A 57,671-nucleotide genomic window follows, 5' to 3' on the forward strand; every position below is an offset into this window, starting at 1 on the left:
GCTTGCGGATCACTTGCTTTTTAAGCTTGCGGCGGCACATTGTAGGTCGTTCTCATAAGTTTCGGGACTGAGAGGCTGAGTAGAAATCGAAAGCAAAAAAGCAACGATCATAGTCATGATCCGTATTGGGAAGAGGCATTCTATATCGATTGGAGGCCACATGCTATCTGGTTTTCAGGTTTAGCATCCAACGGGCAAGGGCGGAGGTCTGCTAATAACGACATGAAATGCACGGTTGCATGACCGCAACTGATCGTCAGCAGTCATACCCTCTCTCGTCATGCCGGGCTTAACCCGGCATCCGCTTCTGTCTGGTCAGGCGGGACCCGGGATCAAATCCAAGGTGACGGCAAAGGTTCGGGCGGCTTTTAGCCGCAAGCTCACGCCCAAAATATCCCCTGTCCTACACGCCACGCCTCGTGCGACAAGCGCCCATCGGCTCTTTCGCATCGTCCGTCACATTTCCAGCCAACTTTCCGAAAATATCAAAGCCGCGCAATAAATGGGCGAAATATGCGGGAAATATGCGAAGTTAAGCCTTCGCCTCCACCTCAAGCCGCCTGACGCTCGGCCTTCTCAAGCTCCAGCCGGTCCCAGATTTCGGCCAGCGCCGCAACCAGTTCGCGCATCATCGCCTCACTGTGCGCGGGACCGGGGGTGAAGCGCAGCCGCTCGGTGCCGCGCGGCACGGTCGGATAGTTGATCGGCTGCACATAGGCGCCATATTCGGCGAGTAATATATCGCTGATCCGCTTTGCCTTGACCGGGTCGCCGACCATCAGCGGCACGATATGGGTCGATGACAGCATAACCGGCAGTCCCGCCTCGTGCATCAGGCCCTTGAGCGTCGCGGCGGCGGCCTGCTGGCCCTCGCGCTCTTCGCTCGATCCCTTGAGATGGCGCACGCTCGCCAGCACGCCCGCGACCAGTACCGGTGATAGCGACGTCGTGAAGATGAAACCGGGCGCATAGCTGCGGATCACGTCGATGATCATCTGGTCGGCCGCGATATAGCCGCCCATAACGCCGAACGCCTTGCCCAGCGTCCCTTCGATGATGGTGAGGCGATGCGCAATCTCGTCCCGCTCCGAAATGCCGCCGCCGCGCGGGCCGTACATCCCCACGGCGTGGACCTCGTCCAGATAGGTCAGCGCATTATATTCGTCCGCCAGATCGCAGATTGCGGAAATGGGGGCGACGTCGCCATCCATCGAATAGACGCTTTCGAACGCGATCAGCTTGGGCGCATCGGGGTCCGCCGCTTCCAGCAAGGTCCGCAGGTGATCGACGTCATTGTGCCGGAACACCTGCTTCTCGCAGCCCGCATTGCGGATACCCGCGATCATGCTCGCATGGTTCAGCTCGTCCGAAAAGACGATGCAGCCGGGCAGGATCTTGGCGAGCGTCGAAAGCGTCGCGTCGTTCGACACATAGCCCGAGGTGAAGAGCAGCGCCCCCTCCTTGCCATGCAGGTCGGCCAGCTCTGCTTCCAGATCGACATGATAATGGGTGTTGCCACCAATATTGCGCGTGCCACCGGAACCCGCGCCGACATCGTGCAGCGCCTCTTCCATCGCGGCGACCACCTTGGGATGCTGGCCCATGGCGAGATAGTCGTTCGAACACCAGACGGTGATCGGCTTGGGACCATTATGGCCATGAAAACAGCGGGCGTTGGGAAAGGCGCCCTTGTTGCGCAGAATATCGATGAACACGCGATACCGGCCCTCGCTATGGAGCCGGTCGATCGCCTGGGAAAAGATATGTTTATAGTCCACGAAAACGCCCTGTCCCTAAAGTCCCGCATCCTCTGGTGGGCCATTTACCGCCAGATGGCCGCATTTACCAGCGATAACGGTTCGCAGGCATAGCGAGAAAGAGCGATCACGGAAATCGGACCTTTTGTCCTACAGCGCCTCGATCTGTTCGAGGCCATAGTCTGCGAGCGCAGGGGCCAGGCGGGCGACCTCCGAATCGAGGCGGGTGACAACCGCCTTCCCCGGCCTGGGGGTCAAGGGCCAGGACTGGCCCTGGGTAAGATAGAGGATCCGTCGCGCAATGCCTTCGCCGCCATGCACGAACGTCAGTCGCCGTGGGGCCGCCGCAGCCAGTTCCGCCTCGACCAGCGGGAAATGGGTGCAGGCGAGGACAACGACGTCCATGCGGTCGCCCTCCGGCTGATCCAGCAGCCCGGACAGCGCGTCCCGTGCGATCGCCGGATCGAGCCTCTCGCCGCGCAATTTCGCCTCGGCCAGTTCGACCAAAGCCGCCGAGCCATGGCGCAACACGGTGCAGTCCGCGCCATGTTCGGCCGCAAGCCGGTCGACATAGGGCTGGCGTACGGTCGCGTCGGTGCCGAGCACGCCGAATATACGGCTTTTCGACAACAAGGCGGCAGGCTTGATGGCCGGCACGGTGCCGACGACGGGGATGTCGAGCGCGGCCCGAACCGCCGACAAGGCGATCGTCGATGCAGTGTTGCACGCGATCACGGCCAGGCGGGGGCGATAGCGTTCGACGAGCCGCCCGAGCAATGCCGGAACGCGCGCCGCGATCTCCGCCTCGCTCTTGGTGCCATAGGGGAACCCCGCGCTGTCGGCGGCATAGATGATGGGCGCGGTCGGCAATGCGGCGCGCGCCGGCCCCAGGATCGACAGGCCGCCAACGCCGGAATCGAAGAATAGAAGGGGGGCTTGGGGCGCGACCGTCATCGTGGCGATCTGTCGCGGCAGCGGGCCGGACTGTCAATATGCGCTATCATTAGGAGGATGGGCCGCGCGTCATGGCGAAGTTTCCCCGGCGCCCATTGCTCCGTCCGCTTCCCGCGCTATGGTCGCACCATCCTCATTCGGCGAGACACATGACCCCGGCCTGGCTCCTTCCCGCATTCGTCCTTGTTTTTGGCTATTTGCTGGGGTCCGTCCCGTTCGGTCTGCTCCTTACCCGGTTCACCGGCGCGGGCGACCTGCGGCAGATCGGCTCGGGCAATATCGGCGCGACCAACGTGTTGCGGACCGGGCGCAAGGGGCTAGCGGCGACGACGCTGCTGCTGGACTTGCTGAAGGGTGCGGCCGCCGTCCTGATCGGCGCGGCACTGGTCGACGGCGGTGGGCCGACGGCGGGGGCCGCCGCCTTCATCGGCCATTGCTATCCTGTCTGGTTGCGCTTTGCCGGGGGCAAGGGTGTGGCGACGATGATGGGCGTGGTGACCGCGCTTTACTGGCCCGCCGGGATCGTCTTCGCGATCGTCTGGCTGGCCGCGCTGTTCGGGACGAAATGGTCGTCGGTTGGCGGCATGTCGGCGGCCGTGAGCGCGCCACTTGCGGTGACAGCCTTCGGTCGCCTCGACCTTTTGCCGGTCGCGCTGGCGCTGGCGTTGATCGTGCTCTGGCGGCACCGCGCCAATATCGCGCGGCTGGTGAGTGGCACCGAGCCGAAAGTCGGTGCGGGAAAAACGCCCGAATGAGCGAACAGGAACGGTTCGATCGGCTGCGCCTGATCCGTTCGCCACGGATCGGCCCAGTCAGCTTTCGCCAGTTGATGGCGCGTTTCGGCAATGCCGGTGAGGCGCTGCGTGCGGTGCCCGAGCTTGCGGCGCGCGGCGGCGGAAAGGCGAGCGTTGCGGACCCTACCGCAGTCGAAACAGAGATCGGGCGATCAAAGGCGCTTGGCGCCCGCTACCTTTTGATTGGCGACCTGGATTATCCTTTCCTGCTGGATCAGATGGAAGGCGCGCCCCCGGCGCTGATCGTGCGCGGCGACGTCGGTCTCGCGAACGGGCAGTGCGTCGCGATGGTCGGCGCGCGCAACGCATCGGCGGCCGCAATCCGCTTTGCCCGGCAACTGGCGCAGGAACTGGGCCAGCGCGGCGCTGTGGTGGTGTCCGGTCTCGCGCGGGGCATCGACACGGCTGCGCATCAGGGTTCGGTTGCCACCGGGACGATCGGCGTGATCGCCAGCGGATTGGACATCAGCTTCCCACCCGAAAATGCCGCGCTTCAGGAACAGGTGGCGCAGGAAGGCCTGCTGGTGACCGAACATCCACCCGGCGTTCAGCCACTGGCCCGCCATTTCCCCGCGCGCAATCGCATCATCGCGGGCCTTGCGGTTGGAACGGTGATCGTCGAAGCCGCGCCCAAATCCGGCTCGCTGATTACGGCGCGGCTGGCCGGCGAAGCGGGTCGCGAAGTAATGGCGGTGCCCGGGTCGCCGCTCGATCCGCGCGCGCAGGGCTGTAACCAGCTTATCCGCGATGGCGCGATCCTGATCCAGAATGCGGCCGACGTGATCGAGGCGGTTGGCAGCATCGATCCGCGCATGGTGCGACAGGGCAATGTCGACTTTGCAGGCGCTCCCGTATCGAGCGACGTTGCAGCCACCGAACGTGACACAGTGATCGGGTTGCTGGGCCACGCGCCCGTCCCCGTCGATGAGATCATCCGCCTGAGCGGGCTGAGCCCCGCCGTGGTGCAGACGGTGCTGTTGGAGCTGGAACTGGCGGAACGGCTGGACAGGCTTGCCGGCGGGCGGGTGTCGTCTCGCTGAGGAAGTTGCTGGCGCGGCATGGCCTTCTCCCCTAATCACTCGCCGCTTGACGCCCGCCGTCATCGCCTTCCAGACTCGCGCGTACGTGTGAGAGATTATTTTCCGGGGCCAAAATGCAGCTTGTCATCGTAGAATCGCCGGCCAAGGCGAAGACCATCGAGAAATATCTGGGTGGCGATTTTCATGTACTTGCCAGCTACGGGCATATTCGCGACTTGCCGGCGAAGGATGGTTCGGTCGATCCCGACGATGGCTTTGCCATGCAGTGGGAAAATTACGGCGACAAGGGCAAGCAGCTCAAGGCCATCGCCGATGCTTCGAAAAAGGCGACGCGCCTGATCCTAGCGACTGACCCTGATCGCGAAGGCGAAGCGATCAGCTGGCACGTGCAGGAGGTGTTGCGCGCCAAGAAGGCGCTGCCTCCCGTCGTGGAGCGGGTGACGTTCAATGCGATCACCAAGGCGGCGGTACTGGACGCCATGGCCAAGCCGCGCGCCCTGGACGAGGATCTGATCGATGCGTATCGCGCCCGTCGAGCGCTCGATTATCTGGTCGGCTTCACCTTGTCCCCGGTGCTGTGGCGCAAGCTGCCCGGCGCCAAATCGGCTGGCCGCGTGCAATCGGTGGCGTTGCGCCTCGTCGTCGAGCGCGAGCGCGAAATCGAAAGTTTCACGCCCCAGGAATATTGGTCGGTCGCCGCCGAAATGGAGCATGGCGGCCAGGCCTTCACCGCGCGTCTCGTCCGCTGGAAGGGCGACAAGATCGACCGGCTGACGATCGGCCGCGAAGGCGACGCTATGGCGGCAAAGGCCGACGTCGAGGCGGGGCGCTTCACCGTCGACAAGGTGGAGACCAAGCCGCTCACCCGCAACCCGCCTCCGCCTTTCACCACGTCGACATTGCAGCAGGAAGCGGCGCGCAAGCTCGGCTTTTCCGCCAGCCATACGATGCGTATCGCGCAACAGCTCTACGAGGACGGTGCGATCACCTATATGCGGACCGACGGCGTGCAGATGGACGGCAGCGCCATCTCAGCCGCGAGGCTTGCGATCGCGCAGCGCTATGATGGTGGCTATGTGCCGGACAAGCCGCGCATCTACCAGACCAAGGCGAAGAATGCGCAGGAAGCGCATGAAGCCATTCGCCCGACCGAGTTCAACCGCGACAAGGCAGGCAGCGGCGATCATGCGCGTTTATACGACCTGGTTTTCAAGCGCGCGCTGGCGAGCCAGATGGCGTCGGCCCGGTTGGAGCGGACGACCATCGATCTGGTCGACGGCAGCGGCAGTCACGCTCTGCGCGCCACCGGGCAGGTGGTGATCTTCCCCGGCTTCCTCGCATTATATGAGGAAGGCCGCGACGACTCGGATGACGACGACAGCAAACTTCTGCCCCGCATGAGCGAGGGCGATACGCCCGCCAAAAAGAAGGTGACGGCGGACCAGCATTTTACCCAGCCGCCGCCACGCTATTCCGAAGCGAGTCTGGTCAAGAGGCTGGAGGAACTGGGGATCGGCCGTCCATCCACCTACGCATCCACGCTTCAGGTGCTGAAGGATCGCGACTATGTGCGGATCGAGAAGAACCGCTTCTTCGCGGAAGAGAGCGGGCGGCTGGTGACGGCGTTCCTTGAGCGCTTTTTCGAACGCTATGTGTCCTATGATTTTACCGCTGGTCTTGAGGACGAGTTGGACGAGATTTCCGGCGGCCGTGCGCAGTGGCAGGCGGTGCTCGAAGCTTTCTGGAAGGATTTCAAGCCCAAGACCGCCGAGGTCATGGAGCAAAAGCCGAGCGATATCACCGCCGCGTTGGACAAGTTTCTGGAACCGATGCTGTTCCCGCCGAGGACCGACGGCTCCAGTCCGCGCGCCTGTCCGCTCTGCGCCGATGGGCAATTGTCGCTGCGCGGCGGCCGGTTCGGCGCGTTCATCGCCTGCTCCAACTATCCCGAATGCAAATATACGCGCAAGTTCGGGCAGCCGGGCGGCGCGGAGGGCGAGGATAGCGGGCCTGAAGTGCTGGGCCAGCATCCCGAGACCGGACAGGATATCGTCAGGAAAACGGGTCGATTTGGCCCCTATATCGAAATGGGCGAGGGCAAGGAAGCCAAGCGCGGCTCGATCCCCAAGGATCTGCCCGATGGGGAGTTGACGCTGGACTGGGGTGTGAAGCTGCTCAGCCTGCCGCGAGAGATCGGCCTGCACCCCGAAACCGGCAAGCCGATCGTGGCGAATATCGGTCGTTTCGGTCCGTACCTGCTCCATGACGGCAAATATGGCCGGCTGTCATCGACCTCGGAGATTTTCGAGGTCGGTATGAACAGCGCAGTCGTGAAGCTCGCCGAAGCGGCGAATCGGGGGCCGCGCAGCGCCGGCCGCGAGCCGCTCAAGATATTGGGTGCGCATCCCCGCTCGGATGTCGAGATCAAGCTGATGGAGGGACGTTACGGAGTCTACGTCACCGACGGCGCTACCAACGCGACGCTTCCTAAGACCCTGGACAAGGACCAATTGACGCTGGAGGAAGCGGCGCAACTGATCGATGCGCGCGCCGCGGCGGCGCCGGCTAAAAAAGGCGCAAAAAAGAAAGCTGCGCCCAAAAAGGCGGCTGGAGCAAAGAAGGATGGAGCGGCCAAGAAGCCAGCCGCCAAGAAAGCCCCGGCAAAAAAGAAGGTGGCGGCAGATTAATTTCCAGGCGGATCGTTACCCGGTCCTCGGCTTCCGCCGGGGAACGGGCATCCGACCAGTCATTCCACCCAGTCCAGCCCGATGTCGCGATAGATGCCCCGATCGTCTTCCCAATCTTCCTTCACCTTGACGTGGAGGTAAAGATGGACCTTGACGCCCATGAGCGATGCCAGTTCGGCCCGCGCCTTGGACCCGATCTCCTTGAGCCTTTGGCCGCCCTTGCCGAGCACGATCGCGCGCTGGCTTGTGCGCCCCACCAGGATCTGCTGATGGATTTCGAGCGATCCGTCGGCGCGTTCCTTATATTGTTCAGTGTCGACCGCCGCGGCATAGGGCAGTTCGGCATGGAGTTGATGATAAAGCTGTTCGCGCGTTATTTCGGCGGCCAGCATCCGGTCTGTCGCATCGGATACCTGATCTTCGGGGAAGTGCCAGGGGCCCTCCGGCATCGCAGCCGCAAAAGCCGATTTGAGTTCGGGCAAGCCATCGCCGCTCGCCGCCGATACGAAGAATATCTCGTCGAAGCCCAGTTGATCGTTGAGACGCTGGGTATGCGGCAACAGCTTTTCCTTGATCGCAATATCGACCTTGTTGATGATCAGCCATTTGCGTTCGCTGCGATGCTTGAGCGCCTCGATGATCGGTTCGAGCTTGCGACCGAGACCCGCCTTGCCATCCAGCACCATCGCGATCAGGTCCGCGCCCTGCGCCCCACCCCACGCCGCCTGCACCATGGCGCGGTCGAGCCGCCGCTTGGGCGCGAAAATGCCCGGTGTGTCTACCAGCACCATCTGCGCATCGCCCTCGATCGCGACGCCCATCACGCGGGTGCGCGTCGTCTGAGCCTTGGGACTCGTGATCGCTACCTTTTGCCCGACCAGCGCATTGACGAGCGTCGACTTGCCCGCATTGGGCGCGCCGACGATGGCTACGACGCCGCAGCGCTGGGATTGGGTATCAAGGGTCAAGTGCATTCCATTTCGTTCAAAGTCAGTGCCGAGATAGCATAGCTGGGCCTATCCCCCCAGCATCTCCAGTAGCGCAGCCGCGGCCGCCGTCTCGGCCTCCTGCTTGGACCCCCCGGTGGCGCTCGCCTCGCCTGCACCCCTGATCGACACGGTCACCCTAAAGCGCAGCGCGTGATGCGGACCCGACTTGTCCGTCATCACATATTCCGGGGGCTTGCGTTTGTTGGCGGCCGCCCATTCCTGAAGTGCGGATTTGGGATGCCGGGGCGCGCTCGTCTGGGTATCCACGCGGTCCGCCCAAAGCCGCCGTACGAGCGCGCGCGCCTCGTCCAGCCCGGCCTCCATATACAGCGCCCCGATCAGCGCCTCCATGACGTCGCCCAGCACGTTGTCGCTATAGGCGGCACCATCGTCGCGGGCTTGCTTGCCGAGTACGAGATGCGCAGAGGCGCCGGCCGTGCGAGCCACGTCCGCGCATATCTCGCCGGACACCAGCACGTTGAAGCGCCGCGAAAGTTTGCCCTCGGGCTCGTCGGCAAAACGCTCGTACAGCCATTCGGACATGATCAGGCCGAGAACCCTATCGCCAAGAAATTCGAGCCGTTCGTAATTGAGCGGATTGGCGCTGCCGTGGGTCAGCGCCTGCAGGAACCGCGCGGGGTGAAACGGTGCGCGGCCGATCAGTCCCGAAAGCCAGTTCGCCGTATCGGGCCTGGTCAAAAACCTTCCCCGATGCGGTTCCAGCGCGCTGCCGTGATCCATGTCCAGGGCAGCAGCCAGTTGGCGCTGCCGTCGGTCGAAAAAACGGAAATCATCGCTTTGCCGACCAGATTTTTTTCGGGAACCAGGCCGATACCGCCACCTTCGATCGCAGGGAAGCGGCTGTCGGCGCTGCGATCGCGATTGTCACCCATCATGAACAAATGGCCTTCGGGCACCAGCACCGTGTCGCGATCGTCCGCTGCTCCATCCTGGACCAGATCGAGGACGTTATAGCTTTTGGCAGGATAGTCCTGGCCGGCGGGCAAGGTTTCGCGAAACTGGGGATAGCGACATTGCTTGCCGCCGCCAGGCGCGGGCTGTTCGAAATCCGGGCGGTAGCAGGGCGAGGGGCTGCCTTCGCGGGCGGCGGCTTCGATCATGTTGGCCGATACCGGAATGACGAGATCGGCGACCTTCTTCTTCGGAATGGCGGTGCCGTTCAGATACACCGTGCCGCTCCTCACCGAGATCATGTCGCCCGGAAGGCCGATCACGCGCTTGATATAATCGCTTTTCTGGCTGGGTGGCGCCTTAAACACGACGACGTCGCCACGCCTGGGCGTCGCGGCAAAAATGCGCCCGGGTATCAGCGGGATACTGAACGGCAGCGAATAACGCGAATAGCCATAAGGCCATTTGGCGACCAGCAGATAGTCGCCGATGAGCAAGCGGGGCTGCATCGATTCCGACGGGATGTTGAACGGCGACGCAATGAAACTACGCAGCACGAAGACGAACAGGGCGAGCTTTGCGAGGAACCAGAAAAAGTCCTTGGTCTCCGATTTTCCGCTCATGCGCGATTGTCTTTCCCTTTGGGCGTCTCGCGCGGCTTTGCGGTGTCATGCCCTCGCCGTCAAGCAGAGAGCGCGAAACCATCAACCCAGTCTGTGCTTATCATTTCAATAGGTCTAAGCAGGCCGCCGAACCATAACGCAACGAAAGGCGAGCGACACAGGATGAACGCAATTTGGGGCCAGATCGCAAAGCGCCAGCGGCCATCGTTGAGGACCATCTTCGACACCGATCCAGGACGCCTTGCATATCTCACCCTGAGCCAGGGACCACTGCGCTTCGACTGGTCGAAGACGCACCTCACCAAAGAGGTGATCGCGGATTTCCTGGCCCTCACCGATGAAGCCGGTTTTGCCGCCGCGAGGGACGCCCTGTTCGCCGGCGACCCTGTGAACAATACGGAAGGGCGCGCTGCCGAACATTCTGCCGAGCGGGGCGAAGGCAATGTCGAAAGCGTCGCCCGCGCCCGCATGCTTCATCGCCGGATGCGCGCATTGATCGATGCGATCGAAGGCGAGGCGCTCGGCCCGGTGCGCCATATATTGCACATCGGCATCGGGGGGTCGGCGCTGGGGCCAAAGCTGATCATCGACGCCCTGAGCGACGATGGCGCAAGGTATGAGGTTGCTGTCGTGTCCAATGTCGACGGTACGGCGCTGGAGCAGGCGATCGCCCGCTTCGATCCACATGCCACCCTGATCGCCGTCGCCTCCAAGACTTTTACGACCACCGAGACGATGCTGAATGCCGCCAGCGCGATCAACTGGATGGTCGAGGCGGGCGTCGAGGACCCTTATGGCCGCGTGATCGCGCTTACCGCCGCGCCGGAGCGAGCGATGGAATGGGGCGTCGACGAAACGCGCGTCCTGCCCTTCGGCGAGACCGTGGGCGGTCGCTATTCGCTCTGGTCCTCGATCGGCTTTCCCGCCGCGCTTGCGCTCGGCTGGGATGCGTTCGAAAGCCTGCTGGAGGGAGCCGCAGCGATGGACCGCCATTTCCGTCTGGCCCGGCCGAGCGAAAATGCGCCGCTGCTCGCTGCCTTTGTCGACCAATATTATGTCAGGGCGATGGGCGCACAGACGCGCGCCGTTTTCGCCTATGACGAGCGGCTCAAACTATTGCCGTCCTATCTCCAGCAGTTGGAGATGGAGAGCAATGGCAAACAGGTGAAGCGAGATGGATCGCCAGTCGATGGGCCGACCGCGCCCGTGACCTGGGGCGGGGTTGGCACCGACGCGCAACATGCCGTGTTCCAGCTTCTCCATCAGGGCACGGTGCTGGTCCCCGTTGAGTTCATCGCCTCCATTGAGCCGGGCAATTTGCTCGACCCGGCGCATCACCGCGCGCTGCTGGTCAACTGCTTCGCGCAGGGCGCGGCGCTGATGCGCGGCAAGGATAATGACGTCGATCCCGCGCGGGCTTATCCCGGCGACCGGCCATCGACGACCATATTGCTCGACGATGTGACGCCCGAGGCATTGGGCGCGCTGATCGCCTTTTACGAACATCGCACCTTCGCCAACGCCGTGCTGATGGGGATCAATCCGTTCGACCAGTTCGGCGTGGAATTGGGGAAGGATATCGCCAGGTCGATCGACGCGGAAGGGACCGGGGCGTTCGACCCTTCGACCCGCGCCCTGATCGATCTCGCCCTGCCGGGCGGCTGACGTAAAAGCCGTTTGTATCTTCGCTCTCCCGCCGCCATATCCGCTGCGAGTGCGAAGCGGAGACTGCGATGACCGGCTATGATTTCGACCTTTTCGTCATTGGTGCCGGATCGGGGGGCGTCCGCGCCTCACGCGTGGCGGCCGCACATGGTGCGAAAGTAGCCGTAGCAGAGGAATATCGGGTGGGCGGCACCTGCGTCATCCGTGGCTGCGTGCCCAAAAAACTGCTGATCTATGGTGCGCATTTTGCCGAGGACCTCAAGGACGCTCGGCGTTTTGGGTGGAATGTCCCCGATTGCGGGTTCGAATGGACGACGCTGCGCGACAACGTCCTGGCCGATGTCGATCGGCTCGAAGGGCTCTACAAAAATACGCTCGACAGTCATAAAGTTGAACTTATCCCGGAGCGGGCGACGATAACCGGACCGCATTCGGTGAAGCTTGCCAGCGGGCGCGAGGTGACGGCAAAATATATCCTCGTCGCGACCGGCGCATGGCCTATTCTTCCGGAGGTGGAAGGTGCCGAATATGGCATCACATCCAACGAGGTCTTCCACCTCGACGAATGTCCCAAGCGTATTGTGATCGTAGGTGGGGGCTATATCGCCAACGAGTTTGCGGGCATTTTCCACCAGTTCGGCAGCCACGTGACGATGGTCAATCGCGGCGGCACTTTGCTGCGCGGATATGACGAGCAGATTCGCGACCGGCTGCTCCAGATTTCCATGATGAAAGGCATCAATTTTCGTTTTAATGCGAAGATCGAAAAGATCGAAAAAAACGAAGGCGGCGCCATGAGCGTCCGCTTCGAGAGCGGTGACCCGGTTTCGTGCGACCTGATCCTGTTCGCGACCGGACGGAAGCCCCATAGCGATGGCCTGGGCCTTGAAAGCGCAGGCGTCGAACTCGACGAAAATGGCGCGATTCGGGTCGACGATTATAGCAAAACCAGTTGCGAAAGCATTTATGCTGTCGGCGATGTGACCGACCGGTTGCAACTGACTCCCGTGGCGATCCGCGAAGGGCACGCCTTTGCCGACACTGTGTTCGGCGATAATCCGCGCACGGTGGATTATAGTTGCGTGCCCTCCGCCGTGTTCAGCCACCCGCCGCTCGCGGGTGTGGGCATGACCGAGGCGCAGGCCAAGAACAAGCTCGGCACCGTGAAAGTCTATACATCCGACTTCCGCCCGATGAAGAATGTGCTGGCCGCCCGTGAAGAGCGCTCGCTTTACAAGATGATCGTCGACGCGACTACGAACAAGGTGGTGGGGCTCCACATGATAGGCCCCGACGCGCCGGAAATATTGCAGGCGGCCGCCGTCGCGGTGAAGGCGGGCCTGACCAAACAGGATTTCGACGATACCGTGGCCCTGCATCCCAGCATGGCCGAGGAACTGGTTCTGTTGAAATAGGCGGCGTCAATCCTCCGCTGCGAACGTCACTACCAGCGCATCGCGCCATGCCGGCAACGCGGCGTCGACCGGGTGAATTTCGGTGACGCCATGCAGGATGCGATGATCGTCGATCAGCATCGCGTCGCCGGGGTTCGTCAGCGTAAACTCGCCGATCGGACTGCCGTCGGGCGCACCGATCCGCGTAACACCCTCACGCACGTTGCGGCGATCGATGAGCATGACGAACACCCAATCGACTCCGTCGCGGTGCATGCCCTCGGGTGTCGGCCGTCCAGCCTCGCCGGGCTTCGCCTCGATCCGGAATTGATGCATTTCGACATGCCAGGCGCGCTTGCAATCCTCATCGAATACGCGAGCGCAAAAAGTCAGGGCTGATTGCATCACGTCGTTGGCGACTGTCTGCGCTTCGATCGGATCGAACCAGCGCTGCACGTCGCCGTTAAGACCATTATAGTCTCTGCTCTGATAATGCGGCTGATGTGGTTTGCGGGTGAAACGGCCCCGTTCACAACGAAATGCGGCATGGCGGCGGCGCCGATATCGCCCGCCGTCGGCCATATAGAGGTCGGCGCCGAGATGGTCCCACGTCCGCGCGAAATCGTCCCACGCCTCGGCATGAATATCCAGCAGTGCGAAGCATTCCGGTCCGTCGAGCCGAGCATAGCCCATATCAACAAGGCGCGTCCGCAGCGCGTCGATGGATGGCGTCAGACTGTCGGCGTCGGTCATTGGCCGATCCTAGCCGCGCTGCTTGATGACTGACAGGGCCATTTTCAATGAGCTGGGGGCTATCGATCGAACGGGGGCCTCTGCCGTTCGAAATCGATGAGTTGTCGGCCGACGTGCAGGCACCCGCGTTGGAACTGCGCCGAGAGGCCCGGCCGGAATCGGATGTCGATCTTCAGAAAGTCATCAAGGTTGCTGCCCGGACGGCAATCTCCTGAGTGGCATGCCCGGTTGTTATGTGCCTCACGCCGTCATACCAGCACTTGCCGGCACGGCGGCCTGAGGCACTTGTCATTCCATTTCGAGGATGATGGCGTCCACCGGCAGGCTTTCGCCCTGCGCCGCCGATACGCTCTTCACGACACCCGATTTTCCGGCGCGCAGGATATTTTCCATCTTCATTGCCTCGATCACCGCGAGCGGCTGACCAGCCTCGACCTTGTCACCTTCCTTCACATGCAGCGCGACCAGCAGGCCAGGCATCGGGCAGATCAGGAAGCGCGACAGATCGGGCGGAATCTTTTCGATCATGTGATTGGCGTAGGACGCCGCGTGGGCGGGCAGGATGCGCAACTTGTGGCTCGCGCCGTGTGCCGTCAGCACGAAGCCGGCGCGCACCGGCGCAATGCGGACGCTAAGTTCCGCGCCATCGAATTCGGCTTCGATCAGGCGGTCGCCGGGCGTATATTCCAGGCTCATGTCGAGTGATTTGCCATCGACGGTCACATCGTCGCCGTTGATGACGACATCGTGGACACTCGCGGTCTCGCCGGACCCGATCTTGACCTGCCAGCCGGTGGGGGCCTTCAGCTTTTTGCCGAGTTGCCCGTCGATCCGGCGTGCGCGGTCGGCCTGCGCCATTGCCGCGAACGCGCCGACTGCCGCCAGCTTCCCGAGCAGCTCGGGCGAAGCGGGCGCACCGTGGAAGCCTTCGGGATATTCCTCGGCGATGAAGCCGGTGGTGATGTTGCCCGAACGAAACCGCTCATGCTGCATGAGGGCGGACACGAAATCGATATTATGGCCAGGGCCTTCGATCTCGAACCGGTCGAGCGCCGCGATCTGCTTGTCGATGGCTTCCAGACGCGTCGGCGCCCAGGTGATGAGCTTGGCGATCATCGGGTCGTAGAACATCGACACCTCGCCGCCTTCCTCGACGCCGTCGTCGACGCGGATCAGCGCGCCGGTCTCGTCCTTGCCGGTTTCGGGCGGGTTGTATCGGATCAGGCGGCCGGTGGAGGGCAGGAAGCCGCGATAGGGGTCTTCGGCATAGACCCGGTTTTCGATCGACCAGCCGTTGAGCTTCACCTCATCCTGCGTGAAGGACAGCGCTTCGCCATTGGCGACGCGGATCATCTGTTCGACCAGATCGACGCCGGTGATTTCTTCGGTAACCGGATGCTCGACCTGAAGCCGGGTGTTCATTTCAAGGAAGTAGAAGCCGTCGCCGGTCTTGTCCTCGCCCGACACGATCAGTTCGACCGTGCCGGCGCTGAAATAACCCACAGCGCGGGCGAGCGCGACGCATTGTTCGCCCATCTTCTTGCGCATCTCGGGAGACACGAAGGGCGAGGGCGCTTCCTCGACCACCTTCTGGTGGCGGCGCTGGATCGAGCATTCGCGCTCGTTCAGATAGACGATACTGCCATGCTGGTCGCCCAGCACCTGAATTTCGATATGGCGCGGGCTTTCGATGAACTTCTCGATGAACACGCGATCGTCGCCGAAGCTGCTGAGACCCTCGCGCTTGGTCGCTTCGAAGCCCTCGCGGACGTCCTGCTCGGAATAAGCGAGGCGCATGCCCTTGCCGCCGCCGCCGGCCGACGCCTTCATCATCACCGGATAGCCGATCTCGTTGGAGATCTTCACAGCATGCTCGGTGTCCTCGATCACGCCGACGAAGCCGGGGACGACATTGACGCCAGCCTCAAGGGCGAGCTTCTTGGATTCGATCTTGTCGCCCATGGCGGCGATCGCATTGGCCGGGGGGCCGACAAAGATGATGCCCTCGGCATCGAGCGCTTTGCGGAAGCTCTCACGCTCGGACAGGAAGCCATAGCCCGGATGCACCGCATCGGCGCCGGTCTGCTTGCACGCCGCGATGATCTTGTCGGCGATCAGATAGGATTGGGCGGCGGGCGACGGGCCGATATGCACCGCTTCATCCGCCATCAGCACATGCGGCGCGCGTGCATCAGCATCGGAATAGACCGCGACGGTCTTGATGCCCATCTTCTTGGCCGTGCGCATGACACGACACGCGATTTCGCCACGGTTCGCGATCAGGATCTTGGTGATTGCCATTTGAGCCCCAACTTAGTCAAAATCTACCATCGACACTTCATACCATTTGGCGAATATTACGATCGCCAACACGAATGAGCCGAAAACGAAAACAATGCCGCGAGTGTGTATCTCGCCACTACGTAACCTCAACAAACCGCTCGTCACCCTGAACTTGTTTCAGGGTCCATTCCTCCCCACGCAACACCGCTAGTGAAGGCACGATGGATGCTGAAACAAGTTCAGCATGACGGTGTGGGTGAGGAAGTGTCACGCCCTTGGAACCTCAAGTTTACCCGTCATGCGGGACTTGACCCGGCATCCCGCTTTCTTCCCACGCGATGGTGAAGAAGAAGCGGGACCCCGGATCAAGTCCGGGGTGACGGGGGAGGGTGCGTAGATCACTCCGCCGCCTCCAGATGCCCGTGCGGCTGGGCCATCATGGGCGTGAGGCCGAGCTTGCCGAGCAGCATCGCATCCTTGTCGTCGCCGGCGTTCGCTGTCGTCAGCAGCTTGTCGCCGGTGAAGATGCTGTTCGCGCCGGCCATGAAGCAGAGCGCCTGACACGCTTCCGACATGCTCTCGCGGCCCGCGCTCAGGCGCACCATCGATTGGGGCATGACGATCCGCGCGACGGCGACAGTGCGGACGAATTCCACCTCGTCGATCTTCGCGAGTGGCGTATCCTTGAGCATATCGCCCAATACCGTGCCCTCGACAGGCACCAGCGCGTTGATTGGCACGCTTTCGGGGTGCGGCATGGTGGCGAGCGCGTGGAGGAAGCCGATGCGGTCGCTCCGCGTCTCGCCCATGCCGACGATGCCGCCGCAGCAAACGTTGATCCCGGCGTTGCGGACATTTTCCAGCGTCTCTATCCGGTCCGCGAAGGTACGGGTGGTGATGACGTTGGCGTAGTTTTCGGGGCTGGTGTCGATATTGTGATTATAATAGTCGAGGCCCGCGTCGGCCAGCGTCTTAGCCTGCCCTTCGTCCAGCATCCCCAGCGTCATGCAGGTTTCCAGGCCCATTGCGCGTACGCCCTGCACCATCGCGACCAGCTTGGGCATGTCGCGCTGTTTGGGATTGCGCCAGGCCGCACCCATGCAAAAGCGGCCCGATCCATGATCCTTGGCCTGCGCGGCCGCCTGCAGCACGGCCTGCACGTCCATCAGCTTGGTGGCCGCAAGGCCGCTATCGGATTCGGTCGACTGGCTGCAATAGCCGCAATCTTCGGGACAGCCGCCGGTCTTGATCGACAATAGCGTGGAAAGCTGAACCTCGTTGCGGGGGTGGTAGGCGCGGTGGATCGATTGCGCTTCGAACATCAGGTCGTTGAAGGGCAGGTCGAACAGCGCCGCGATCTCCTCGCGGGTCCAGTCGGTGCGGGCGGTGATGGTCAAGCGGCGTCCTCCAGCCCGGCGGGGGGCATGTTGTGGCCGAGGAGGCGCAGCACATCGGCGGCGCATTCTACGACATTGGAGCCGGGTCCATAAATACCCTGCACGCCCGCGTCACGAAGATAGTCGTAATCCTGCGGGGGAATGACGCCGCCGGCGATCACCTTGATGTCGGTGCGGCCCGCTTCGCGCAGCTTGCCGATCAGTTCGGGGATCAGCGTCTTGTGCCCGGCCGCGAGCGAGGATGCGCCCACGACATCGACCTCGTTCTGCAACGCCAGCACGACCGTTTCGTCCGGCGTCTGGAACAGCGGTCCCGACACGATGTCGAAGCCCATGTCGCCAAATGCCGACGCGATGACGTTGGCGCCCCGGTCATGGCCGTCCTGCCCCATCTTGGCGACGAGCAGCTTGGGCTTGCGGCCGAGACGCCGCTCGACGGCCTGCACGCCGTCAAGAACCTGCTGCCAGCGAGCATCACCTTCATAGGGGGCGGCATAGACGCCCTTTACCGGCGTCGGCTGGGTGCCATAGCGGTTGAAGCTTTCCTCCATCGCGGCGGAGATTTCACCCAGCGTCGCGCGGGCGCGGGCCGCCTCGACCGCCAATGCAAGAAGATTGTTTTCCAGGCTCGCGGGGGCGGCGGCGCCGTCGCGCAGGGCTTGCAACGCTGCTTCGCATTTGGCGCTGTCGCGCTCGGCCTTGACCTTGTTGATGCGGGCGATCTGGCCTTCGCGCACAGCGGCGTTGTCGACCTCCAGCGTTTCGAGCAGATCCTCGTTGGCGAGGCGATATTTGTTGACGCCGACGATCACATCCTCGCCGCGATCGACCCGCGCCTGACGGGCGGCGGCGGCGGTTTCGATCATCGCCTTGGGCCAGCCCGCCGCCACGGCCTTGGCCATGCCGCCATCGGCCTGCACCTTTTCGATAATCTCCCACGCCTTGTCGACCAGCTCCTGCGTCAGCGCCTCGACATAATAGGAGCCGCCGAGCGGGTCGACGACCTTGGTCATGCCCGTCTCTTCCTGGATCACGATCTGCGTGTTGCGCGCGATCCGGGCGGAGAAATCGGTCGGTAGCGCGATCGCCTCGTCCAGCGCGTTGGTGTGGAGCGACTGGGTGCCGCCCAGCATCGCGGCCATCGCCTCGATCGTGGTGCGCATGACGTTGTTATAGGGGTCCTGCTCGGTGAGCGACACACCCGACGTCTGGCAATGGGTCCGCAGCATCTTGGACCGCTCGTCCTTCGCCCCAAGCTGCGTCATGGCGCGATGCCAAAGCACGCGGGCGGCGCGCAACTTGGCGATCTCCATGAAGAAGTTCATGCCGATGGCGAAGAAGAAGCTCAGGCGCCCGGCGAACTTGTCGATATCCAGCCCGGATTCCACGCCATATTTCACATATTCCATGCCGTCGGCGATGGTGAAGGCGAGTTCCTGCACCTGCGTCGCGCCGGCTTCCTGCATATGATAGCCGGAAATGGAGATGCTGTTGAACTTGGGCATCTCGCGGCTGGTGTAGCCGAAAATGTCCGAGATGATCCGCATCGATGGTTCGGGCGGGTAGATATAGGTGTTGCGGACCATGAACTCCTTGAGGATGTCGTTCTGGATGGTCCCGTCGAGCAATTTGCGATCGACGCCCTGTTCCTCGCCCGCGACGATGAAGAAGGCGAGGATCGGGATGACCGCGCCGTTCATGGTCATGCTGACCGACATTTTGTCGAGCGGGATGCCGTCGAACAGGATCTTCATGTCTTCGAGCGTGTCGATCGCCACGCCCGCCTTGCCGACATCGCCGGTGACGCGCGGATGATCGCTGTCATAGCCGCGATGGGTGGCGAGATCGAACGCTACGCTCAGGCCCTTCTGCCCGGCCTTCAGGTTGCGATGGTAAAAGGCGTTGGAGGCTTCGGCGGTGGAGAAGCCCGCATATTGGCGGATCGTCCAGGGGCGGCCGGCATACATGCTGGCCTTCACGCCGCGCGTGAACGGGGCGAAGCCGGGGAGGCCGGGGTCGGCGGTCACATCGTCGGCCGTGTAAAGCGGCTTGACGTCGATCCCTTCCGGCGTGTGCCAGGTGAGGTCCGCGCCCTTCACTTCCTTGGCGGCGGCGGCGGCCCACTGGTCCAGCGTCGGCTTGTCGGCTTCGTTCGTCATCGTCCCGGTTCCCAAGCATCCGCCCGAACCGGGCGGGTATAGATAATCAATGCGCGTCTTTAGGCGATTCCATAATCTCCGTCAGCACCCCGTTCATATCCTTGGGGTGGACAAAGAAAATGAGCGTGCCATGCGCGCCGATACGGGGCTCGCCCAGCACGCGCGCGCCCTTGCCTTCGAACCACTCCTTTGCCTCGTGAATGTCGGGCACTTCATAGCACATATGATGTTGCCCGCCCGCCGGGTTCTTGGCGATGAAGGCGGTGATCGGCGAGCTTTCGTCGAACGGCTCGATTAGTTCGATCTGCGTGCCGGCGGTTCCATTTTCGCCCGGCGTGTCGACGAAGCAGACCTTCACCCCCTGCGCGGGCAGATCGAAAGGCTCGGTGATGACGGTCGCGCCCATCACATCGCGATAATAAGCGATGCTCTTCTCGAGCGAAGGCGTCGCGACGCCGATATGATTGAGACGGCCGAGTTTCATTGCTTCATCCCCTGTTCGTCAAAGCGGAATATTGTCGTGCTTCTTCCAGGGGTTCTCCAGCGACTTGTTGCGCAGCTTGCGCAGGCCGAGCGCGATGCGCTTGCGCGTCGAATGTGGCTGGATCACCTCGTCGATGAAGCCCTTGCTCGCCGCCACGAACGGGTTGGCGAAGCGCGCTTCATATTCGGCGGTCCGCTCGGCGATCTCGTCGGCGGTCTTGCCACGGAAGATGATCTCCACCGCGCCCTTTGCCCCCATCACCGCGATTTCGGCGGTCGGCCATGCATAGTTGAGGTCGCCGCGCAGATGCTTGGAGGACATGACGTCATAGGCGCCGCCATAGGCCTTGCGCGTGATGACGGTGATCTTGGGTACGGTCGCTTCGGCATAGGCGAACAGCAGCTTGGCGCCATGTTTGATGATGCCATTATGCTCCTGCGCGGTGCCCGGCAGAAAGCCCGGCACGTCGACAAGCGTTACGATGGGGATGTCGAACGCATCGCAGAAGCGGACGAAGCGCCCGGCCTTCTTGGACGAGTTGATGTCGAGCACGCCCGCCAGCACGAACGGCTGGTTGGCGACGATGCCGATCGTCTTGCCCTCAACCCGGCCGAAACCGCAGATGATGTTGCCCGCATGGGCCGGCTGCACTTCGAAGAAATCGCCTTCGTCCACGATCTTGCGGATCAGTTCGTGCATGTCATAGGGCTGGTTGGCGTTCGCCGGAATCAGCGTGTCCAGGCTATAGTCGATGCGGTCCCACGGGTCGGCGCTGGGACGCTCGGGCACTGGCTCCTTGTTCGACGCGGGCAGGAAATCGACGAAATCGCGCACCGACAGCAACGCTTCGATATCGTTCTCGAACGCGACGTCCGCCACGCCCGACTTGGTGGTGTGGGTGACGGCGCCGCCCAGTTCCTCTTGGGTTACGACCTCATTGGTCACGGTCTTGACGACGTCGGGACCGGTGACGAACATGAAGCTGCTGTCCTTCACCATGAAGATGAAATCCGTCATCGCCGGCGAATAGACCGCGCCGCCCGCGCACGGCCCCATGATGACGCTGATCTGCGGCACGACGCCCGAGGCCAGCACGTTGCGCTGGAAAATCTCGGCATAGCCCGCGAGGCTGGCGACGCCTTCCTGAATGCGCGCGCCGCCCGAGTCATTGAGGCCGATGACGGGCGCGCCAACCTTGAGCGCCATGTCCATGATCTTGCAGATCTTCATCGCGTGCCGTTCCGACACGGCGCCGCCATAGACGGTGAAATCCTGGCTGAACACGAACACCAGCCGTCCGTTGATCGTGCCCGATCCGGTGACGACGCCGTCGCCCGGGATATGCTGTTCGTCCATGCCGAAATCGATGCAATTATGTTCGACATACATGTCCAGCTCTTCGAAGCTGTCCTCGTCGAGCAGCACGTCGAGCCGTTCGCGCGCGGTCAGCTTGCCCTTGGCGTGCTGCGCGTCGATGCGGCGCTGGCCGCCGCCCATGCGAGCGCCTTCACGCTTGGCTTCGAGCTTTTCGATGATGGCGAGCTTCGACATGGGCGGCTGTTCTCCGATAGTCATGGCGCGAATTTAGCTGACTGGCCCCATTCCAGCCTTTTGCGTTTTTCGCAAATGCAAATTTGCCGATTTGCAAATCACCATTTTGCAAATTAGGGGCAGGCGATGGCGCGCGGCAACCGTATCTTTGCAGGACCAAGGCTGAGACAGCTTCGCCTGGACCATCGCATGGACCAGGCGACGATGGCCCTCGCGCTTGGCATTTCAGTGTCTTATCTGAGCCAGCTTGAGAATGACGACCGACCGCTGACCGCCAAGGTGAAGGCGGCGCTGGCCAGCGCTTTCCCCGTGGACTGGGCAAGTTTCGACAGCCGCGAGGAGGAGCAGTTGCTGGGCGCTTTCGCCTTCGCACTGACGCATCCCGAACTGCCCGGCCGTGCGCTGGAGCCGGAGCGGATCGAAAAGCTGCACCTGCAATATCCCGAATTCGCCGCCCGCTATGTCGATCTGTATAATGCGCATATGCGCGCGAACGAGCGGATCAACATGATCGAGGAGGCGATTGCCAACGATCATGCGGTGCAGGCGCGCCTGCCATGGGAGGCTGCGCGCGACTGGTTTCACGAGGCCGGCAATTACGTCCATGCGCTCGATTGCCTGGCCGAGGATCTGGCGGGCAAGCTGACGGCGGGGCAGCCGCTGGACGAAGGCATGCTGGTCGAGGCGCTCGCGCGGCGGCACGGTATCGAAACACTCATCGCCGACACGCCGGATTCTGCCCTTCGGACATATAATGCGCTGGAAAGGCGGCTATTCGTCAACGCTGCTCTACCTACGGAAAGCCGCAAATTCATGTTGGCGCACCAGTTGATGTTGCTGGAGGGACAGGCGGTGATCGCCGACGTCGTCGGTCGTGCTGCGCTGCAGGTGACGGGCGCGGACCGGCTGCTGGCGCTGGGCCTGGGCAATTATGCGGCGGGCGCGTTGCTGTTGCCCTATGCCGAATTTCGCGAAGCGGCGCGGGTGCTGCGCCACGATATCGACCGGCTTTCACGCCGCTTCGGCGTCAGCTTCGAGCAGGCCTGCCACCGCTTGTCGACGTTGCAGCGACCCGGCCTGCGCGGCATTCCGTTCTTCTTCTGCCGGGTCGATATGGCCGGCAACATCACAAAAAGGCATAGCGCCACGCGGCTTCAGTTCGCGCGCTTCGGCGGGGCCTGCCCCTTGTGGAACGTGCATGAGGCGGTAGCCATTCCCGACCGGATCAACGTGCAACTCGGCGAAACGCCGGACGGGGTGCGCTATGTCTCCATGGCGAAGGGGCTGGTCAAACCTTCGGGCAGCTATGCGCGCACGCCCCGCCGTTACGCCGTCGTGCTGGGCTGCGAAATCGCCCATGCGGCGAACTTCGTCTATGCCGATGGCCTGCTGCTGGAAGATGAGGGCGCGGCGACCCCGATAGGCGTCACATGCAGGCTTTGTTCGCGCCAGAGCTGCGACCAGCGCGCTTTTCCGCCAGCCGACCGGCCGATCCACGTCGATCCCGACAACCGCCAGATCGTGCCCTACTGGATCGGCTGAACGCTTGTGGCGTGACGGCTTTGCTTTCATAGAAGGCCGATCGAGAGGGGGGCAGGATGAGCATGACAGCGGTCGGAACTGACTATGTAATGGACGCCAGACGCGACAGGCTGGTCATCACGGCATCCGCGCTCGGCACCGTGTTCGAATGGTATGATTTCTATATTTACGGTGTGCTCGCTCCAATCATCGGGCGAACATTCTTTCCAACCGACAACCCGACCGTCGAATTGCTCTATTCGCTCGCCGGCTTCGCGATCGGCTTCGGTTTCCGGCCGTTGGGGGCAGTGCTGTTCGGCTATCTCGGCGACAAGCTTGGCCGCAAATATACGTTTCTGGCGACGATCATATTGATGGGGGTGGCTACTGCCGGGGTCGGCCTGACCCCGTCGGCTGCCAGCATCGGCTTCGCTGCGCCGGTGATCCTGATCCTGTTGCGGATCGCACAAGGGCTGGCGCTCGGCGGTGAATATGGCGGCGCAGCGATCTATGTCGCCGAACATGCACCGGCCAGCAAGAGGGGGTTCTATACGAGCTTCATCCAGGCCGGCGTCATCGGGGGGTTCATACTTTCGCTGATAGTCGTTGTGGGCACGCAGCACATCGTGGGCCAGGAGGCGTGGGCCGACTGGGGCTGGCGCCTGCCGTTCATATTTTCGCTCGCGCTGCTCGGCGTGTCGTTGTGGATGCGACTGATGCTGCGCGAGAGCCCGGTGTTCCTCGCCATGAAAGCGGCAGGCGCGCAGGCAAAGAACCCGCTCAAGGAAGCGTTCACCCATCCAGGCAACAAGCGGCGGATGCTGGTGGCGATGATCGGCATCGCCGCCGGCTTCACAGTGATCGCTTACACCGTCATGTTCCAGGCGCTCTATTTTCTCCAGAACGGGTTGCACGTCTCGGAGGGCATCGCTCAACTGCTGGTCGGCGGCAGCGCCCTTATCGGGATGGCGTCCTTCATCTTCTTTGGATGGCTGTCGGACAGGATCGGCCGCAAAAAGCCGATCATTGTCGGCTATGCGCTCGTGCTGGTGCTGCTGATGCCGCTTTATCATTTTATCGGAGCCACGGCGAACCCGGCGCTCAGCGCGGCTGCGACCAATGCCCCGGTGGTCGTCAGCGGCCCCGACTGCGTGTTCGACCCGTTCGCCAAGGTTCAGCCGACTGCATGCGGAAAGCTGCTCGATCATTTTTCCAAGCGCGGAACGCCCTATGAAAAGCAGCATGGCTTAGTGCCGGGAGTCACGATCGCCAGCGCGCCGGTGGCGGATCTGAGCACACAGGGACTCGATGCTGCGCTAAATGCGAAAGGCTATGATTTCGCATCGGTGACGCCGGACTGGCCACGGGCGTTGCTCGTATTTCTCGCTTTGCTGCTGTTGTGGATATTGTCGGGCGCGACCTACGGCCCTGTCGCCGCGTTGCTTTCCGAATATTTTCCGGCGCGCATCCGTTACAGTTCGCTGTCCATCCCCTACCATATCGGCACGGGCTATTTCGGCGGATTTTTGCCGTTGGTGAGCCAGTATATCATCGCACGCACGGGCGACCCCTATGCCGGGCTATGGTATACGCTGGCGGTGGTTGCCGCGGCGTTGCTGACATGCCTTGTGGCATTGCCGGAGACCCGTGGTCGCTCGCTTGAGGCGTGACGGTCCAACGCCCGACTACTCGACGGTTGCGCCTTATGCCGCTATCGGCCTTGCCATGAACAGCTTCGTCGCCCCGCTGCGCCTTCGCCTCGACGGCGATGCGCTGCTCGCCAACTGGCGCTGGCTGGCAAAGCGCAGTGGCGGCGCGGCGTGCGGCGCGGCGATCAAGGCGGACGGCTATGGCCTGGGAGCGACCGAGATATTGCATCGACTGACCAGCGCCGGCTGTCGCGATTTTTTCGTGTCGAACTGGGCCGAGGCAGCCGCGCTGGAGCCGCTGATGGATGATGGGCTGAGCCTGTCGGTCCTTCACGGCGTCCGGGTCGACGATATGGCGACCGCACTTGCGTCGCGCGCTCGCCCGGTACTTTCTACCCCGGCGCAGGTCGCGCGGTGGAAGGAGGCGGGCGGTGGAGCCTGCGACATCATGGTCGATACGGGCATGAACCGCCTGGGACTGGACTGGCGCGCCGACGTGGCTTCGCTGATCGAGGGGCTGGAGATCGAGACGCTCATGAGCCATCTCGCCTCGGCCGACGAGGACGGGCCGCTCAGTACGGCGCAACTGGCGAGATTTGCGAGCCTCCGTCCATCGGTCGCCGCACGCCGGTTCAGCCTCGCCAATAGTGCGGGGATATGCCTGGGATCGGACTATTCCTTTGACCTGACGCGTCCCGGACTGGCGCTCTATGGCGGCGTGCCGCGCAGAGAAGGCGCGGGGCATTTGAATCAGGTCGTTTTCCCTCAAGCGCAGATATTACAGCGACGGCGCGTGCCTGCGGGCGACTCGATCGGGTATAATGCTACGCATCGGGTTGGCGCCGATACCGAAGTGGCGGTCATCAACCTTGGTTACGCGGACGGCTATCTGCGAGGATTTTCCGGGCGGGGGACGGCGTGCATCGATGGCGCGCAACTGCCCGTGCTGGGGCGCGTATCGATGGACCTGATCGCGGTCGACGTGACCATGGCGCGGGACGTCACCGAGGGGGACTGGCTGACCATGGACTATGCGCTGGATGAAGCGGCACGGACGTCCGGGCTATCCCAATATGAACTGCTGACGGGCCTCGGCCCGCGGTTTGACCGGATATGGCATTGATCCAGTCCGCGCCCTCGACGGAGCGTTCGCGCTCGCATGCGCTCAGGACACCCGTTCGCATATTCGAAGCGACACGGGCCGATCATGCGGCACTGCTGCGCGGTGAGGCGCCGCGGCATTTCGGCCTTGCGAAGTCGCCGATCGCGTCGATCGATGTTCTCGATATGCTGGCGGAACTGGCCGAAGAGGTCAGCGAGGAATTTTTCCCGGCATCGTGGCTGATCGTAGAGGGCGCGGACGTGGTCGGCCTGTGTTCCATCAAGTGGCCGCCTGACGACGGATTTTTCGAGATCGGCTATGGCATATCGCCATGCCGGCATAATCGGGGCATCGCCAGCCGCGCAATCGCTCAGGTTGTTACCTGGGCCCGACGTCAGCCATATTTGCGGGCCATCACAGCCGAAACCTTGCCCGAAAATCTTGCATCGCAGCGGGTGCTGACGCGCAATGGGTTCGTGGCGATCGGCGAACGGCTGGATGAGGAAGATGGCATCGTCATTTGCTGGCGCCGCCGCCTGATCTGAAGGGACCTCCACGCAGGAGCGCAGAGGTCCTGTCTGTCAGATCTTCAGCGTTCCAGGCACATGGCGACACCCATGCCGCCGCCGATGCACAAGGTCGCGAGCCCCTTTTTCGCGTCGCGCCGCTGCATTTCATAGAGCAGAGTCGTCAGGACGCGGGCACCCGACGCGCCGATCGGATGACCGATGGCGATCGCGCCGCCATTGACATTGACCTTCTCGACATCCCAGCCAAGCTCCTTGCCGACCGCCAGCGATTGTGCGGCGAAGGCTTCGTTCGCCTCGATCAGGTCGAGATCGGCAAGCGACCAGCCCGCCTTCGCAAGCGCCTTGCGCGACGAGGGGGCAGGGCCGATGCCCATGAAAGCCGGGTCGACACCGCACGTCGCGAACGACGCGATCCGGGCCAGCACTTGAACATTGCGCTTGGCCGCTTCCGCAGCGGTCATCAGGACTAGAGCAGCCGCGCCGTCGTTGATGCCGCTGGCATTGCCGGCCGTCACGCTGCCATCCTTCTTGAATGCAGGGCGCAGCGACTGGATCGATTCGATCGTCGCCCCGGCGCGAATATATTCGTCGGCGTCCACGATCGTATCACCCTTGCGACCCTTGATCGTGACCGGCGCGATTTCGTCCCTGAACCGTCCGGCGGCACGCGCGGCTTCCGCCTTGTTCTGGCTGCTCACGGCAAAGGCATCCTGCGCCTCGCGCGTGATCTGATATTTTTCCGCCAGATTTTCGGCCGTCATGCCCATGGGATAATTGTGGAATGCGTCGGTCAACCCGTCATGCATCATCGTGTCCAGCAAGGACAAAGGCCCCATTTTCACGCCGCCGCGCATATATTGCGCGTGAGGGGCCATCGACATGCTTTCCTGCCCGCCCGCGATCATGATCCTCGCGTCGCCGCTGCTAATCGCCTGCGCGGCGAGAGCGACGGCGCGCAATCCCGAACCGCAAAGCTGGTTGATGCCGATGGCGGTCTTTTCGACGGGGATGCCAGCATTGACAGCCGCCTGACGGGCGGGGTTCTGGCCCTGACCCGCCGTCAGGATCTGACCCAGGATGACCTCGTCTACTTCGTCCGGCGCGACCCCGGCCTGTTCGAGTGCCGCGACGATCGCGATCCGGCCGAGTTCATGCGCCGGCGTATTACCGAACGCACCCATGAAGCTGCCGACAGCTGTGCGCTTTGCGGCGGCGATGACGATGTCTGACAAAGTTTTGGTCCTTGATATGTACAGTCGTTTTCGCGGGCGCACATATCATCATCCGCCATGACTGCAAAGCCATTCGGAAAGCGGCCGCCACAGCGCGGTCGGGGCGTTGCTGCCCACGACCATGCCAACATGGCCAAGCTGCAAATCCATGGTCTGTTGCAGTTTGGGTGCCGCCGCCGCCGGCACGATCCGGTCGGTCATCGAACGAACCGATAGCGTGGGGCAGGCGAGGGTTGCAGGATCTACCAGTGCGCTTCCGACCCGCCAAGAACCAGCGCCGCTCGCATTTGCGTTATAGAATTGTTCGAAAAGATCCCGTCCCGCAGCAAAACTGAGCGGTGGCCCGGCATTGGCCCAATCCTCCAGCGCCAGGAAGGCACGCTCGGCTTCAGAGCCCGACGGGGCGTCGAGAAACCTTGCATATTTCCGCACCGTACGAGCCGGATCAAGCGCCCAGAAGCCGGCCTGAAGCACTTCCATGGGGACATAGCCCAATATCTCGCACAGCGGCTTTGCGCTCGCCCATCCCGATGCGATCTGACCCCGGTCGTGATCGGAAAAAGCATCGAATTGCCACGGCGCGGCCAGTGTCGCCACGCCGGCGGTCGCGCCGAGCGTCGCCGCGCCGAGCGCCAGCGTTCCACCCAGGCAATAGCCCACGAGGATCGGCTTTTGCGGGAGCGCGGCGAGCAGAGGGAGCAGGCGATCGGTGATATGCGCCGCCAAACCTAATGACGCATCGGCGGCCGTCGGTACGCCCCAGTCGATCAGATAAGGCTGGTGTCCTGCTGCGGCCATATGGCGCAGCATCGAACGGTCTTTGGACAAATCGAGCACTTGTGGCGGATTGATGAGGGAGGGCACGAAAACCACGGGAATACGGCCGTTATCGGGTCCATATTGCAGCAATTTCGCGCCGCCGTGCGTGGCGATGTGTGGGACTGGTTCAGGAGGATGGGGGCGATGTGCGTCCTGATATTTACGCAGACCCTTTAGGGCGTCTCGGCGCAGGTCCAGGTCGCCTTCGGTCTCGCGCCACAGGATGCTGAGAAAAAGGGGCAGGGGCCGCGGTCCATGTTGCGGTGCGGTAGCCCTCTGTGCTAGTGCAAAAAGGGCAGGATAGGGAGAGTTTTCCATGGCCAAATCCAAAACGGCTAATGAATCGGAGCCGGTGGTGATCAAGAAGTACGCCAACAGGCGGCTTTATAACACCGAAACGTCGAGCTACATCACGCTGGACCTTTTATCGCAAATGACGCGGGAAGGGCGCGAGTTCGTCGTAGTCGATGCCAAGAGCGGCGAAGACATCACCCATAATGTCCTGACCCAGATCATCATGGAAGAAGAACAGCGCGGCAAGAATATGCTGCCCGTCAATTTCCTGCGCCAGCTGATCGCGATGTATGGGGATTCGATGCAGTCGATGGTGCCGCAATATCTGGAATCCTCGATGGAGGCGTTCCGCAAGAACCAGCAGCAGTTTCAGGAGGCCATGAAGGGGGCCTTTGGGGGCGGGCCGCTGGCCGAGATCGCCAAGCGCAACCTGCAGATGTTCGAAGCGGCGGCCGGCGCGCTCAAGGTGCCGGGAATTCCCGGTATCCCCGGCATGCCGGGCGTCGCGACGCCGGGATCGCCCGCGGCAGCGTCGGACGAGAGCAAGGACGACGAGATCGCGGACCTCAAGGCTCAGCTTGCCGCGCTCAACGCGAAGATCGACAAGCTGGACTGACCGTCCGCGCCTTCGGGGTCGACAGCGAGGGCGCGCTTGCCCTATGGCGCGCCCTTCCCTTTGACCTGAAGCAAGGCTTTGTCGTGAAGCACGCACTTTCCGTTACCCGCGAACAGGATTTTTCCGCCTGGTATCAGGCCGTGATTTCGGAGGCCGATCTGGCCGAAGAAAGCGGTGTGCGGGGGTGCATGGTGATCCGGCCGTGGGGCTATGGCATATGGGAGCGGATACAGTCGCTGCTCGACGCGCGGATCAAGGCGACGGGGCATGAGAATTGCTATTTTCCGCTGTTCATCCCTTTAAGCTATTTCGAGAAGGAAGCCGAGCATGTCGACGGCTTCGCCAAGGAAATGGCGGTCGTCACGCACCATCGCCTGATCCAGAAGGACGGCAAGCTGGTGCCCGATCCGGATGCCAGGCTTGAGGAACCGCTGGTCGTGCGGCCGACGTCGGAGACCGTGATCGGCGCGGCGTTCAGCCGCTGGGTGCAGAGCTGGCGCGACCTGCCGGTGCTGATCAACCAGTGGGCCAATGTCGTGCGCTGGGAAATGCGGACTCGGATGTTCCTGCGGACGAGCGAGTTTCTGTGGCAGGAGGGGCATACCGCGCACGCCACCGTCAACGAGGCGATGGACGAGACGATGAAGATGCTCGAAGTCTATCGCAGCTTTGCCGAGGAGTGCGTCGCGCTGCCGGTGGTGGCGGGCGAGAAGCCGGAGAATGAGCGCTTCCCCGGCGCGGTCGCGACCTATTCGATCGAAGCGATGATGCAGGACGGCAAGGCGTTGCAGGCTGGCACCTCGCATTTTCTGGGCACGACCTTTTCGGCGGCGCAGAATATCAGGTTCCAGAATGCCGAGGGGCAGCAGGAGCTGGCGCAGACCACGAGCTGGGGCATGTCGACGCGGATGATCGGCGGGCTGATCATGGTGCATGGCGACGATGACGGGCTGCGCGTGCCGCCCCGTGTCGCGCCCTATCAGATCGTCGTCGTGCCGATGCTGCGCGATACCGACGAGGATGCGGCGATCCTGGACTATTGCGGCGAACTGGTCGCGTCGCTGACCGAGCTGGACGCGTTCCGCGAGCCGGTGCGGGCGCTGCTGGACAAGCGGCCGGCGAAGGCCGCGACCAAGCGCTGGGGCTGGGTCAAGAAGGGCGCGCCGATCGTGATCGAGGTTGGCGGGCGCGATGTCGCGGGCGGCAATGTGTCGGTGATCCGCCGCGACCGGCTGTACCGCGCCGATGGCAAGCTCGACAGCGCGATCATCGCCCGTGGCGACTTTGTCGATGGCGCGACGGCGATGCTGGCGGACATCCAGCAGGCCCTGTTCGCGGAGGCCAAGGGGCGGCTGGACGGGGCGATCAACCGGTCGATCGGGTCGCTCGATGACCTGAAGGCCTATTTCGACGCCAGCGCAAAACCCGGCTGGGCCGAGGTGCAATGGGCCAAGCCGACCGGCGCGGCGCTGGACAAGGTCGTCGCGTGGCTCAAGGGCGAGAAGCTGACGCTGCGCAACGTGCCGCTGGGCGCGGCTGAGGCGGATGGCGCGTGCCTGTTCACCGGCGAAGCGGCGGTCGAGCGGGTGCTGGTGGGGCGCAGCTATTAAGGCTCAATCCGGGCTTAACTTCGCATATTTCCCGCATATTTCGCCCATTTATTGCGCGACGTTGAAATAATCGGAAAGTGTGGTGGGGAAGGGCGGACGATGGGAAAGAGCCGGTTGCGCGGCTGTTATTGCATGGATGGTGAGATGTAGGACAGGGCTTTGTCTGGCATCGGCCGGTTGCGGAAGGTCGCGTTAGGACATGGGAACATGAGACAGCTGCCGACCATCCGCGCAAGCCTATCGACGGTTATCGTTCCCATCTTTGCCGTTCAGTCGCCGAGCCTCTACCAGATCGCTTTGGCCCTATCCCGCAGAGTGACGCAAATAGCTCGACAATCGTCCGCAGCTACCGCGACCTCCTCAGGTGTCAGCAGACGCTTCGCTCGTTTATACGCGCCATAATGAGCGAGTTTTGCCATTGTGTGAGCAAAAGACCCCCTCGCTTCAGCAAGCTTCTTAACTGACTCCATTTCGGGTCCCCGAGGCATATTTATTCCTACAGGAATTAAGAGGCGACGCATGTACTTGGCTGAAAACCCATGATTGTCCTTGAGAGCTGTCGAATGAAGTGCTTTGGCCTTGCTTATCGCTGTTCTGATGTGCTCGAAACACGATTGGTCTTCCGCATCATCATCATCTGGAAGCTCTAATTTGAGCCCATAGGCAGTGAGAAAACAAGCCGTAGAAAGGGTTGTCTTCTTCGCCAAGAGGTCACTTTCGACTTTAAGCATCAGGGCTTCGGAAACAGCCTCGACATATTCTTCGAAAGCTGCGTGGCTCAAAAGTGAGAAAGACTTGACCTCATATTCGAAATCTTCAGGCCCGTCCTCTGGCCTCGCGGGGAGAAAATGTCGAAGAAATTTTTCCTTCAAATCATCTAATTCCTGCTCAAGGGCAGCGAGAAGAGCATCGAAGTCGACCATCGCTATCAGTCTCTGGCAGGAACAGGCAAATCAGTAATTTCAGCCTCGAAAACCCTATTCACCATATCTCTAAATAAAGAAAAGCGTATATAATACTTATCGATGTTTTTGGTAGAGGTTTCGATACTGTCGACAAACTCGGGGCGTTCCAAGCAAAGGCTTTCTATGGCTGATCCAAAGGCCTTTGCCTTTTCAATAATTTGTCCTGGCGCAAGTCGAGAAGCATAATACACTTGCACTTCAAAAAGCGCTCTATTGAACCTTGTTTCCCAGCCCTTCTCAGTAAACTTCCGCCCGACTTTCTTGTCACCTAGCCCATCAATCAGCTGCTGCGTACCGTAGTTAAACCCGTTAGTAAGGTCGTTGATCGCCCCTTCCATTGCACTCCAAGCTGCATTTACCACCGCCATTTTTGCGTCGAGAAACGGCGTGAGATTGCCGGTATAATCGTCGCCGAACATGGAGAAAGCGATGTAGCGCAACAATATCTCAGCGTCCCGCAGGCGAGCGTCAGGACCATTTAGATTAAGAACATCGTGCAAAGGAAGTTTTTCGTTAGTGGTCGCGATAAGATAGTTCGCAAACTCTCCTCTATTGAGAACCTGACGTAGTTCCTGAGAACTTAGTGGAACAGATCCTGTATTAAGCCTGTAAAATATATCATATAAAACTTGTGGTGATTCATAATTAGATATGATGGTGCATCTAATATCTGAATTCATTAAGTTTCGTACATCGCCTTTCGGATCACCATTTTCGGTCATTTTTTGAAAATTAGCGCCATTTAGATCGGATCTGGTCGTCAGCCCACGCAGTTTAGGGCTATCCCAGACTTCATAACGTGCCGGATCGTGAAAGCCCGCGATAGCGAGAAGTCGCTGTTTCCCATCTATGACGATAAATGAGCGCTTTTTATCTTTGTCCTCAGCAAGTACAATTTCAGGAACAGGTATGCCAATTATAAGTGATTCGATCAATTTGCTGCGCTTGGCATCATTCCAAGCATTCCGACGCTGAAATGTCGGATTTAGATCAATATTGTCTTTCTCAATCTGACTGAGAATAGTTTCGACAGTCCAGTCTCGCGAATAAACTACAAGCGACTCGATTCCAGCAGCTTGTACCTCCTCCTCGAGCTCTGCATTCCAACTATCGAGTTCGTTAGCCATAAAATTGCTCACATCGCAAAGCGCCCATAAGGGCTATAGGGTTGCGTGTAGGCCATCCTGATTTGTTATGAAAGGCAAAGGGCAACAGAACATTTGCCTTGCTAAGGGGGGCAAAGGATGGCAGGCAATGGATGTCTGCTTTTAAGCGCAATGATATTGCGGCAGATTGGCCGAATGTGGCGCACATCGGACTGTTTAAGCAGTTCCAGCCCCATCGAGCAAGCAACGCGATCCCGGCTTCCCCCACGATAACGGAGGACGGCCCGTGCGCCTGCCTTACAGCACGTACCTGCTCAAATCCGTGTCGCGTGAGACTTCGCCCAGTTGGCTTTCCACATAGGCGGCGTCGATCACCAGCGTTTCGCCGTGGCGGTCTTCGGCGTGGAAGCTGACGTCGTCGAGCAGCTTTTCCATCACCGTCTGGAGCCGCCGGGCGCCGATATTTTCGATTTCGCTGTTCACTTGCGCGGCGATCTTGGCGACCTTGGCGATGCCTTCGGTCGTGAGGTCGATGGTTACGCCTTCGGTCGCGAGCAGCGCCTTATATTGGGTGACGAGGCTCGCTTTGGTGTCGGAGAGGATCGCGACGAAATCCTCCTCGGTCAGCGCTTTCAGCTCGACGCGGATCGGCAGGCGTCCCTGAAGCTCTGGCAGCAGGTCGCTTGGCTTGGCGACGTGGAACGCGCCGGACGCGATGAAGAGGATATGATCGGTCTTGAGCGGGCCATATTTGGTCGCGACGGTCGTGCCTTCGATCAGGGGGAGCAGGTCGCGCTGGACGCCTTCGCGGCTGACCGAGCCGCCGCGCACGTCGCTGACCGCGATCTTGTCGATCTCGTCGAGGAAGACGATGCCGTTCTGTTCGGCGCTGACGATGGCGACGCGGGCGACATCATCCTGGTCGAGCCGCTTGTCCTGCTCCTCTTCCACAAGCTTGTCCCACGCCTGCGCGACCTTCATCTTGCGGCGCTTCTTCTGTTGCTGGCCCAGCGCCCTGGACATCATGTCGCCCAGGTTGATCATGCCGATGCCGCCGCCCATGCCGGGAATCTCCATCGGCATCGACGGCGAGTCGGCGACCTCGATCTCGACCTCGACCTCGTTCATCTGGTCGTTTTCGATTTTCTGGCGGAAGGAGAGCCGCGTTGCCTCGCTCGCTTCCTTGCCCGTCAGCGCGTCGAGCAGGCGGGCCATGGCCGCTTCGGACGCGGCTTCGCGCACGGATTCGCGGCGGCGGTCGCGCTCGATGCGGATCGCCTCCTCGACCAGATCGCGCACAATCTGTTCGACATCGCGGCCGACATAGCCGACTTCGGTGAACTTGGTCGCCTCGACCTTGACGAAGGGCGCATCGGCGAGCTTGGCGAGACGGCGGCTGATCTCGGTCTTGCCGCAGCCGGTGGGGCCGATCATCAGGATGTTTTTCGGCGTCACCTCGTCACGCAGGTCGGCGGACAGATGCTGGCGGCGCCAGCGGTTGCGCAGCGCGACCGCGACGGCGCGCTTGGCGTCATGCTGGCCGATGATATGCGCGTCGAGCGCGGCGACGATGGCCTTGGGGGTCAGATTGTCGTTCATGATGGTCCTTGGCCCGCAGGGGGCGGGAGGGGTCAGGTGGTGCTGTCGAGCAGTTCGACCGTGAGCTGATCGTTGGTGTAGACGCAGATGTCGGCCGCCACCGCCATCGCCTTGCGCGCGAGGGTTTCGGCGTCACCCTCATATTCCATCAGCGCGCGGGCGGCGGCGAGGGCGTAATTGCCGCCCGAACCGATTGCTGCAATGCCGTTGAGCGGCTCCAGCACGTCGCCATTGCCGGTGAGGATCAGCGTCACTTCCTTGTCGGCGACGATCATCATCGCTTCCAGATTGCGCAGATATTTGTCGGTGCGCCAGTCCTTGGCGAGCTCGACGGCGGCGCGCATGAGCTGGCCGTTGAAACGCTCCAGCTTGGCCTCCAGCCGCTCGAACAGGGTGAAGGCGTCGGCGGTGGCGCCCGCGAAGCCGCCGATCACCGATCCGTCGTGCAGGCGGCGAACCTTGCGGGCGTTGGGCTTCATGACGGTCTGGCCCATGGAAACCTGACCATCGCCGGCGACGATGACCTTTCCGTTCTTGCGTACCGACATGATGGTTGTGCCATGCCAGACGGGCATGCTGCTGCTGTGGTCGTTCATGGGGCGGCATATGGTGGCGATCGATCCGCCGCGCAAGCGCCGTCCCGTCTGCGCCGAAACGTGCCCTTTTGCCGATGCAAATGCGCAAGGATCAGGCGAGGGCAATTTCCATCAATTGACATATTGCAGCGCAACATAAATGATGGCCGTTCGTGAACAGGGGAACGACCGACATGTCACTCAAGGCCAGGGCGCAGGAGAAGGTCGAGCGGGCGGGAATATCCAACTATTCCTTCGATCATGACGTGCTGGTGATGTGCGGCGTGCGTTATATGATCGAGGCCTGTTCGTGCGGCGAGCCGGATTGCGACGGCGTGCGATTGCGCAAGGATGCGACGGCCGGGGGGCATGTCCTGCAATAGCAGGTCGGTAGCGGGCGCGGCTGTCGGTGGCTCGCTTGACAGCGCCGGGCGACGATGCCAATGGCCGCATCCTCCCTTCAAGGGGCGCGTAGCTCAGTGGTAGAGCACACCCTTCACACGGGTGGGGTCGCAGGTTCAATCCCTGCCGCGCCCACCATGGCCGGAGCGGCTGTGGCCGGTTCGACATATTATGTCCCGTCATTGATCTTTTATTCTCCTTCGCGCTAGTTTGGGCGGCATGGCCGGTGTCTTTCAGCGACGCCGTTGTGGAGAGATGATGATGCACCCCGCTCTTGGATATGGCGCTGCCCTCGGCGCGCTGATGATGCTGTCGCCGGGCCAGGCCGGTGCGCAGCAGAAGCTGACTCTGGAGCGGGTTTTCGCTAGCCCCGACCTGTCCGGGCCGCAGCCGCGCGGGCTCAAGCTGTCGCCGGACGGCAGGCTGGTGACCTTGCTCAAGCCGCGCGCCGACGAAAAGGAGCGGCTGGACCTGTGGGCGATCGACAGCAGCACTGGCGCAACGCGCATGCTGGTGGATTCGAAAAAGACCGGGAGCGGGGCCGAGCTGTCCGAAGCGGAAAAGATGCAGCGCGAGCGCGACCGGACGGTGGCCGGCAGCACCGGCATCACCAGCTATGACTGGTCGCCCGATGGCAAGTCGATACTCGTGCCCGTGGATGGCGACCTGTATCTGGCGGGGCTGGATGGCGCGATCACGCGGCTGACCGATACGCCCGAGGGCGAGCTGAACGGCGTCGTCAGTCCCAAGGGGGGCTTCGTGTCCTTCGTGCGGGGCGGGGAATTGTTCGTCAAACCGGTCGGCGGGGCGGAGCGAAGGCTGACGCAGGGAGCGAGCGACACGGTGAGCTGGGGCCTTGCCGAGTTCGTGGCGCAGGAGGAAATGGATCGGCGCACCGGCTATTGGTGGTCGCCCGACGACCGGCTGATCGCGGTGGCTCGGGTCGACGAAAGCGGCGTCGGTACGGTGACGCGAACCGCGATCGGCGGCGAGGGGACGAAAGTCTATCAGCAGCGCTACCCTGCCGCCGGAACGCCCAACGCGCTGGTCGATCTCTATGTCATGAAGGCGGACGGGTCGGGACAGGTGAAGGTCGATCTGGGCAAGGAGACCGACATTTATCTGGCGCGGGTCGACTGGTCGAAGGATGGCCGCACCCTCTATGTCCAGCGCCAGAGCCGCGACCAGAAGCGGCTGGACCTGATCGCCGTGGATCCGGGCACGGGCAAGGGGACGGTGATCCTGACCGAGCGGGCGAAGAGCTGGATCAACCTCAGCCATAATTTCCGGCCGCTTCGCGACGGGAGCTTTTTGTGGTGGTCGGAGAAATCGGGGCACGGGCATCTGTATCGCGTGCGTGGCGCGCAATGGACGGCGCTGACGAGCGGCGACTGGGAGGTGCGCGATGTCGTGGGCGTCGATGAGGGCAAGGGGCTTGTCTATTTCACCGGCAACCGGGATACGCCGCTGGAGCAGCAACTGTTCAGCGCGCCGATCGACAAGGCCGGGCCGCTGCGACAGCTGACGACGAGCGGCTGGTGGAATGACGCGGTGATGGACGAGGCGGGATCGCGGGCGGTCGTCACCCGCAGCAACAGCGATCAGCCCAAACAGGTCTATCTGGCCGATGAGGGCGGCAAGCGGTTGCAATGGCTGTCGGAAAATGCGGTGACGCGCGACCATCCCTATGCGCCCTATCTCGCCAGCCATGTCAAAACAGTGTTCGGGTCGCTGAAGGCGGCGGACGGGTCGACGCTCTACACCAAGATGCTGATGCCTCCTTCGGCACCGGGCAAAAAATATCCGGTTTTCATGATCCATTATGGCGGGCCGGGGACCGGGCGGCAGGTGACGAACCAGTGGGGCGGGGCGCTTAACCAATATCTGGTGTCGCGCGGCTGGATCGTCTTTTCGATCGACAATCGGGGAACGCCCGATCGCGGCAAGGCGTTCGAGGACCAGATTTACCGGGCGATGGGATCGGTCGAGGTCGCGGACCAGCTTAAGGGACTGGACTGGCTCAAGAGCCAGCCGTTCGTGGACCCCAAGCGGATCGCCACCTATGGCTGGTCCTATGGCGGTTATATGTCGCTGAAACTGGCGGAAAAAGCGCCCGGTGCATTTGCGGCGATCATCGCGGGTGCGCCGGTGACGAACTGGGCGCTGTACGACACCCATTATACCGAGCGCTATATGGGCCAACCGCAGGATAAGCCGAGCGCCTACCCGGCGTCCGGCGCGGTCGATGACGCCGTGAAGATCAGCGATCCGCTGTTGCTGATCCACGGCATGTCGGACGACAATGTTGTGTTCGACAATTCCACCGCGCTGATGGCCAAAATGCAGGGTGCGGCGGTGCCGTTCGAGATGATGGTCTATCCGGGGCAGACGCACCGGGTCGGCGGGCCGAAGATCGGGGTGCATCTGTGGAAAACGATCGAGCGGTTCCTGGCGGAAAACGCAGGACCCACGCCCCCCTAGCGCCAGGCGTGGAAGATCGCGCGCCTGCGCTGATCCTTGTTGCGGAACGGCATGGCCCAGCGCCGCCAGCCGCGATTGTCGAGCGCCTCTGGCGTGACCGCGAACCGGGTGAAACCGAAACGGCGGCACATTTCGCGCAGGGCAAGAATATTGGGAGCCCAGAAATTGGTGGGGTCGCGGTCCAGTTCCAGTTCGGTAAACAGGCGCATGGCGGGCGCGGGCTCATGCCTTAGCGCCGTGACCGTTTCGATCACCAGATGGTCGGTGCACAGCGCGGCGGCGGATCTGAGAATATTATAGGGGTCGGTCACATGATAGAGGACGCCCAGCAGCAGGACCATGTCGAAGCTGCCGAGATCGCTCACCCGGTGGTCGGGAATGTCGAGATCGAGCGAGCGGACGGACGAACCGAAGCGCGCATGGGCATGGTCGAAGCCGCGCTTGTCACCCCAGCCCGTCCCCGACCAGCAAAAATGATCGGTCGCCAGCACGTCCGCCGCGCCGCGTCGTTCGGCCTCGAAGGAAAAGAAGCCGTCCCACGCGCCGATATCGAGCACGCGCTTGCCGTCCAGCCGATCGGGAAATATCTCCGCCGCTTCGTCCTGAAGCGCGTCGAGCGCCTTGACGCCCTGAACCTGCTGGCCGTCGGGGAAGGCGAAGGAGTGAAACCAGCGATCGGGCGGCGGCGGCAGGACTTGCGGGGGCATGACGATCCGATCTTGGTCAGGCTGGGATGACTGAGGGCGAGGCTCCTAGACCAGTGCGGCGAGGGCTGCAATCTGTGGTGCAAGCCGGCCGCAGCCTTGATGCTGGACAAATGGGACGGCGGCGCTAAGGCGCTGGGCTCCGCAATTTCGCACGGAGTGGAGTCTTTAGTCATGGGTTACAGGGTCGTCGTCGTTGGAGCCACGGGCAATGTGGGCCGCGAAATGCTGACCATTCTCGCCGAGCGCGAGTTCCCGATTGACGAGATCGCGGCGGTGGCGTCTTCGCGCTCGCAGGGGCTGACGATCGATTTCGGCGAAACCGGCAAGACCATGAAATGCCAGAATATCGAGCATTTCGATTTCACCGGATGGGACATCGCCCTGTTCGCGGCGGGTTCCGGCCCGACGGCTATCTATGCGCCCAAGGCGGCGGCGGCCGGCTGCGTCGTGATCGACAACAGCTCGCTGTACCGCATGGACCCGGACGTGCCGCTGATCGTGCCCGAAGTGAACCCGGACGCGATCGATGGCTATACCAAGAAGAATATCATCGCCAATCCCAACTGCTCCACCGCGCAGATGGTCGTGGCGTTGAAGCCGCTGCATGACGTGGCGATCATCAAGCGCGTCGTCGTCGCCACCTATCAATCGGTGTCGGGCGCGGGCAAGGCCGGCATGGACGAGCTGTTCGAACAGAGCCGCAACATCTTCGTCGGCGATCCGGCAGAGCCCAAGAAGTTCACCAAGCAGATCGCCTTCAACGTGATCCCGCATATCGACGTTTTCCTGGACGATGGTTCGACCAAGGAAGAATGGAAGATGGTGGCCGAGACCAAGAAGATCCTCGATCCCAAGATCAAGCTGACCGCAACCTGCGTGCGGGTGCCGGTGTTCGTGGGCCATAGCGAAGCGATCAACATCGAGTTCGAAAAGGAAATTTCGGCCAAGGAAGCGCAGGACATATTGCGCGAGGCGCCGGGCATCATGTTGATCGATAAGCGCGAGGACGGCGGCTATATCACGCCGATCGAGTGCGTCGGCGACTTCGCGACCTTCATCAGCCGCGTGCGCGAGGACCCGACCGTGGACAGCGGCCTTTCGCTCTGGTGCGTCAGCGACAATCTGCGCAAGGGCGCGGCTCTGAACGCGGTGCAGATCGCCGAGTTGCTGGGCCGGCGTCACCTCAAAAAGGGCTGATGCGGTCGTGATCCCCGGCGCTGGCGCAGTCTGGACGAGCCTCCCGACCGCGCAGCGCCGGATGATCGCGTCGCTCGCCGTCGCGATCGTCGCCGCGAATATCGCGCAGCCCTATCCCGATCTTGCGCCCTTGCAGCATGGGCCGACTGTCGCGATCGCGATGGTGGGGCCCTGGCTGCTCAATCGTTGGCCGCTTTCCGACCGGGCGGTCGGCTCTATCTGGCTGTTCCTTTTGCTGCACACGCTGGGCGCACGCTGGATTTATTCCCATGTGCCTTATGACGACTGGGCGCGGGCGATCAGCGGGCATGATCTGTCCTCCACCTTCGGGCTGCGGCGCAATGGGTACGACCGGGTGGTGCATTTTGCTTTCGGCGCGTTGCTGACATTGCCAATCGCGGAGGCGGTGCGCCGGTTCGGTGGGGTGCGAACGGCGCTGAGCCTTGCGTTCGCTTTTGCCGCCATCGGTCTTGGTAGCGCGCTTTACGAGATTTTCGAATGGCTGCTGACGCTGTTCGCGGCGGGCGATACGGCGGATTATTATAACGGCCAGCAGGGCGACGTCTGGGACGCGCAGAAGGACATGGCGGCGGCGCAGGGCGGCAGCGTCATCGCCATGGTCCTGCTCTTGCGCCGTCGTGCGGCACGCCATATCGGCAACCCGCCCCAGCGCGAAGGACCAGCCCAATGACCGACCTGCCGATCGAACGCCGCGACATCGAGGGACTGGGCGGGCTGCCGATCGCGGTGCATATCGTGGGGGAGGGGCGCGACCTGCTGCTGATCCACGGCTATTTTTCCAACGCCTTTACCAACTGGGTCCGCTACGGTCATGCGGCAAGGCTGGTGGAGGCGGGCTTCCGCGTCATCATGCCGGATCTTCGCGGGCATGGCGAAAGCGGCAAGCCGCAGGACGCCGCCGCCTATCCGCGCGATGCGCTGACCGACGACAATCTTGCGGTGGTAGAGCAGATGGGCCTGAAGGACTATGACCTTGGCGGCTATTCGCTGGGTGCGAGGACGACGTCGCGGATGCTCGCCCGGGGCGCGACGCCGCGCCGCGTCATCATGGCGGGCATGGGCCTCGATGGCCTGATCCGCACGATCGGCAATGTCGGCTATTATACCAATGTCCTTAAAAACCTCGGCACGTTCGAGCGGGGTACGTCGGAGTGGATGACCGAAGCCTTTCTGCGCACGACGAAGGGCGATCCGGTCGCGATGCTCCACATATTGGGCACGTTCGCCGACACGCCGTTGGAGACAATCAAGGCGGTCGAACAACCCGCAGCCGTCATCTGCGGCGCGGACGACCGGGACAATGGCAATGCGCAAGACCTGGCCGAAACGCTGCCGCACGGGCGCTATTATGAGATACCGGGCAACCATATGGCGGCGGTGACGAAGAAGGAACTGGGGCAGGCGATGGTGGATTTCCTGACCGGTTGAGGATCAGCGGAACGGCGGCTCGTTGAAGGCGCGCAGCTTGCGGCTGTGGAGTTTCGCGCCCTGCTGGCGCAGCAGTTCGCACGTCATGAGGCCGACGCGCAGATGGCCTGCGATCGCTTCCTCGTAGAAGCGGTTGGCCTGGCCCGGTAGTTTCAGTTCGCCGTGGATCGGCTTGTCCGACACGCACAACAGCGTGCCGTAGGGCACGCGGAAGCGGTAGCCCTGGGCCGCGATCGTCGCCGACTCCATGTCGATGCCGACGGCGCGCGACAGGCTGAAGCGCAGGGCGGAACTGGAGTAACGCAGTTCCCAGTTGCGATCGTCGGTGGTGACGACCGTGCCGGTGCGCAGCCGTCGCTTGAAATCCTCCGGGTCGCCGCCGCCCAATATCGCTTCGGCCGCTTGCGCCATTGCGACCTGCACTTCGGCGATGGCGGGCACCGGAATTTCGGGTGGCAGCATCGCGTCGAGCACATGATCGTCGCGCAGATAGGCGTGGGCGAGGACATAGTCGCCGATGCGCTGGCTGGGGCGAAGGCCACCGCAATGGCCGATCATCAGCCAGGCTTCGGGGCGGATGACCGCCAGATGATCGCAGATCGTCTTGGCATTGGACGGGCCGACGCCGATATTGACGAGCGTGATACCGCTGCGGTCGGGCGCGATCAGATGATAGGCGGGCATCTGATGTTTGCGCCAGGCGCTGTCGGCGATCATGCGGGCGGGGTCGGCGGTCTCGGGCGTCACATAGACGCCGCCAGCGCCGGACAAGGCGGTGAAGCGGCTGCCTTCGCGTTTCAGTTCGGCGCAGGCCCAGTCCACAAACTCGTCGACATAGCGATGATAGTTGGTGAACAGGATATAGTGCTGGGCATGTTCGGGCGGCGTGCCGGTATAATGTTTGAGCCGCGCCAGGGAAAAGTCGGTCCGCAGACCATCGAACAGGGCGAGCGGCCGGTCCCCGTCTGCATCGGGCGCGAACAGGCCGTCAGCGATTTCGTCGCCGATTTCGGCCAGTTCGGTCGCCGGGAAGTGGCGCGCCAGTTCCGTTGGCGGTGTGCCGTCGAGCGCGCTCATGTCCAGCCCGTCGAGCACATAAGGGAAGGGGATTTGCTGGCTGCTGAGGCCCGCTTCCACCTCGACGCCATAGTCGCGCACGAGCAGGTCGATCTGTTCGGCGAGATAGGTGGCGAACATGGCCGGACGTGTGACTGTGCTCGCATAGCGGCCGGGACGCGACAGCCGGGCGAAGGAGCGGCCGGGCGGGGGCGCGTCATTATCGCCATGATGGACGATGCGCAGTTCGGGATAGCAGAACAGCCGGTCGAGCGCCGCTCGCGGGCCGGGCACGCTGCCGTCGCGGGCATAGGCGCGCATCGCCGCGCGCAGATTTTCGATCGATGTCTGGTAGATGCGGTCGAGTTGCGCGACGATGCCGCTGCCGATGCTTTCCGTCATCGCTCCTTGCTATCGCAGAGTGATGACGGAAGGAAGGCGGCTGTGCTTACAGCTGGTCGAGCATATGGTCTGCGGACGACAGCTTGTAATCGCCGGGAGCCTCGACATTGAGTTCGTCGACCACGCCATCGCGCACGATCATGGAGAAGCGCTGGCCCCGGCTGCCCATGCCGAACTTGCTGCCGTCCATGGTCAGGCCGAGCGCTTCGACGAAGTCGCCATTGCCGTCGGCCAGCATCGTCACCGCGCCGTCCGCATTTGCCGACTTGCCCCACGCGCCCATCACGAACACATCGTTGACGGCGGTGCAGGCGATTTCATCGACGCCCCGCGCCTTGAACGCCTGCGCCTTTTCGACGAAGCCGGGCAAGTGCCGGGCCGAGCAGGTGGGCGTGAACGCGCCCGGAACCGAGAACAGGGCCACGGTGCGGCCGGCGAAATAATCGTCCGATACCACCGGCTCCGGGCCATTATCGGTCATGGTCATGAAGGTCGCGCTGGGAAGGCGTTCGCCCTTGGATATGGTCATTGGTCTCTCCTGATCGGCAAGTGGCCGGGAGGTCGTGGCTCGGGCAAGCGCTGTCAAGGGGCGGTGCGCCGCCTGATTGCGGCGACGGCTGGTCCTTGGCATCGGCCGTCGCTTGGCTATATTCGGGTCATGGACCAGCTCCGTTTCTATTCCGGTCATTTCCTGCTGGCGCTGCCGGGCATGCAGGATGCGCGCTTTGCTCATTCGGCGATCGCCCTATGTTCGCATGACGAGGACGGCGCGCTGGGCATTGCCATCGGCGAGGAAGTGGAAGGGCTGGGCTTGCGCGAGCTGCTGGAAAGCTTCGACATCGCCGCGCCCGACCTGATCGACCGGCCCGTCCTGCGCGGCGGCCCGATGGAGCCGCGCCGCGGGTTCGTGCTCCATTCGCTCGACTGGGGCGGGCAGGAGATGTTGCAGGTCGGCGGCAAGTGGGGCCTGTCCGGCTCGCTCGACATCCTCAAGGCGATAGCGCAGGGGCGCGGCCCGAAACGCTATCAGGTGGCGCTTGGCTATGCCGGCTGGGGCGCGGGTCAGCTGGAGCAGGAGATGGCGGGCGACAGCTGGTTTCTGGCGCCGGGCGATGCCGATCTGCTGTTCGAAGGGCAGGCTCGGGACAGATGGGCAGCCGCCTATGCGGCATCGGGCGTGGATTCGACGCATCTGGTGGGCGGGCTGGGCTCGGCGTGACGGCCGCTGCTGGCCGGGGCACATAAAGAAAACTTTATATTGAGTTGCCTTGCATGGCGACGGTTGGTAAAGGCCGACCATCGCCGTCGCGGTCATGCGCGCGGTCCCGACAATTTTTTAGTGAGAATGGAGACACGCTCGTGGCCACCGCACCCGCTGCCCAAGTGCAGGATTATGTGATCGCCGACATTGCCCTCGCCGCATTCGGTCGCAAGGAAATGGACATTGCCGAAACCGAAATGCCGGGCCTGATGGCGCTGCGCAAGGAATTCGGCGAAACCAAGCCTTTGTCGGGCGCGCGCATCACCGGGTCGCTGCACATGACGATCCAGACCGCCGTGCTGATCGAGACGCTGACGGCGCTCGGCGCGCAGGTACGCTGGGCGACCTGCAACATCTATTCGACGCAGGATCACGCCGCCGCCGCCATCGCCGCATCGGGCGTGCCGGTGTTCGCGATCAAGGGCGAAAGCCTTGAAGAATATTGGGATTATGTGATCCGCATCTTCGACTGGGGTCAGGACGAGACGGCCAACATGATCCTGGACGATGGCGGCGATGCCACCATGTTCGCGCTGTGGGGCGCGCGGGTCGAGGCGGGCGAAGAGCTGTTCAGCCCGAGCAATGAGGAAGAGGAAATCTTCGTCGCGACGCTCAAGCGTTTCGTGGCCGAGCGTCCGGGCTATCTCACCAAGACGGTGCAGACGATCAAGGGCGTGTCGGAAGAGACGACCACCGGCGTCCATCGCCTGTATGAGCTGAGCAAGAAGGGCAAGCTGCCTTTCCCCGCGATCAACGTCAATGACAGCGTCACCAAGAGCAAGTTCGACAATCTCTATGGTTGCAAGGAATCGCTGGTCGACGCCATTCGTCGCGCCACCGACGTCATGCTGGCCGGCAAGGTCGCCTGCGTCGCCGGGTTCGGCGATGTCGGCAAGGGGTCTGCGGCGTCGCTGCGCAATGGCGGCGCGCGCGTACTGGTGACCGAGGTCGATCCGATCTGCGCCTTGCAGGCGGCGATGGAAGGCTATGAGGTCGTGACCATGGAAGAGGCGGCGACCCGCGCCGACATCTTCGTCACCGCGACCGGCAACGAAGCCGTGCTGACCGTCGATCATATGCGCGCGATGAAGAATATGGCGATCGTATCGAACATCGGCCATTTCGACAGCGAGATCGAGATTGCCGGCCTGTCCAACATGAAGTGGACCGAGATCAAGCCGCAGGTCGACGAGGTCGAGTTCCCCGACGGCAAGAAGATCATCGTGCTGTCCAAGGGCCGTCTGGTCAATCTGGGCAACGCGACGGGCCATCCGAGCTTCGTCATGTCGTCCAGCTTCACCAATCAGGTGCTGGCGCAGATCGAATTGTGGACCGGCGGCGACAAATATAAGAACGACGTCTATGTGCTGCCCAAGCATCTCGATGAGAAGGTCGCCGAACTGCATCTGGAAAAGCTTGGCGTGAAGCTGACCAAGCTGAGCCAGAAGCAGGCCGATTATATCGGCGTTTCGGTGGACGGACCGTTCAAGCCGGATCATTACCGCTACTGACGACGAGACGGGGGAGGATCAGTCCTTCCCCGTTTCCTTATGACGTGCGCGCTCCCGCCGCCCGTCGCAAAAATGCACGGCATAAATGCATCCGGGCGCTTCACGCTGGCCCATAGTTGCGATAGTCCCCTGGCATGACAGGTCGATCCAGGGGCGAAACCGCCGGCATAGCGAGAATGACGGCGTGATGTCCCCGATCGCAGCGGTCGTGCTGGGCATGATTCTCGCGGGCTGGCTCGGCGCGGGCATCTGGGCGCTCATGAGCGGACAGAAGATGCGGCGGATGGGCATGCAGGCGCAGGGCAAGCTCGACCGGCTGTCGCTGCTGCTGGGTTCAGCGCCTGCGGCGCCCGTGATCGTTCACGACGACGGACGGCTTGAGGCGGCGGACAGGCTGGCTCGCTGGCTCGGCAAGGACCGCGCGCCCTCTTTCCTGTCCGAACTGACGGCCGATGACAGCGGCCTTGAACCGGCCGACGCCGCTGCGCTGGGCCGGGAGATCGCGGCCGCGCAAAGGGCGGGCAAGAGTTTTTCGCTGCCGGTGCGGGGCGTGGGATCGTCGCGGCTGTTGCTGGTGCGCGGCGCGCCGGCCGGACCGGGGCTCGCGGTCAGCGGCGGCGTGGTGCTTTGGATATTCGACGCGACCGAAAGCCAGTCCGAAATCGAAGTGCTCAAGGCGGATGCGAGCCGCTATCGCGAGGCGCTGGAAGCGCTGGCGGGATTGGTCGAGGCCGCGCCGTTCCCGATGTGGCATCGATCGGCCGATCTGCGGTTGCGCCTCGTCAACAGCGCCTATGTGCGCGCCGTCGACGCATCGAGCGCGGCGGACGTGATCGCCAATGGCACCGAACTGGTGGAGACCGTCAGCGGACAGGGGCCAGAGACATCGGCTGCACAGGCGCTTGAAGGCGAGTTGCCGGTCGAACGGCTGGTGCCGGCCACCATCGGCGGCGAACGGCGGACGATGCGGGTGGTCGACGTGCCGCTCGGCGAAGCGGGGGTGGCCGGCTTCGCGATCGACCAGCATGAGCTGGAACAGGCCCGACTCGAATATGGACGGCTCGAAACGGCGCAGCGCGACCTGCTCGACCGGCTGTCGGCGGGCGTCGCGCGCTTTGGGCCCGATCGGGCGCTGCGATTCTGGAATCAGCCCTTTTCGAGCCTGTTCGCGCTCGACCCCGAACATCTTGCCGATGCGCCCTTGTTCGAGCGCGTGCTCGATCGCATGCGCGACGCGCGTCGCCTGCCCGAGCATCGCGACTTTCCGGCCTGGCGGACCGAGCGGCGCGACTGGTTCCTGTCGCCCGATGCGCGTGAAGAAAATTGGCTGCTGGCCGATGGCACGCATTTGCGCGTCTATGCGCAGCCGCTGCCAGATGGCGGGTTGCTGCTGATCTTCGAGGATCGCACCGAGCAGGTTCAGCTGTCGAGCGCGCGCGACACCCTGTTGCGGGTTCGGACCGCCACGTTCGACAATCTGTTCGAGGCGATCGGCGTGTTCGCGTCGGACGGCAAGTTGCAGATGTGGAACAGCCGGTTCCGAATCATCTGGGGCGCGAAGGAGGAGATGCTGGCGACGCACCCGCGCATCGACGAGCTGATGCGGGCCGTGCAGGCCGTTCTCGCCAAGCCGCAACAGTCCAACCTGGTGCGCGAACTGGTGCGCGCCGCGACCATCGAGCGCAAGCAGCGCACGGGCCAGGTGGGGTTCGCCGACGGACGGATATTCGAATTTGCCGCGATCCCGCTGCCCGACGGAAATGCGCTGTTTACGATGCTCGACGTGACCGACAGCCGCCGGGCCGAGCAGATGCTGCGCGACCGCAACGAGGCGTTGGAGCAGGCCGATCAGGTCAAGTCCGCATTCGTGACTAATATGAGTTACGAGCTTCGCACGCCGCTGACCACGATCGCGGGCTTCGCCGAGATGATGAGCGCGGGCTATGCCGGCGAGCTGAGCGAAGCGGCGGGGGATTATGTACGGGGCATCCTCCAGAGCACCAATCGCCTGTCGATGCTGATCGACAATGTGCTGGACCTGACGCAAGGCGAGGCCGGCACCCTGCCGATCGATCGCGCGCCGGTCGACCTCGCCGCGATCGCGCGCGACGGGGCGGCGCGGATCGCGTCGGACGCCGCCGCCAAGCGCATCGACCTGGCGGTCGAGCTTCTGGAGTCGCTGGGAACCGTAGAGGGCGATGCGCGCCGGATCGGGCAGGCGCTCGATCATCTGCTGGAAAATGCGGTGCGCTATTGCGGTCAGGGGGGCAGGGTGCTGATCCATGGCGACGGCGGCCCCGATCGCGCGCGACTGGTCGTGTCGGATAACGGACCGGGGATCGCGGCGGCCAAGCGCGCGGCGATCTTCGATGCCAAGGCGCGCGCCGCGCAGGCCCGCAAGGGCGAGCGCACATCGATCGGGCTGCCGCTTGCCCGGCAACTGGCCGAAGCCCATGGCGGAAGCCTGCAACTCCTGTCTGAACCCGGTCAGGGCACGATGGCGGTGATCGAGCTGCCGCGTGGCTGAGGACGATGTGCCTATTGCCGGCCCCGACGCCATGCTGGCGTTTGGCGCGCGGATCGCCTTGCAGGTCCAGATCGGCGACGTGATCGCGCTGGAGGGCGGATTGGGGGCGGGCAAGACGACGCTGGCGCGTGGTGTGCTCGAAGGGCTCGGCCTTGCTGGCGAAGCGCCAAGTCCCAGTTTCGCGATCGTCCAGCCCTATGACATTCCCGAGGTGCGATTGCCGGTCACGCATGTCGATCTATACCGGCTCGACGACGTGGCGGAGGTGCAGGAGCTGGGACTCGACGAATATCTGCTCGACAGCCTGCTGATCGTGGAATGGCCCGACCGGCTCGGGGACCGGCTGTGGGCCCATGCGCTGCAACTGGCCATCGAGATGGAGCCGGACGGCGGTCGGCGCTTGACAGCGCGCGTGCCGGACGGTTGGAGGGAAAGATGGTCGCAGATATGATCCCTCCCGCCGCCGCAGCCGCCTTTGTCGAACAGGCGGGCTGGGGCCATGCCGCGATTCTGCCGCTGGCGGGCGATGCATCATTGCGCCGCTATTTCCGCGTGGTCGACGGCGCTCGCCGTGCCGTGCTGATGGATGCGCCGCCGCCGCAAGAGGACCCCCGCCCGTTTATCGCGATCGCGCGGCACCTGGCGGGCGAAGGCTTCGCCGCGCCCGCGATATTGGCCAGCAACCTGAACGAAGGACTGGTGCTGATCGAGGATTTCGGCGACGAGCGGCTGAAGGAATATCTGGAGGCGCAGCCGCAGGACGAAGCGGCGGTCTATAGCCGGGCCGTCGAATTGCTGGCCGATCTGCACAGCCGCCCGGCCGCCGACCTCCCGGCCTATGACCGGGCCGTTTATCAGCGCGAGGCCGGCCTGTTGACGGAATGGTATTGCCCGGCGGTCGGCCTGACGGTGGATGAAGCCGCCTATGTCGCGGCGTGGGACGCTGTGCTGCCACTTGTGGAGCGATCGGCGCGTTCGCCTGTCACCGTGTTGCGCGACTATCATGCCGAAAATATCATGCTGATCGACCGGCCTGAGGCGCGGGGACTTGGGTTGCTCGATTTTCAGGACGCGCTGGCGGGGCACCCGGCCTATGATCTGGTGTCGCTGTTGCAGGACGCGCGGCGTGACGTGCCGCCGGAGATCGAGGCGGCGATGCTGGCGCATTATCGCGCGGTCGCGAAGCCACCGGCGGATTTCGACGCGGCCTACGCCATCCTCGGCGCGCAGCGGAACGCCAAGATCATCGGCATCTTCACGCGGTTGTGGAAGCGGGACGGCAAGCCGCGCTACCTGTCGTTCCTGCCGCGTATGTGGGGGTTGCTGGAGCGCGATCTTGCGCATCCGGCGCTGGGGCCGGTCGCGGACTGGTTCGCGGCGAACATTCCCGCCGACAAGCGGCATGACGCGCTGGAAGGCTTTGCGCCGGCATGATCGAGACGGCGATGCTGATGGCGGCGGGGCTCGGCAAGCGGATGCGGCCGTTGACGGCGACCCGGCCCAAGCCGCTGGTCAAGGTCGCCGGCAAGCCGTTGATGGACCATGCGCTCGACCGGCTGGAAGCGGGCGGCATCCGCAAGGTCGTGGTCAATGTCCATTATCTCGCGGACACGGTCGAAGCGCATCTGCGCACGCGCAAGGGGGGCATGGATTTCGCCATCTCCGACGAGCGGGGCAAGCTGCTCGAGACCGGAGGTGGGTTGGTCCATGCCGCGCCTTTGCTGGGGGATGCGCCGTTCGTCTGCGCGAACAGCGACAATCTGTGGATCGACGGGCCGGTCGAGACGCTGGCCATGATGCAGCGCATCTGGGACCCGGCGCGGATGGACGCGCTGTTGCTGCTGGTGCCGCTGGCGCGCGCCAATTGTCACAGCGGGCCGGGTGATTTTCACATGGATGCCAATGGCCGGCTGAGCAGGCGCAAGCCCGCCCATGTCGCGCCCTTCGTGTTTACAGGGGTGCAGATCGTCTCGCCGCGCCTGCTGGTCGATCCGCCGGCGGACAGTTTTTCCACCAACATCTTCTGGAGCCGTGCGATCGAGGCGGGTCGCCTTTACGGGGTGTCGCATCAGGGCCTGTGGTTCGATGTGGGCACGCCGCAGGCCATTCCCGTCGTGGAATCCATGCTGGCCCATGGGTGAAAAGGCGCGCCCCGCGCTGTTCAATATTCCCGCGCATCGCGCTTTCGCGGATTCGCTGGTGGCCGGCATTCTGGCCCGTCATGGCGGCGATCCGATGCGGCTGGCGCAGGGCATGCTGCTGCTGCCGAGCAACCGCGCGGTCCGGGCGATAAGCGATGCCTTCGTGCGGCGATCCGAGGGCGGATTGCTGCTGCCCCGGCTGGTCGCGATCGGCGAACCGGAACTGGGCGAGCAGATCGGCGGCGCGCTCGATCCGCTGGCGGACGACGAGGCGGTGCCGCCCGCCATCCCGCCGATGCGCCGCCAGATGATCCTCGCGCGCATGGTGCAGGAGGCGAGCGCGGTCCCGATCGACGCCGGGCAGGCGATCAAGCTCGGGCAGGCGCTGGGCGCGGTGCTGGACCAGATGCAGGTCGAGCGGGTGCCCGCCGAGGCGCTGGGCAAGCTGGAGCTGGACGGCGACCTGTCGCAACATTGGCAGTCTTCGCTGGCGCTGTTCGATATATTGATCGCGCGCTGGCCGGCGACGTTGCAGCGCATCGGGATGATCGACCTGACCGACCGGCGGAACCGACTGTTCGATCGGGTTGCCAGGCGCTGGGCGGAGCATCCGCCGCGCGGGTTCGTGGTGGCGGCGGCCATTTCGACGACGGCTCCGGCTGTGGCAGGGCTGTTGCGCGCGATCGCGCATATGCCGGGCGGCCAGGTGGTGTTTTCGGGACTCGACCAGCATATGGACGAGGATGCGTGGGACGGGATCGGGCCGTTCGAGACCGATCCGGTCAGCGGCCGCGCGCCGGCGGGCCATGAGACCCATCCCCAATATGCACTCAAGCAACTGCTCGACCGGATGAGCGCTACGCGTGATGATGTGGCGCTGTGGCGCTGGGGCAGCGAGCATGACGCGCGAGCGGTGCGGGGACGCAACATCTCCAATGCGATGCTGCCGCCGCGCCTGACGACGCGCTGGGGCGAATTGAAGACTGCCGACCGATCGCTGGCGGGCGTCGAGGCGCTGGAGGTCGCGACGGCGGGCGAAGAGGCGCAGGCGATCGCCATCGCGCTCCGCGAGGCGATGGAATCGCCGGGGCGCACCGCCGCGCTGGTGACGCCCGACCGGCAACTCGCGACGCGCGTTTCGGCCCATCTGCGGCGTTGGGGAATCGAGGCCGACGACAGCGCCGGGCAGCCGCTGTCCCGCTTGCCGCCCGGCACGTTGCTGATCGCCATCGCCGAAGCGGTGGCGGAACGCTTTGCGCCCGTCGCGCTGCTGACCCTTCTCAAGCATCCGCTGGTGATGCGGGGGGAGCGGCGGCTGGAATGGCTGGACGGGGTGCGGGCGCTCGACCTGTTGCTGCGGGGGCCGCGGCCGCAGGCGGGGCTTGCGGGCATCGATATGATGCTGGAGGCGCGCGAGGGTGAGGACCGGCAACGCGCGTTGCGCCAGCGCGTGCGTGACTGGTGGCCGTGGGCACGGGGGCTGCTTGCACCGCTGGAAACCGCGTTCGCTTCGGCGACGGACCTTGCCGGGCAGTTCGCCGCGATCCGCGCGCATGCCGGGCCGCTGACCGACGATGCCGTGTGGGCCGGCTATCAGGGGCATGCCGCCGCCGATCTTTTCGCCGAGATAGAAATCGCAGCGGCCGAAGGGCCGCGTCAGGCCGATCTTCGCGCGCTGCCGACGCTGCTCGATCATATGCTGGGCGGGTTGGCGGTACGGCCGCCGCAGGGCGGGCATCCGCGCATCGCGATACTGGGACTGATCGAAGCGCGGCTGGTACAGGCCGATCTGATGATCCTGGGCGGGCTGAACGAAGGGACATGGCCCGGCCTGCCGACCCCCGATCCTTGGCTCGCGCCGCGCATTCGGCGCGAGCTTGGGCTGCCGGGTCTTGAGACGCGCATCGGCCTTGCCGCGCATGATTTCGCCAGCGCATTGGGGGCACCGCGCGTGCTCATCACGCGCGCGCGTCGGGGCAGCGGCGGGCCGGCGGTGGCTTCGCGTTTCTGGCTGCGGCTCAAGGCGATGGCGGGGGCGCAGTGGCGGCAGGCATCGCATTATGGGGCGCTGGCGCAAGGGCTCGATCGGCCGGCAGTCCATCGGCCCGCGAGCAGGCCGGCGCCGAGGCCGCCCGCCTCGGTCCGTCCGCGCCTGATCCCGGTAACGGATGTCGACCGGCTGAAGGCCGACCCCTATGCTTTTTACGCGCGGCGGATATTGCGGCTGGCGCGGCTCGATCCTGTCGATGCCGATGCGGGGCCGGCTTGGCGCGGGACGGCGGTGCACGATATTCTCCAGCATTGGGCGGAAGCGGGCGATCGCGACCCGGCCTCTCTGGAAGCGCGGGCGCGGGCGATGTTCGACCGGCCGGAAGTCCATCCGTTGTTGCGGGCGCTGTGGCAGCCGCGATTGATGGAAGCGGTCCGCTGGATCGCGGCGGAGGTCGTGTCGGACCAGCGCGCGGGCCGGACAATCCTGGCCGTCGAGAGCGAGGGCGTGGCGAAGATAGCGGGCGTCACGCTGACCGGGAAAGCCGACCGGATCGATCGCATGCCGGACGGCACGGTCGGGATCGTCGACTATAAGACCGGCAAACCGCCCAGCGCCAAACAGGTCAGGGCCGGGTTTGCGCTGCAACTGGGATTGCTCGGCCTGATCGCGGAGTCGAACGAGGGAGGGTTTCCGGGCGTCGACGGGGTAAAACGCGCGGGCTGTTTCGAATATTGGTCGCTGGCCAAAAAGGGCGATCAGTTCGGCTATCGCGAAAGCCCGGTCGATTCTTTGGGCAAGCGGGACAAGATCGTCACCGCCGATTTTACCGATTATGTGCTTGGGCAGTTTATCGAGGTCGCGGGCGCCTTTTTGACCGGCGACGCGCCATTCACGGCGCAGGTGAATCCGGAAGTCGCTAATTATGGCGATTACGACCAGCTGATGCGGCTGGAGGAATGGTATGGCCGGGACGATGGCTAGGATCGCCGATCCGTTGCGCGCGCTGGCGGGCGAACAGGCGACGGCTTCCATGCCGGACGCCCATGTCTGGCTGTCGGCATCCGCCGGGACGGGCAAGACCCATGTCCTGACGGCGCGCGTGTTTCGCCTGCTGCTCCAGGGGGTGCGGCCCGAAAATATCCTGTGCCTGACTTTCACCAAGGCGGGGGCGGCGGAAATGGCCGACCGCATCCATGACCGGCTCGCCGCCTGGGTGCAGATGGATGAGAAGGGGCTGTTCAACGATCTGGAGGCGCTTGGCGAGGAGTCCGGCCCGGAGGCGCGGGCGCAGGCACGCTGTCTGTTCGCCGAAGTGCTCGAATCGACGGGTGGTGGCCTGCGCATCCAGACCATCCATGGCTTTTGCCAGCAATTGCTGACCGCTTTTCCGCTGGAGGCGGGGCTTTCGCCCGGCTTCCGGCCGCTGGATCAGCGCGAACAGTCGACGCTTGCGCGCCAGACGCTCGCCGACAGCGTGGTGCGCGCGCATGAAGAGGGCGACGCCGCCTATATGGAGGGGCTTCAGGCGCTCAGCCTGCGGCTGGGCGAGGGCGGAGCCGAGCAATTTTTGATGCGGTGCGCGGCGCGGGCCGACGCGCTCGGCGCGCTGCCGCAGGAGATCGGGCCGTGGCTGAGGCGCGAACTGGAACTGCCTGACGGCGATATCGAGGCGCATATTTCTTCCCGTTGTGGCGACGATGCGTTCGACATGCGCTCGCTCGAATGGATCGCCCGCGCCAATGCGGAGTGGAATACGGGGCGGGCGCTGGAGCGGTGCGACCGGATCGCCGCATGGCGCGGGCTGGATGCCGCCGGGCGCGGGGCGGGGCTCGCCGAGTTGCATCGCGCCTGGGCGAAGGCGGACGGCGAGCTGATCGCGGCCAAGGGCTGGGTGCCGCCCGTCGAGGGCTATGGCGAAGCGGCGGCGCGCTTGCATTCGGCCTGCGCCGAGTTGATCGACTTGCGCGTGCGGGCCGATTATGCCGCGCTTCTTGGCAAGGCTTTGCATGCGGGGCGGACCTATGCGCTGGCCTATGCGCAGGCGAAGCAGCTGGCGGGCGCGGTCGATTTCGACGATCTGATCGCCCGCACGGCGGCGCTGCTGGGTCAGGACGGGATTGCCGACTGGATTCGCTATAAGCTCGACCAGCGGATCGACCATATATTGGTCGATGAGGCGCAGGACACCAATATCGCCCAATGGCAGATCGTCGGCGCGCTCGCGGCGGAATTTTTTGCGGGCGAGGGGGCCAAGGGCGACCGGGTTCGCACCATCTTCACCGTGGGCGATTTCAAGCAGGCGATCTTCGGCTTCCAGGGCACCAGCCCGCAGGCGTTCGCGGCGGCGCAGATATTGTTCCAGCATCATGCGGAGGAGGCGGGGCATGCTTTCCACGATCTGTCGCTCGACCGCAGTTTCCGGTCGACCCCGGCGGTGCTCGACGTGGTCGATCGCACCATCGCGGGCCTTGAGGCGGAACGGCTCGGCCTGACGAGCGGCGAGGTTCGTCACATCAGCGCCAACCGCTTCCCCGGCGAGGTGTTGTTGTGGAAGCCCGTCGTCGCCGGCCTCAGCGAAGAGGCCGACGGCGAGGAGGATTGGGCGGCCGATCAGGAGCGGGTGCTGGCCGCGAACATCGCGCGCCAGATCAAGGGCTGGATCGATGCGGGGGTGATGCTCGAAAGCAAGGGGCGACCCGTCCGGCCGGGCGACATCATGATCCTCGTGCGTCGACGCAGCGAACTCGCGCGGCTGATCGTGGCGCGGCTCTATGAGGAGAATGTCGCGGTCGCCGGGATCGACCGGCTGCGGTTGAACGCGCCGCTGGCAGTGCGCGACCTGCTGGCGGCGCTGCGTTTCGCGGTGCAGCCCGAAGATGACCTCAATCTCGCCGCGCTGCTGGTTTCGCCGTTGATCGGGTGGACTCAGGACGAGCTGATGGCGCGGGCGATGACCCGGCGGGGCGGCCTTTGGCGGCACCTTAACGAGACGATCGACGATGCCCTGCTTGCGCCGTTGCGGGCGCTGCTGGGGCAGGCGGACCTGACGACGCCCTATCGCTATCTGGAACATATCCTGTCCGGACCGATGGAAGGCAGGCGGCGGCTGGTCGAGCGCCTGGGGGCCGAGGCGGCCGATCCGATCGAGGAGCTGCTCAACGCCGCGCTTGCCTTCGATATGGACGATCATCCCTCGCTCCAGCGCTTTATCGACTGGTTTGACCGGGGCGAGGTGGAGATCGTGCGGGACGCGGCGGCGCAGGGCAATGCGCTGCGGCTGCTGACCGTCCATGGGTCCAAGGGGCTTCAGGCGCCGATCGTGATCCTGGCCGATGCGTGCCTCGATCCCGACGCCGGCAACCGGGCGGCGACGCTCGAATGGAACGCCGTGCCGATCATCGCGCCGCGCAAGGCGGAAAAGGGCGACCCGTTCGGTAAACTGGCCGAGCAGGCGGCGGCGATCGAGCGGGAGGAACATTGGCGCCTGCTCTATGTCGCGCTGACCCGTGCGGAAGAGAAGCTGGTGGTGGCGGGCGCGCTGGGGCCGCGCGCGCGGGGCGAGGTGAAACCGGAAAGCTGGTTCGCGGCGGTCGAGGCGGCGATGGACGGCCTTGGCGCGCAGTGGGAGGCCGACCCGATATGGGGTGCGCGGCGGCGTTGGCTGGGCAAGGATGTGCTGCCTGCACGCGCGCCGGACAAGGAGATTGACGAAGCGCAAAGCGTGGTTGTCGAGCCGGACTGGCTGCGGCGGCCAGCCCCGGTCGAAGCGCGCCCGCCACGCCCGCTTGCGCCATCCGCGCCGGTCGAGGATGATGTGCCCTACCCGCCGCCGACCCTCGCGATGCGGCACGCGGCGGAGCGTGGCCGTCTGCTGCATGCGCTGTTCGAGCGATTGCCCGATGTCCCGGCGGACCGGCGTGAAGAGAGCGCGTCGCGCTGGCTGGTACAGCAGGGCGTGGCCGATGCGGGAGAGCGGGGAGATATTGCCCGGCAGGCGCTGCGCGTGATCGACGAGCCGGCGTTCGCCGGGCTGTTCGGGCCGGCCGCGCTGGCGGAAGCGCCGATCGCCGCCGTGGTGGGCGAGGCAGTGATCGCGGGGACGGTCGACCGCCTGTGCGTGGGAAGCGATCTTGTGCAGGTGGTGGATTTCAAGACCGGCCGCTTCGCCCCCCTGAAGGCCGGCGAGGTTCCTATTGCCCATGTGCGCCAGATGGCGGCCTATGTCGCCGCGCTCGGCGTGATCTTTCCGGGGCGGCGGATCGAGGCGGGGTTATTATATACCAGCGCGCCGCGGCTCATCATGCTGCCGCCCGACATGCTGGCTGCGCACAAGCCCGGCTTTCCGCGCACGCAGGACATTTTGTCCGCGCAGGACATTGAGCCGGACGCGTCCGCACCCTAGATCATCGCCAACATAAGGAGAATGTAATATGGGCACCAAGGCAGTTACCGATCTCAGCTTCAAGGCTGACGTCATCGATTCGGACACCCCGGTGCTGGTCGACTTCTGGGCCGAATGGTGCGGGCCCTGCAAGATGATCGGCCCTGCGCTGGAGGAGATTTCCGAGGAGCTCGCCGGCAAGGTCACGATCGCCAAGATCAATATCGACGAAAATCCTGACGCCCCCGGCAAATATGGCGTGCGCGGTATTCCAACGATGATCCTGTTCAAAAATGGCGAGGTCAGCGCGACCAAGGTCGGCGCCGCGCCCAAGAGCGCGCTCAAGGGCTGGATCGAGAGCGAGCTTTGAACCTTTGAAGGAAAAGACGGCCTATGTCGGCGGGATCATCACCGTTCCGGCATAGGCCGGCCGCTGCGTTGTTCGTTCAGCTTTGATCGAACAGCGTGGTGGCCGCCAGGTCCCACAGGCGGGGTGAGGATGCGCCGAGCAGACCGCGCCGGATGTCGCCGACGCGATAGGGCGATCCGTCGAGGCGCTGGCAGAGGCCACCCGCTTCGTTCAGGAACAATGTTCCCGCCGCATGGTCCCAGGGCAGCGTGCGGGAGAAAACCGACACGTCATTCTGGCCAAGCACCAGCCGCGGATATTGTTCGGCCGCACAACGCGGGATATCCACCAGGGCAAAATTGCCGGCAGCCCGGCGGGCTATATCGGCGCGCTCTTCGGGCGTCATGAAATAGACGGCCAGCGCGGCGACCGGCAGGGGGGCACCGCTTTCCCGCGCGAAGATCCGTTCGCCATCGATATGGCTGCCGCCGCCAAGCAGGGCGTGGCACAGGCGTCCGCTGAGCGGGTCCAATATCCATCCGGCCAGCGTCGTGCCTGCGTCGGCGAGGGCGATCATGATGCCGAACGGCGGCCTGCCGGCGGCGAAATTGCCGGTGCCGTCGATCGGATCGATGATCCAGTTGAGGCCATCGCCCGCCCGATCGAGGATCGCCGGGTCTGCGGCGCACGCTTCCTCGCCGATGATGCCCGCTTCGGGCAGGATCGCAGCAAGCCCTTCGGCGAGGCGCAACTC

The 57,671-nt window shown here is 63.5% G+C and carries 47 protein-coding genes and 1 tRNA gene (1 of these 48 running past the window's edge); 27 read left to right on the forward strand and 21 right to left on the reverse strand.

Annotated elements, in window-relative coordinates; translation table 11 throughout:
• Window positions 1-551: 551 nt before the first annotated feature.
• Together hemA and murI are read right to left on the reverse strand one after the other, a co-directional pair.
• Entirely contained in the window at window positions 552-1,778 is a 1,227-nt protein-coding gene (hemA, locus tag WG907_RS11770) for a 5-aminolevulinate synthase (RefSeq protein ID WP_340232956.1), read from the reverse strand.
• Between the two features lie 129 nt (window positions 1,779-1,907).
• Window positions 1,908-2,711, reverse strand: coding sequence for a glutamate racemase (murI, locus tag WG907_RS11775; protein WP_340232957.1), 804 nt, complete (start codon window positions 2,709-2,711; stop codon window positions 1,908-1,910).
• Between the two features lie 149 nt (window positions 2,712-2,860).
• Between murI and plsY the strand changes: the two genes are divergently transcribed.
• From plsY to topA, 3 genes are all read left to right on the forward strand, one after another.
• The gene (gene plsY, locus WG907_RS11780; protein WP_340232958.1) at window positions 2,861-3,466 is read left to right on the forward strand and encodes a glycerol-3-phosphate 1-O-acyltransferase PlsY; all 606 of its coding nucleotides are present in this window, start codon (window positions 2,861-2,863) and stop codon (window positions 3,464-3,466) included.
• A complete protein-coding gene (gene dprA, locus WG907_RS11785) occupies window positions 3,463-4,545 on the forward strand; it encodes a DNA-processing protein DprA (RefSeq protein WP_340232959.1) in 1,083 nt (360 codons plus the stop codon). The genes plsY and dprA overlap by 4 nt, the downstream gene beginning before the upstream one ends.
• Window positions 4,546-4,658: 113 nt before the next feature.
• Window positions 4,659-7,232, forward strand: coding sequence for a type I DNA topoisomerase (gene topA, locus WG907_RS11790; protein WP_340232960.1), 2,574 nt, complete (start codon window positions 4,659-4,661; stop codon window positions 7,230-7,232).
• Window positions 7,233-7,291: 59 nt separating this feature from the next.
• Here the strand turns inward: topA and era are convergent, their stop codons facing one another.
• From era to lepB, 3 genes are read right to left on the reverse strand one after another with little or no spacing between them, the layout of a single operon-like run.
• Entirely contained in the window at window positions 7,292-8,200 is a 909-nt protein-coding gene (gene era, locus WG907_RS11795; RefSeq protein ID WP_340232961.1) for a GTPase Era, read from the reverse strand.
• 48 nt (window positions 8,201-8,248) lie between these two features.
• Entirely contained in the window at window positions 8,249-8,962 is a 714-nt protein-coding gene (gene rnc, locus WG907_RS11800) for a ribonuclease III (RefSeq protein WP_340232962.1), read from the reverse strand.
• Window positions 8,917-9,756 carry a signal peptidase I gene (lepB, locus tag WG907_RS11805; protein WP_340232963.1) on the reverse strand — a complete coding sequence of 280 codons (840 nt, stop codon included), beginning with the start codon at window positions 9,754-9,756 and terminating at the stop codon, window positions 8,917-8,919. The genes rnc and lepB overlap by 46 nt, the downstream gene beginning before the upstream one ends.
• Before the next feature lie 162 nt (window positions 9,757-9,918).
• On the opposite strand from lepB, the gene pgi reads away from it, so the two are divergent.
• Together pgi and gorA are read left to right on the forward strand one after the other, a co-directional pair.
• Window positions 9,919-11,421, forward strand: a complete 1,503-nt coding sequence (gene pgi / locus WG907_RS11810) for a glucose-6-phosphate isomerase (protein ID WP_340232964.1) — start codon at window positions 9,919-9,921, stop codon at window positions 11,419-11,421.
• 68 nt (window positions 11,422-11,489) lie between these two features.
• The gene (gene gorA / locus WG907_RS11815; protein ID WP_340232965.1) at window positions 11,490-12,836 is read left to right on the forward strand and encodes a glutathione-disulfide reductase; all 1,347 of its coding nucleotides are present in this window, start codon (window positions 11,490-11,492) and stop codon (window positions 12,834-12,836) included.
• A gap of 6 nt (window positions 12,837-12,842) precedes the next feature.
• Here the strand turns inward: gorA and WG907_RS11820 are convergent, their stop codons facing one another.
• A complete protein-coding gene (locus WG907_RS11820; RefSeq protein WP_340232966.1) occupies window positions 12,843-13,568 on the reverse strand; it encodes a 2OG-Fe dioxygenase family protein in 726 nt (241 codons plus the stop codon).
• Window positions 13,569-13,615: 47 nt separating this feature from the next.
• Here WG907_RS11820 and WG907_RS11825 point away from each other — a divergent pair, with 47 nt between their 5' ends.
• Complete coding sequence (locus WG907_RS11825; RefSeq protein WP_340232967.1) at window positions 13,616-13,783, forward strand: hypothetical protein; 168 nt, start codon at window positions 13,616-13,618, stop codon at window positions 13,781-13,783.
• A gap of 73 nt (window positions 13,784-13,856) precedes the next feature.
• On the opposite strand, the gene WG907_RS11830 is transcribed toward WG907_RS11825, so the two are convergent.
• The 5 genes from WG907_RS11830 to WG907_RS11850 form a co-directional block, all read right to left on the reverse strand.
• Window positions 13,857-15,869, reverse strand: a complete 2,013-nt coding sequence (locus WG907_RS11830; RefSeq protein WP_340232968.1) for an ATP-binding protein — start codon at window positions 15,867-15,869, stop codon at window positions 13,857-13,859.
• Window positions 15,870-16,249: 380 nt separating this feature from the next.
• On the reverse strand, window positions 16,250-17,248 hold the full coding sequence (bioB, locus tag WG907_RS11835; RefSeq protein ID WP_340232969.1) for a biotin synthase BioB: 999 nt from the start codon (window positions 17,246-17,248) through the stop codon (window positions 16,250-16,252).
• Window positions 17,245-19,407, reverse strand: coding sequence for a methylmalonyl-CoA mutase (gene scpA, locus WG907_RS11840; RefSeq protein WP_340232970.1), 2,163 nt, complete (start codon window positions 19,405-19,407; stop codon window positions 17,245-17,247). Before scpA ends, bioB begins: the two co-directional genes overlap by 4 nt.
• A gap of 46 nt (window positions 19,408-19,453) precedes the next feature.
• Complete coding sequence (mce, locus tag WG907_RS11845; protein ID WP_340232971.1) at window positions 19,454-19,891, reverse strand: methylmalonyl-CoA epimerase; 438 nt, start codon at window positions 19,889-19,891, stop codon at window positions 19,454-19,456.
• 18 nt (window positions 19,892-19,909) lie between these two features.
• On the reverse strand, window positions 19,910-21,442 hold the full coding sequence (locus WG907_RS11850; protein ID WP_340232972.1) for an acyl-CoA carboxylase subunit beta: 1,533 nt from the start codon (window positions 21,440-21,442) through the stop codon (window positions 19,910-19,912).
• Window positions 21,443-21,568: 126 nt separating this feature from the next.
• On the opposite strand from WG907_RS11850, the gene WG907_RS11855 reads away from it, so the two are divergent.
• The 4 genes from WG907_RS11855 to WG907_RS11870 are packed head-to-tail and all read left to right on the forward strand — an operon-like array spanning window position 21,569 to window position 26,259.
• Window positions 21,569-22,984: a helix-turn-helix domain-containing protein gene (locus tag WG907_RS11855; RefSeq protein ID WP_340232973.1), complete on the forward strand. Its 1,416-nt coding sequence runs from the start codon at window positions 21,569-21,571 to the stop codon at window positions 22,982-22,984.
• Window positions 22,985-23,040: 56 nt separating this feature from the next.
• On the forward strand, window positions 23,041-24,633 hold the full coding sequence (locus WG907_RS11860) for an MFS transporter (RefSeq protein ID WP_340232974.1): 1,593 nt from the start codon (window positions 23,041-23,043) through the stop codon (window positions 24,631-24,633).
• Between the two features lie 55 nt (window positions 24,634-24,688).
• A complete protein-coding gene (alr, locus tag WG907_RS11865; protein WP_340233071.1) occupies window positions 24,689-25,735 on the forward strand; it encodes an alanine racemase in 1,047 nt (348 codons plus the stop codon).
• Entirely contained in the window at window positions 25,726-26,259 is a 534-nt protein-coding gene (locus WG907_RS11870; RefSeq protein WP_340232975.1) for a GNAT family N-acetyltransferase, read from the forward strand. The genes alr and WG907_RS11870 overlap by 10 nt, the downstream gene beginning before the upstream one ends.
• 44 nt (window positions 26,260-26,303) lie before the next feature.
• Here the strand turns inward: WG907_RS11870 and WG907_RS11875 are convergent, their stop codons facing one another.
• Window positions 26,304-27,476 carry an acetyl-CoA C-acetyltransferase gene (locus WG907_RS11875; RefSeq protein WP_340232976.1) on the reverse strand — a complete coding sequence of 391 codons (1,173 nt, stop codon included), beginning with the start codon at window positions 27,474-27,476 and terminating at the stop codon, window positions 26,304-26,306.
• Between the two features lie 48 nt (window positions 27,477-27,524).
• On the reverse strand, window positions 27,525-28,613 hold the full coding sequence (locus WG907_RS11880; RefSeq protein ID WP_340232977.1) for a polyhydroxyalkanoate synthase family protein: 1,089 nt from the start codon (window positions 28,611-28,613) through the stop codon (window positions 27,525-27,527).
• On the opposite strand from WG907_RS11880, the gene phaR reads away from it, so the two are divergent.
• Window positions 28,612-29,205 carry a polyhydroxyalkanoate synthesis repressor PhaR gene (phaR, locus tag WG907_RS11885; protein ID WP_340232978.1) on the forward strand — a complete coding sequence of 198 codons (594 nt, stop codon included), beginning with the start codon at window positions 28,612-28,614 and terminating at the stop codon, window positions 29,203-29,205. The two genes, WG907_RS11880 and phaR, sit on opposite strands and share 2 nt — an antisense overlap.
• Before the next feature lie 83 nt (window positions 29,206-29,288).
• Window positions 29,289-30,815, forward strand: a complete 1,527-nt coding sequence (locus tag WG907_RS11890; RefSeq protein WP_340232979.1) for an aminoacyl--tRNA ligase-related protein — start codon at window positions 29,289-29,291, stop codon at window positions 30,813-30,815.
• Between the two features lie 284 nt (window positions 30,816-31,099).
• Here the strand turns inward: WG907_RS11890 and WG907_RS11895 are convergent, their stop codons facing one another.
• The 4 genes from WG907_RS11895 to hslV all read right to left on the reverse strand — a co-directional run bounded on the left by WG907_RS11895 (window position 31,100) and on the right by hslV (window position 35,081).
• Window positions 31,100-31,738, reverse strand: a complete 639-nt coding sequence (locus WG907_RS11895) for a hypothetical protein (protein WP_340232980.1) — start codon at window positions 31,736-31,738, stop codon at window positions 31,100-31,102.
• 5 nt (window positions 31,739-31,743) lie between these two features.
• Entirely contained in the window at window positions 31,744-32,907 is a 1,164-nt protein-coding gene (locus WG907_RS11900) for a GmrSD restriction endonuclease domain-containing protein (protein ID WP_340232981.1), read from the reverse strand.
• Between the two features lie 276 nt (window positions 32,908-33,183).
• Window positions 33,184-34,485: an ATP-dependent protease ATPase subunit HslU gene (gene hslU, locus WG907_RS11905; protein ID WP_340232982.1), complete on the reverse strand. Its 1,302-nt coding sequence runs from the start codon at window positions 34,483-34,485 to the stop codon at window positions 33,184-33,186.
• A gap of 32 nt (window positions 34,486-34,517) precedes the next feature.
• Entirely contained in the window at window positions 34,518-35,081 is a 564-nt protein-coding gene (hslV, locus tag WG907_RS11910) for an ATP-dependent protease subunit HslV (RefSeq protein WP_340232983.1), read from the reverse strand.
• Window positions 35,082-35,254: 173 nt separating this feature from the next.
• On the opposite strand from hslV, the gene WG907_RS11915 reads away from it, so the two are divergent.
• The 3 genes from WG907_RS11915 to WG907_RS11925 all read left to right on the forward strand — a co-directional run bounded on the left by WG907_RS11915 (window position 35,255) and on the right by WG907_RS11925 (window position 37,943).
• Complete coding sequence (locus WG907_RS11915; RefSeq protein ID WP_340233072.1) at window positions 35,255-35,443, forward strand: hypothetical protein; 189 nt, start codon at window positions 35,255-35,257, stop codon at window positions 35,441-35,443.
• Window positions 35,444-35,525: 82 nt separating this feature from the next.
• Window positions 35,526-35,600: transfer RNA gene (locus WG907_RS11920), tRNA-Val, on the forward strand.
• Window positions 35,601-35,723: 123 nt separating this feature from the next.
• A complete protein-coding gene (locus WG907_RS11925; protein WP_445326809.1) occupies window positions 35,724-37,943 on the forward strand; it encodes an alpha/beta fold hydrolase in 2,220 nt (739 codons plus the stop codon).
• On the opposite strand, the gene WG907_RS11930 is transcribed toward WG907_RS11925, so the two are convergent.
• Entirely contained in the window at window positions 37,940-38,650 is a 711-nt protein-coding gene (locus WG907_RS11930) for a class I SAM-dependent methyltransferase (protein ID WP_340232985.1), read from the reverse strand. The two genes, WG907_RS11925 and WG907_RS11930, sit on opposite strands and share 4 nt — an antisense overlap.
• 171 nt (window positions 38,651-38,821) lie before the next feature.
• On the opposite strand from WG907_RS11930, the gene WG907_RS11935 reads away from it, so the two are divergent.
• From WG907_RS11935 to WG907_RS11945, 3 genes are read left to right on the forward strand one after another with little or no spacing between them, the layout of a single operon-like run.
• Window positions 38,822-39,847 (forward strand): aspartate-semialdehyde dehydrogenase, encoded by a 1,026-nt coding sequence (locus WG907_RS11935; RefSeq protein WP_340232986.1) that lies wholly within the window; start codon window positions 38,822-38,824, stop codon window positions 39,845-39,847.
• Window positions 39,848-39,854: 7 nt separating this feature from the next.
• Window positions 39,855-40,538 carry a DUF2238 domain-containing protein gene (locus WG907_RS11940; RefSeq protein ID WP_340232987.1) on the forward strand — a complete coding sequence of 228 codons (684 nt, stop codon included), beginning with the start codon at window positions 39,855-39,857 and terminating at the stop codon, window positions 40,536-40,538.
• Complete coding sequence (locus WG907_RS11945) at window positions 40,535-41,296, forward strand: alpha/beta fold hydrolase (RefSeq protein WP_340232988.1); 762 nt, start codon at window positions 40,535-40,537, stop codon at window positions 41,294-41,296. Before WG907_RS11940 ends, WG907_RS11945 begins: the two co-directional genes overlap by 4 nt.
• A gap of 3 nt (window positions 41,297-41,299) precedes the next feature.
• Here WG907_RS11945 and WG907_RS11950 read toward each other — a convergent pair whose 3' ends face one another.
• Both WG907_RS11950 and WG907_RS11955 read right to left on the reverse strand, forming a co-directional pair.
• Window positions 41,300-42,754, reverse strand: coding sequence for an AMP nucleosidase (locus tag WG907_RS11950; protein WP_340232990.1), 1,455 nt, complete (start codon window positions 42,752-42,754; stop codon window positions 41,300-41,302).
• Between the two features lie 46 nt (window positions 42,755-42,800).
• Window positions 42,801-43,283 carry a peroxiredoxin gene (locus tag WG907_RS11955; RefSeq protein WP_340232992.1) on the reverse strand — a complete coding sequence of 161 codons (483 nt, stop codon included), beginning with the start codon at window positions 43,281-43,283 and terminating at the stop codon, window positions 42,801-42,803.
• Window positions 43,284-43,412: 129 nt separating this feature from the next.
• On the opposite strand from WG907_RS11955, the gene WG907_RS11960 reads away from it, so the two are divergent.
• The 9 genes from WG907_RS11960 to trxA all read left to right on the forward strand — a co-directional run bounded on the left by WG907_RS11960 (window position 43,413) and on the right by trxA (window position 56,938).
• Window positions 43,413-43,973 (forward strand): YqgE/AlgH family protein, encoded by a 561-nt coding sequence (locus tag WG907_RS11960; protein WP_340233074.1) that lies wholly within the window; start codon window positions 43,413-43,415, stop codon window positions 43,971-43,973.
• Between the two features lie 140 nt (window positions 43,974-44,113).
• Window positions 44,114-45,526 carry an adenosylhomocysteinase gene (gene ahcY, locus WG907_RS11965; protein WP_340232994.1) on the forward strand — a complete coding sequence of 471 codons (1,413 nt, stop codon included), beginning with the start codon at window positions 44,114-44,116 and terminating at the stop codon, window positions 45,524-45,526.
• A 187-nt stretch (window positions 45,527-45,713) separates the two neighbouring features.
• Complete coding sequence (locus WG907_RS11970) at window positions 45,714-48,053, forward strand: PAS domain-containing sensor histidine kinase (RefSeq protein WP_340232996.1); 2,340 nt, start codon at window positions 45,714-45,716, stop codon at window positions 48,051-48,053.
• Window positions 48,054-48,084: 31 nt separating this feature from the next.
• Complete coding sequence (gene tsaE / locus WG907_RS11975; protein ID WP_445326810.1) at window positions 48,085-48,504, forward strand: tRNA (adenosine(37)-N6)-threonylcarbamoyltransferase complex ATPase subunit type 1 TsaE; 420 nt, start codon at window positions 48,085-48,087, stop codon at window positions 48,502-48,504.
• On the forward strand, window positions 48,501-49,487 hold the full coding sequence (locus WG907_RS11980) for an aminoglycoside phosphotransferase family protein (RefSeq protein ID WP_340233076.1): 987 nt from the start codon (window positions 48,501-48,503) through the stop codon (window positions 49,485-49,487). Before tsaE ends, WG907_RS11980 begins: the two co-directional genes overlap by 4 nt.
• The gene (locus WG907_RS11985; RefSeq protein ID WP_340233000.1) at window positions 49,484-50,194 is read left to right on the forward strand and encodes a nucleotidyltransferase family protein; all 711 of its coding nucleotides are present in this window, start codon (window positions 49,484-49,486) and stop codon (window positions 50,192-50,194) included. Before WG907_RS11980 ends, WG907_RS11985 begins: the two co-directional genes overlap by 4 nt.
• Window positions 50,187-53,168: a double-strand break repair protein AddB gene (addB, locus tag WG907_RS11990; RefSeq protein WP_340233001.1), complete on the forward strand. Its 2,982-nt coding sequence runs from the start codon at window positions 50,187-50,189 to the stop codon at window positions 53,166-53,168. The genes WG907_RS11985 and addB overlap by 8 nt, the downstream gene beginning before the upstream one ends.
• Complete coding sequence (addA, locus tag WG907_RS11995) at window positions 53,149-56,589, forward strand: double-strand break repair helicase AddA (RefSeq protein WP_340233002.1); 3,441 nt, start codon at window positions 53,149-53,151, stop codon at window positions 56,587-56,589. Before addB ends, addA begins: the two co-directional genes overlap by 20 nt.
• 28 nt (window positions 56,590-56,617) lie before the next feature.
• On the forward strand, window positions 56,618-56,938 hold the full coding sequence (trxA, locus tag WG907_RS12000; protein ID WP_340233003.1) for a thioredoxin TrxA: 321 nt from the start codon (window positions 56,618-56,620) through the stop codon (window positions 56,936-56,938).
• A gap of 76 nt (window positions 56,939-57,014) precedes the next feature.
• Here the strand turns inward: trxA and WG907_RS12005 are convergent, their stop codons facing one another.
• On the reverse strand, window positions 57,015-57,671 hold the 3' portion of the coding sequence (locus tag WG907_RS12005; protein WP_340233005.1) for an inositol monophosphatase family protein. 147 nt of this gene lie beyond the right edge of the window; 657 of the gene's 804 nt are visible here — the last part of the coding sequence; the start codon falls outside the window, past its right edge; its stop codon occupies window positions 57,015-57,017.

The sequence above is a fragment of the Sphingobium fluminis genome, assembly GCF_037723805.1.
GTDB lineage: Bacteria > Pseudomonadota > Alphaproteobacteria > Sphingomonadales > Sphingomonadaceae > Sphingobium.

What these genes read in the sequence shown, in the direction of transcription:
- murI (WP_340232957.1), bottom strand. Translation starts at nt 2,711, where the DNA reads ATGACGGTCGCGCCCCAAGCCCCCCTTCTATTCTTCGATTCCGGCGTT.
- plsY (WP_340232958.1), top strand. Translation starts at nt 2,861, where the DNA reads ATGACCCCGGCCTGGCTCCTTCCCGCATTCGTCCTTGTTTTTGGCTAT.
- dprA (WP_340232959.1), top strand. Translation starts at nt 3,463, where the DNA reads ATGAGCGAACAGGAACGGTTCGATCGGCTGCGCCTGATCCGTTCGCCA.
- topA (WP_340232960.1), top strand. Translation starts at nt 4,659, where the DNA reads ATGCAGCTTGTCATCGTAGAATCGCCGGCCAAGGCGAAGACCATCGAG.
- rnc (WP_340232962.1), bottom strand. Translation starts at nt 8,962, where the DNA reads ATGGATCACGGCAGCGCGCTGGAACCGCATCGGGGAAGGTTTTTGACC.
- lepB (WP_340232963.1), bottom strand. Translation starts at nt 9,756, where the DNA reads ATGAGCGGAAAATCGGAGACCAAGGACTTTTTCTGGTTCCTCGCAAAG.
- pgi (WP_340232964.1), top strand. Translation starts at nt 9,919, where the DNA reads ATGAACGCAATTTGGGGCCAGATCGCAAAGCGCCAGCGGCCATCGTTG.
- gorA (WP_340232965.1), top strand. Translation starts at nt 11,490, where the DNA reads ATGACCGGCTATGATTTCGACCTTTTCGTCATTGGTGCCGGATCGGGG.
- WG907_RS11820 (WP_340232966.1), bottom strand. Translation starts at nt 13,568, where the DNA reads ATGACCGACGCCGACAGTCTGACGCCATCCATCGACGCGCTGCGGACG.
- WG907_RS11825 (WP_340232967.1), top strand. Translation starts at nt 13,616, where the DNA reads ATGAGCTGGGGGCTATCGATCGAACGGGGGCCTCTGCCGTTCGAAATC.
- WG907_RS11830 (WP_340232968.1), bottom strand. Translation starts at nt 15,869, where the DNA reads ATGGCAATCACCAAGATCCTGATCGCGAACCGTGGCGAAATCGCGTGT.
- scpA (WP_340232970.1), bottom strand. Translation starts at nt 19,407, where the DNA reads ATGACGAACGAAGCCGACAAGCCGACGCTGGACCAGTGGGCCGCCGCC.
- mce (WP_340232971.1), bottom strand. Translation starts at nt 19,891, where the DNA reads ATGAAACTCGGCCGTCTCAATCATATCGGCGTCGCGACGCCTTCGCTC.
- WG907_RS11850 (WP_340232972.1), bottom strand. Translation starts at nt 21,442, where the DNA reads ATGTCGAAGCTCGCCATCATCGAAAAGCTCGAAGCCAAGCGTGAAGGC.
- WG907_RS11855 (WP_340232973.1), top strand. Translation starts at nt 21,569, where the DNA reads ATGGCGCGCGGCAACCGTATCTTTGCAGGACCAAGGCTGAGACAGCTT.
- WG907_RS11860 (WP_340232974.1), top strand. Translation starts at nt 23,041, where the DNA reads ATGAGCATGACAGCGGTCGGAACTGACTATGTAATGGACGCCAGACGC.
- alr (WP_340233071.1), top strand. Translation starts at nt 24,689, where the DNA reads ATGAACAGCTTCGTCGCCCCGCTGCGCCTTCGCCTCGACGGCGATGCG.
- WG907_RS11870 (WP_340232975.1), top strand. Translation starts at nt 25,726, where the DNA reads ATGGCATTGATCCAGTCCGCGCCCTCGACGGAGCGTTCGCGCTCGCAT.
- phaR (WP_340232978.1), top strand. Translation starts at nt 28,612, where the DNA reads ATGGCCAAATCCAAAACGGCTAATGAATCGGAGCCGGTGGTGATCAAG.
- WG907_RS11880 (WP_340232977.1), bottom strand. Translation starts at nt 28,613, where the DNA reads ATGGAAAACTCTCCCTATCCTGCCCTTTTTGCACTAGCACAGAGGGCT.
- WG907_RS11895 (WP_340232980.1), bottom strand. Translation starts at nt 31,738, where the DNA reads ATGGTCGACTTCGATGCTCTTCTCGCTGCCCTTGAGCAGGAATTAGAT.
- WG907_RS11900 (WP_340232981.1), bottom strand. Translation starts at nt 32,907, where the DNA reads ATGGCTAACGAACTCGATAGTTGGAATGCAGAGCTCGAGGAGGAGGTA.
- hslU (WP_340232982.1), bottom strand. Translation starts at nt 34,485, where the DNA reads ATGAACGACAATCTGACCCCCAAGGCCATCGTCGCCGCGCTCGACGCG.
- hslV (WP_340232983.1), bottom strand. Translation starts at nt 35,081, where the DNA reads ATGAACGACCACAGCAGCAGCATGCCCGTCTGGCATGGCACAACCATC.
- WG907_RS11915 (WP_340233072.1), top strand. Translation starts at nt 35,255, where the DNA reads ATGTCACTCAAGGCCAGGGCGCAGGAGAAGGTCGAGCGGGCGGGAATA.
- WG907_RS11925 (WP_445326809.1), top strand. Translation starts at nt 35,724, where the DNA reads ATGCACCCCGCTCTTGGATATGGCGCTGCCCTCGGCGCGCTGATGATG.
- WG907_RS11930 (WP_340232985.1), bottom strand. Translation starts at nt 38,650, where the DNA reads ATGCCCCCGCAAGTCCTGCCGCCGCCGCCCGATCGCTGGTTTCACTCC.
- WG907_RS11935 (WP_340232986.1), top strand. Translation starts at nt 38,822, where the DNA reads ATGGGTTACAGGGTCGTCGTCGTTGGAGCCACGGGCAATGTGGGCCGC.
- WG907_RS11945 (WP_340232988.1), top strand. Translation starts at nt 40,535, where the DNA reads ATGACCGACCTGCCGATCGAACGCCGCGACATCGAGGGACTGGGCGGG.
- WG907_RS11950 (WP_340232990.1), bottom strand. Translation starts at nt 42,754, where the DNA reads ATGACGGAAAGCATCGGCAGCGGCATCGTCGCGCAACTCGACCGCATC.
- WG907_RS11955 (WP_340232992.1), bottom strand. Translation starts at nt 43,283, where the DNA reads ATGACCATATCCAAGGGCGAACGCCTTCCCAGCGCGACCTTCATGACC.
- WG907_RS11960 (WP_340233074.1), top strand. Translation starts at nt 43,413, where the DNA reads ATGGACCAGCTCCGTTTCTATTCCGGTCATTTCCTGCTGGCGCTGCCG.
- WG907_RS11970 (WP_340232996.1), top strand. Translation starts at nt 45,714, where the DNA reads ATGTCCCCGATCGCAGCGGTCGTGCTGGGCATGATTCTCGCGGGCTGG.
- tsaE (WP_445326810.1), top strand. Translation starts at nt 48,085, where the DNA reads ATGCTGGCGTTTGGCGCGCGGATCGCCTTGCAGGTCCAGATCGGCGAC.
- WG907_RS11980 (WP_340233076.1), top strand. Translation starts at nt 48,501, where the DNA reads ATGATCCCTCCCGCCGCCGCAGCCGCCTTTGTCGAACAGGCGGGCTGG.
- WG907_RS11985 (WP_340233000.1), top strand. Translation starts at nt 49,484, where the DNA reads ATGATCGAGACGGCGATGCTGATGGCGGCGGGGCTCGGCAAGCGGATG.
- addB (WP_340233001.1), top strand. Translation starts at nt 50,187, where the DNA reads ATGGGTGAAAAGGCGCGCCCCGCGCTGTTCAATATTCCCGCGCATCGC.
- addA (WP_340233002.1), top strand. Translation starts at nt 53,149, where the DNA reads ATGGCCGGGACGATGGCTAGGATCGCCGATCCGTTGCGCGCGCTGGCG.
- trxA (WP_340233003.1), top strand. Translation starts at nt 56,618, where the DNA reads ATGGGCACCAAGGCAGTTACCGATCTCAGCTTCAAGGCTGACGTCATC.